Genomic DNA, 57671 nt, shown 5'->3' with positions numbered 1-57671 from the left:
ATGATGTTCGCCCAGCCGTCGCCGCGTTGACCCAGGCTGCTCGACGAGAAGAAGACCGACGTGATTCCGGGAACGAAGGGAATCGTGACCAGGACTGCCAGCGCCGCCAGCGCGAGCGGCGCGGCGAGGTAGCGGAAACGCACAGCGATCAAGTAGATGGCCCCGACGGCGAGCCCGAGAATCGCTCCTCGCACGATCGAGCTGGACATGGCGACCACCATCATCGGACTTGCCCACAGAAACAACATGTTTCGTCGACGGCGCGGATCGGCCAACGCAACCGCACCACCGACCAGCAACGCCAACATCACGTACAGACCGAAGGGGAACGGCAGGTTGAACGTGCTGAACGTGCGCAGCAGTCCCCCCGATGTTCGGACCTGCGTGCCGTATTCGTAACCCAGCGACACCAGCGCCGCGGGTCCGGCCAGAAGCTGCGCAATGCCGACCGCCGACGTGAACACGCCCATTCCCATGAGAACCGACACGAGATGGTCCCGGTCCGCGGCGTCGAACGGCGCGAGCCACATGACGACCACCAGCAGGATGTAGAAGAAGGTGACCTTGATGCCGAACACGCCGACGATTCCGAAGGTGGTGAGCGCAGAGACGCTGCCGAACACGACGAAGACGGCAGCGGCCGGCCACCACGGCATGAACACTCGAGGCGTCGAGCCGCGGACGTGCCGTGGTCGGCGTAGCCACGCACACAGGACCGTGAAGACGACGAGCCCTTCCTTCCAGCCCGATACGATCCCGGGGAGGGGAACGAGAACCAGAAGTCCGTGCAGTGGAACAAGTCCGGCCAGCAGAAGAACCCCGCGCTGTGGCCGACGGTAGATCGCCGAGGCCACCGCGCAGCCCAGCGCGAACACCAGCGCTGCGCCGACACCGAGCGCAACGTACGTGATCACGCGGTGCCCCGAACGCGGTCGTGTTCGGCGTAGACCACGATCAGTCCTCGGCGCGCTTCAGAACGGCGAGAACCGTGAGAAACAGGATCTTGACATCGAGCCACACCGACCAGTTCTCGATGTAGTAGTTGTCCCACTCGGCGCGGTCGGCGATGGACGTCTGACCGCGAAGGCCGTGCACCTGAGCCCATCCCGTGACACCTGCCTTCACTCGATGCCGCTCCCCGTACCGACGGATCTGCATCTCGAACAGGTCGACGTACTCGGGGCGCTCCGGCCGCGGACCGACCAAACTCATGTCGCCGCGAAGGACGTTGAGCAGCTGCGGAAGTTCGTCCATCGAGGTCTGTCGCATGATCTTTCCCACGCGCGTTCGTCGATCGACACCTTCGACACCGCCGGGCGCGTCACCGGCCTTCCGCTCGAACTCGGCGTCGGAGGCACGGGGAGGCCGCATGGAACGGAACTTCAGGCAATCGAACGGCAATCCGTCGCGACCGATTCGCTCCTGCTTGAAGAAGATCGGTCCAGGGGAACTCAGGCGCACGAGCAGCATCAGCGTCAGGAAGACGGGGGAGAGCAGCAGTAGGCCGAAGGCGGTCAGAACCCGATCGAGAACTCCTTTGAGCGCGAACTGCCACCCCTTGGGGTTCACGTGCGGTAGCACCATCAACGGCAGACCGCCGATGTGCTCGACGCGGGCGTTGACACCTACTGCGTCGTACAGTCTCGGCACCACCCACACTCGCATGCCGAGTCGATGCGCTGTCCTTATGGCACCGAGGAGCTCCCGGTCCTCCGTCGGTGCGAACGCGACGATCAGTTCTTCTGCTGCCGTTCTGCGAGCGATCGTCTCGAAGTTGCTCGGGACTCCGAGGTGAGGCAGATCGGCCGGTTCGCCTGCCGAGGACAGGTCGGCGACCGGTGCCTCGCCCACGTAACCGACCGGAAGCAGACCGTACTCGGGAAACTGACGTGTCCGTGAAACGAGTTGGTGGGCAATCGGATCGTTGCCCAACACGATGGTCGGTGCGGCGGAGCCGTACTTGGTTCGAATCAACCGTTGAACGACGACACGGATCAAGCGAGCAACGGCGATTGTCGCGGCACTCGCCACCCAGATGCGCAATACGACGGCACTCGGCCGATAGTCGGTGTCGGCCACGAACATCGAGACCATCAACGCCAGAGATGCGAACGCGACGGCCGTTTCGGCCGGCCCGATCTCGTCGAGGAAGTTGCGCCGCAGTCCGCGGCGATACATCGACTTGGCGGCGAGGATGCCCACGAGGAGCGGCAGGAAAAGCCATGGCAGCCAGCCGGTCTCGGTGAGACTCCCCGAATACCACAGCAGTGCTGCAACCACGGCCACGACAGCAGCAAGTACGTCGACGGCCACGGTGATCGCCGAGTGCCATGGATCGACTCGGAGTCGATCCACGAGTGTGCGAGTGTCGACGACTGTGTCCGCCTCGGCAGCCCGAGAGATGGTGCGCATTGAATCCAGGGTTTTGGGCACATCTACTTCCGGTGGCTAGTTCGGATCGGTGGTCCCGAATATCCCTTTAAATGTATACCGGGACGAAAGAGGCAACCCGGGCGACTTGTCAAAAAAACTCCAAGTCGGTTGTGGGCCGAAAAATGCTAATACCCGATGGGTATTTCGCCGATTATTCGAAAATTCGCTCGCGAATGATCCACGCCAAATCCTGCAGTATCTGAACGTGGCCGGTAGTCCATTGACGGGGCTGCTGATCCCATACGCAGAGGGTTCCGACGGAATGGCCCTCGTCGTCGGTGAGCGGGACTCCGAGGTAGGACACGAGCATGTTGCCCTGCACCGACGGGTGATCCTTGAGCATGTCGTTGAGCCGTGCGTCCTCGACGACGAGTGGTTGCCCGAGGTCGATCGCGTAGCGGCAGATCGATCCGTCGAGAGGAACCTCCTGCGCGCCACCGAGTTCCGCAGGCAGCCCGAGGGCGCTCTTGAAGTACTGACGTTTGTCGTCGAGCAGCGAGAACGCAGCCGACGGAACGCTGAGGGCATCGGCCACCATGGCGACGACCCGGTCGTACCCGACGTCGGAGTTGGTGTCCATCAAGCCCGTTCGGGTGACTGCGGCAAGCCTGTCCGGGTCGTCGATCGGGGTGCCGAACACCCGGGTGGCCTCGATCGGGTCGACACCGTTGTCCACGCCCTCCTGTAGTACTCGAAGCAGCGCACCGACCTCGGAATCGGGATCCTCGGACAGCTCCCGCACGATTTGATCGACCACAGCGCGTCGAATGTATGCCTCGGGGGACTGACCCGACTTCTCCGCTTGTGTGGCCAGCAACTCGTTCAGGCGGTCGTCGAAGCCGGGAAATCCTGTCGTCATTGTCCAGATGGTAGTACAGGCCGTGTCGTCTCACCGACGCCCGAGTCACTGCATTCCATAATTCGGTTTTCGGCGTGGTTCTGCGGCCCAGGACCGAGACAAACCCAGCTACGAAGGAATATCGCCGGTATTCGATTTCGCATTCACGGAAGTTGCTAACATCTGCCGATGAAACCGAGTTCACCGCGACGAGCGGCAACGGCACTTGTGGTCGTGTTGTTGTCCCTGGCTGCCGGGTCGATGCCTGCGGCCGCATCCGTACTGCGGGAGCAACAGGTACCGGGGGACAATCCGCCGTGTGCGCGGCAGTCGGATGCCGTTCGGATCGGAGTCTCACCGGGCGCTTCCATAGGCGCGGTGTCTCCGACGGATCTGGATCGAGAACTGACGCTTGCCCGCGACGCGGGGTCCTTCGCGGTTCGTCTCGACATCGATTGGTCTGCCATCGAGTCGACGCGGGGCAGGTTCGACTGGAGCCGAACGGATCGGGTGATCGATGCCGTTGTCGCCCACGGGATGTGCGTGCACGGCATCGTCGCGTACACGCCGAGATGGGCACGGGTAGCCGGTGCCGTCAACGATTCGCACTCCCGTCCTGCGAATCCTGCGACCTTCGCTGCGTTCGCCAAGACCGTGGTTCAGCGGTACCAGAGCCGAATCAAGATTTGGGAAGTGTGGAACGAGCCGAACATCGTGACGTTCTTCAAGCCCGTTCCCGATGTGGCGGCCTATTCGGCACTGCTTCGGGCGACCTACACGGCCATCAAGCAAGTGCAACCCGATTCCACCGTGCTCGCTGGCGGGATGGCACCCGCCGAGGACAAGGACGGCAACATCGCGGGTACGACGTTCCTGTCGAAGATGTACGCGCAAGGATCCAACAAGTACTTCGACGCCTTCAATGTTCACCCGTACACGTGGCCGTATCTACCCAACGACCCGGACACGGCATCGTGGAACACCGCCATGAAGATGTGGACCATGCGAGACACCATGATCGCAGGCGGCGACAGCGGCAAACAGATCTGGATCACCGAGTTCGGAGCGCCCACCGGGACCGCACCCAACAGTGTCAGCGAGCAGGTGCAATCGGACAGCATCGGGGTCGTCCTCGATGCCGTACTCGGCAACGACTGGCTCGGACCGGCCTACGTGTACAGCCTGCGCGACGCCGGTACCGACACCGCAGACACCGAGCAGAACTTCGGCTTGGTGCAGCGCGACTGGACGCCCAAGATCGCGTACGGACGCGTCGACGCCTACGCCGCCGAGCACTCCGGACGCTGATCGACCGACTCTCGACCATCGCTTCGACCCGGTGAGCTATTGTCTGCGCATGAATTCGCAGCCGGGGGGCTCGATCCCAGATCGCATCGATGTCACGTTCGATTCTCACGGTGACGCCTGCGCGGCGTGGCTCTATCTTCCGAGGGGTACCGGCCCGGCTCCGGTGATCGTCATGGGGCACGGCCTCGGCGGAACTCGGGAGATGCGGCTCGACGCCTATGCGGAGCGCTTCCGCGCCGCGGGATACGCCTGCCTGGTGTTCGACTATCGCTACTTCGGGGCCAGCGGCGGCGAGCCACGACAGCTGCTCGACATCGACGCGCAATTGCAGGACTGGGCCTCGGCGATCGCTCATGCCCGCTCACGTGCAGATGTGGACAACTCCCGAATCGTGTTGTGGGGCTCGTCGTTCGGTGGTGGTCACGTCATCGTCGCCGCCGCCCGAGACCAGCAGGTCGCGGCAGTGATCTCGCAGTGCCCGTTCACCGACGGAATTGCCTCGGGACTCGCGTCGAACACCTGGACGTCGATGAAGCTGTCCGGCCGGGCACTGGGTGATCTGGCAGGTTCGGTGATCGGTCGACCGCCGCTGATGGTGAACACGGCCGGACGACCCGGGACGACCGCGCTGATGACCTCACCCGACAGCTACGACGGTTACCTGGCACTCGCGCCGGACGCCGACGAGACCTTTCACAACCGAGTCGCAGCGAGAGTTGCGCTGCGTATCGTGCGGCACCGGCCCGGGCGTCGGGCAAAGGACGTTCGGTGCCCCATCCTCTTCGTCGTCTGCGAGACGGACTCGGTTGCGCCGGCGAAGGCCACTCTGCGTTACGCACGGACGGCACCGCACGGTGAGATCAGGACCTACGACGCAGGCCATTTCGAGATCTACCTGGGTGAGGCGTTCGAGAGGGTGGTGACTGATCAGATCGAGTTCCTCACCCGCACGGTTCCACCGACTCAGTAGACGTCGCGTACGTATCGCTTCTCTGCGGCAAGGGCTTTGACGTAGGCCTCGGCACTGCTGGGAGCGAGTTTGCCGTGTTGCGCCACCACGCCCTTCAGTGCGGCGTCGACGTCCTTGGCCATTCTGGACGCATCGCCGCACACGTAGAAGTGGGCACCGCGGTGAATCCAGTTCCACAGCTCGGCCCCGTGCTCGCGCATCCGATCCTGGACGTAGACCTTGTCCTTCTGATCGCGCGAGAAAGCGACGTCCAGGCGGTTCAGCGAACCGTCGCTCAGCATCGCCGTCAGTTCGTCGCGATAGTAGAAGTCCGTGTCGGCGTGCTGTTCACCGAAGAACAGCCAGTTGTGGCCCGTGTGCCCGAGTGCGCGACGCTCGTGCAGGAAGGCGCGGAACGGTGCCACTCCGGTACCCGGACCCACCATGATCATCGGGGTGGTGGGATCGTCCGGCGGCTTGAAGTGCGAGGTCTTCTGCACGAAGATCCCCACATCGTGGTTCGAAGCATGGTCGGCCAGGTAGGTCGAGCACACACCACGCCGCGGAACTCCGTGCACGTTGTACCGCACCGCCGAGACGGTCACCTGTACCTCGTTGGGGTTCTCCTTCGGACTCGACGAGATCGAGTACAGCCGTGGTTGCAACGGTTTCAGAACTCCCAGCCAGTCGTCCACCGAGGCGCGAACGGGGTGTGCAGCAAGCACGTCGATCGACTGACGACCCCACATCCAGTCGGACAGTGCGTGCTTGTTGTCGGGATGCAGCATCGCCTCCAGATCGTCGTCCGCAGTCCGTCGATGGACGAACTTCAGCAGATCCGGTGTCGCACGTGCGATTTCGAGGTGGCGGCTCAGTGCCGTGCGCAGCGACATCGAGCCGTATCCAGCGAGGTCGACGGCTGCATCGCTGTCCAGTCCGGTGGCCGTGAGCCATTCGTCGACGTAGGCATCGCTGTTGCGCGGCCACACTCCGAGCGCATCGCCTACCTCGTACTCGAGGGTGCCGTCGGGCAGATGGAATCCGAACTGGCGGACATCCTTGACCGATCCGCGTGCGGTCAGTACCCGATTGCGTACGAGAGTCGTCACCAGCGGTGACTTCTTGCTGTACCGCTCCGGCTCCGCGCCGGTCTGCGGAACGGTACGCGCAGACTCCACCCGTGCACCCTCGGTGGTGGTGGTGTCGTCATCGCGCCGAAGCAGATCGACCACCGCATCGAGCCACGCCGCCGCCTCGCTCTCGTAGTCGGGCTCGCAGTCGACGCGCTCGAGCAGTCGCCGGCCACCCAACTCGGAGAGACGCTCGTCGATCCTGCGTCCGTGGCCGCAGAAGTCCGCGTAGCTCGAGTCTCCGAAAGCGAGTACGGCATAACGAATTCCCGGAAGCTTCGCCGCGGACTCGGCGACGAGGCTGTCCCAGAACGTCGCGCCGTTGTCGGGTGCCTCGCCGTCACCGGTGGTACTGCTGACGATGAGCACATCGGCCTCGGCGGGCAGACGATCGACGGTGAACGTATCCATCGAGTGCTCGGCGATCGTCAGACCGGCTCCTCGCAGGTGGGCCAGGCAGGACTGGGCGTACTCCTCGGCGGTGCCGGTCTGGGAGGCCCAGAGCAGCAGCACCGAGCGACCGCCCGGATCAGCGGTATCGGCCGATACGCCGGAGATGGCACCGTCGGTGTCGGGTCCACGCGAGAACAGTCCTGCGAGAACGCCGTCGAGCCATGCGTGGGTCTCGGGGGACAGGGGAGTCTGCGACGGCAGGGTGGGCGTTCCGGCGGCGCTGCGGCCCGCCTCACTGCCCAGACCTTCGAGAAGTCCTGCAATGTAACGCTGCTCGATTGTGGTCAGTGGTTCCGAAGGGCGCGCAGGGCGGCCGACGATCGTGGCGAGTGCATCGACCGGATCGAGGGAATGCTCGTCGTCCACGGGTGAGGGTGATCGGTCTGCAGCAACTCTGGTGAGCGTGACAGCGCACGCCTTGAACTCGGGTTGTTGAGAATACGGATCGATGGCGTCGTTGGTGACGGCATTGATGGCGAGATACTCACCGAACTCGTCGTTCCAATGGAAGGGTGCGAAGCAGCTGCCCGGGAGCACTCGATCGGTGACGACGGCAGGGAGGACGGCTCGGCCTCGGCGGGACGCGACCTCGACGCTGTCGCCGTCGATCACACCGAGCCGATCGGCGTCGAGTGGATGCACCTCGACGAACGGGCCGGAATCGAGTTTGTTCAGTTTGGCGACCTTGCCGGTCTTGGTCATGGTGTGCCACTGGTGTGGCAGGCGTCCGGTGTTGAGCAGAAACGGGAAGTCGTCGTCGGGCATCTCCGCGGGCGCCATGCTGGGCCGGGCGAAGAACTGAGCCCGACCGCTCGGGGTGGGGAAGGACAATGCGGGGATCGCACCGTCCTCGGACACCCGTTGTCGTTGACTGACCCCGTCGTTGAGGTAGCGGATCGGGTGCCGGGTGGTCGACGCGTCGGGCGGACACGGCCACTGGATGGGACTCTCGCGCAGGCGTTCGTAGGTGACTCCGCGAATGTCGTAGCCGGTGTTCGGATTCCAGAACTGCTTGATCTCCTCGAACACCTCCTCGGCGCTCGCATAGGTGAAGGCATCGGCGAACCCCAGCGCGCACGCCATGTCGGCGATGATCTTCCAGTCCGGCAGCGCACCGCCAGGTGCTTCGAGCGCCGGTTGGAACAGCGTGAGGTTGCGTTCGGAATTGACCATCACTCCGTGTGCTTCCGTCCACAACGCGGCGGGCAGCATCACATCGGCGTACTCGTTGGTTTCGGTATCGGCGAACGCATCCTGAGTGATGACCAACTCGGCGCGCTCGAGACCGTCGATCACCGTCGTTCTGTTGGCCACCGAGGCAACCGGATTGGTGCAGATGATCCAGCAGGCCTTGATCTCACCGGCAGCGAGCTTGGAGAACATCTCGATGGTTCCGCCGCCGACGTCGGTGCGCAGCGTTCCACGCGGAACGCCCCATCGATCCTCGACGAATTCGCGGTCGGCGTCGTTGACCACCGCTCGCTGTCCCGGCAGCCCTGGGCCCATGTATCCCATTTCTCGTCCGCCCATGGCGTTCGGTTGACCGGTCAGTGAGAACGGGCCGCTGCCGGTCCTGCAGATGGCACCGGTCGCCAGATGGAGGTTGCACAGCGCATTGGTGTTCCAGGTTCCGTGCGTCGACTGGTTCAGCCCCATCGTCCAGCAGCTCATCCAGTTCTCTGCGCCGCCGATCATCGCGGCGGCGGCCCGCAGGTCTTGCTCGTCGAGACCGGTTGCGGTGCAGACCTTCTCCGGGGTGTAGTCACCGAGGAACTCCGGCATCGCGTCCCACCCGTCGGTGAACTCTGCGATGAACTCGGGGTCGATGTCGCCGTTCTCCACGATGAGCGCGAGCAGACCGTTGAGCAGCGCCAGGTCCGAACCCGGCTCGAGTTGCAGATGCAAGTGGGCCTTGTCCGCGGTGGCGGTGCGACGGGGGTCGACGACGATCAGCTTCGCGCCTGCCTTGACGCGGTCCATCATCCGCAGGAAGAGAATGGGGTGACAGTCGGCCATGTTGGAGCCGATCACGAAGAACACGTCGGCGTGGTCGAAGTCCTCGTACGATCCAGGCGGGCCGTCGGCACCGAGCGATTGTTTGTATCCGGTTCCCGCACTCGCCATGCACAGTCGAGAATTGGATTCGATCTGGTTGGTGCCGATGAACCCCTTGGCCAATTTGTTCGACAGGTACTGGGCCTCGATCGACATCTGTCCCGACACGTACAGCGCGAGCGCATCGGGGCCGTGTTCGTCGATGATCGCTCGCAGCCGTCGGGCGGTGTCGTTGATCGCCGCCGCGGTGTCCATACTCTCCGGGCGCTCGCCGCGGCGGTGCCGAATCCGGGCCTTCTCGAGCCGTCCGGGACCGGCGAGCATGTCCGCGGTGGTGGTCCCCTTGGTGCACAGCCGGCCGAAGTTGGCCGGGTGAGACTTGTCGCCGACCGATTTGGTGACGACGGGCCTGGTCGGAGCGGCATCGGAGGACGTGGACGGGCCGCCGATCTCGAGCACCATGCCGCATCCCACGCCGCAGTACGCGCAGAGTGTCTTCACCGTGGTGACCATGTATTCCACAGTGCCCGGCCCAGGGTGCGCCGTCATTACACGTCAGTTAGCCGGATATGACGTTGTCCTCACCGTGTCCGGCCCGGGGCGGTGATGCGCGGGCACAGGAGCTCGCAGGAACCGTGACGGGAGGTAACACGAACTTCCTGGTATGCGATTGGTACTCGAACGTTACTCATCGAACGGGCTGTCGAGTGGAGTGTCCGATTTTCCGCTGGCACAATCGTCCGGGTCGGGCTCGAAGTGGGAAGTGGTGTGGTTCATGAGGGTGTATCGCGGATTCGTACTCGCCGCGGTGGGAGTGGTTGCTTCGGTGGCAGTCCTGTCGGGATGTAGTTCTGCATCGGACATCTCCGAACCGTCGGTGCCGATCGATTCCAATCCGATGACCGAGCTGATGAAGCCGAAGCTGACCTCGAGCGTCCTCGACGGTGCCGTCGGCTTCTCGCCTGCGGACCCGGTGACCGTCTCGGTCGCCGACGGCAAATTGTCCTCGGTGACGATGCTCAACCCGGAGGGCGAGCCGGTCTCGGGTGCGATTTCGCCCGACGGATTGTCGTGGACCAACACCGAACCGCTCGGCTACGACCGTCAGTACCGCATCCAGGCCGACGCGTACGGACTCGGGGGAGCGTCGAGTACCGTATCGAGCTTCACCACCAGCCAACCCGGCAACTTCACCAAGCCCTACGTTCTGCCGAACCCGGGCGCAGTCGTCGGAATCGGTCAGCCGGTCGCGGTTCAGTTCGACGAACCGATCACCGACAAGGTTGCCGCGCAGAACGCCATCACCGTCACCACGACGCCCGCCGTCGAGGGCGCGTTCTACTGGGTCAACAACTCCGAGGTTCGCTGGCGTCCGCAGAACTACTGGGCACCGGGTACGAAGGTGGACGTGGCGGTGAACGTGTACGGGCGCGATCTCGGTGACGACATCTTCGGCCAGGAGAACGCCACGACGTCGTTCACGATCGGTGACGCCGTCATCGCCACCGCCGACGACAACACCAAGCAGGTGACGTTCAACGTCAACGGCCAGGATGTGATCACCATGCCGACGTCGATGGGCAAGGACAGCACCCCCACCGACAACGGCGTCTACATCATCGGCGACCGCTTCGAGCATCTCGTGATGGATTCCTCGACCTACGGTGTGCCGGTGAATTCGTCGAGCGGATACCGCACTCCGGTCGACTGGGCGACGCGAATGTCCTACAGCGGCATCTTCTTCCACTCCGCACCGTGGTCGGTGGGACAGCAGGGTTATTCCAATGCCTCGCACGGGTGCCTGAACCTGAGTCCCACCAACGCGAAATGGGTCTACGACAACACCAAGCGCGGCGACATCGTCGTCGTGAAGAACACCGTCGGTGGAACGCTGTCGGGTACCGACGGCCTCGGTGACTGGAACGTCCCCTGGGACGAGTGGAAAGCCGGGAACGCCACCACGGTCTGACCTGACGCGGTCCGGCCGATCAGCTTCGGTCGCGAGTCTGGTACAGCGAGGGGTCGATGCCCAGGGTCTTCAGGTATGCCACCGGTTCGATACTCGAACCGTTGTTGCGTACCTCGAAGTGCAGGTGCGGTCCGGTCGAATTTCCGGTGTTGCCGACTGCGCCCAGTACGTCGCCCGGCGCCACCTCGTCGCCGACCGCGACGTCGATGCTGGACTGATGGCCGTAATAGGTTTCGGTGTTGCCACTCTTGACCCGGACGAGCTTGCCGTAGCCGTCGCCTGCGTCTCCGGCCTGAACGACGGTTCCGCCGGTCACCGCGTAGATGGGGGTTCCGCTGTCCGCAGCGAAGTCGACGCCCTGGTGGTACTGCGATCCGTTGCCGGTGGGGTTGTTGCGTCCGCCGTAGCCCGAACTGATGCGGTACTTGCCTGCCTCGATGGGGAGCACCGCCCCGCCGAGTCCCACGGTCGGGGGCGCGATCGGTAGTTCGATCTCGGGCAGGTCCGCGGTGGACGGTGCATCGGCTACGTCGGGTGCCGTGAGCACGTCGCTGTCGAGGACGATTGCGGCGACCTGGTTGATGAGTACGCCGGTGGCGTCCAGAACGGCAGCGAGAATGGCGGCCCGTTGCTGCGCATCGGGCTGCGGTATCGGGATCTGGGGGAGGTCGATCGTGGGTTGAGCGGTGGCCACCGCCGGGCTGAGCACGCCGGTTGTGCCGATGCACAGTGCTGCCGACAAGATCGAACCCGCTATGACTCTGTGCATTCTGCGACCCACGAAAAGCCTCCTCGTCTGCGTCCTCCGCGCACCGTCGGATGGGTGCGCGCAGGACGTAAGAACATGTTCGGTGACGCTTCGGGGCACGCTGAACTCACGTAGCAAAAAACACATGAATCACATTGGTACTTTTCTTCCCCAAAAGTGCCATTGGTAACCGTACGTCACATTAACCCCACAGGAAACCTGAAAGTTGAATTACAACAACGTAATTCGAGGTCAGGGTGGGTGCTGGGGTGACGAGGTGGCCCTCAGGGGCGGCGAATGAGCGCACGAAAAAGGCCGGTCTCACGAGGAGACCGGCCTTGTTCGTATGGGGTGAGTGACGGGACTCGAACCCGCGACACCCAGGATCACAACCTGGTGCTCTACCAGCTGAACTACACCCACCATGTCCACATCAGCAGAACCCTTTCGGGCTCTCCATCAGCAGCGTCGACAATACTAGCGGGTTGAATCCCGGGTTGCTAATCCGCCCCTGCTTGCGTGTCGAGATCCTGAACGACTGCCGCGATATCGCTGGTCGAGGGCCCAGGCTGCGCTACGAATGCCGTACGGCGGTAGTACTGCAGCTCCTTGATCGACTCCTTGATGTCCGCAAGGGCCCGGTGGGCAAGGCCCTTGGCAGGCTGTCCGTAGTAGATCCGTGGGTACCACCGGCGGGAGAGTTCCTTGATCGAGCTCACGTCGATCATGCGGTAGTGGAGGTAAGTATCGAGCGCGGTCATGTCGCGGGAGATGAATCCGCGATCGGTCGCGATCGAGTTTCCCGCGAGCGGAACGGTCCCGGCCACCGGGACGTGCTCCTTTATGTACGCCAGTACACGCTGCTCGGCTTCCTCCAGTGTCACCGTCGACGCGCGCACCTCGTCGGTCAGGCCCGATTTGGCGTGCATGTCGGTGACGACGGCAGGCATGTTCGCCAACGCGTCGTCGTCGGCGTGGATGACGATGTCGACACCCTCCCCGAGGATGTTGAGCTCACTGTCGGTCACGAGCGCCGCAATTTCGATCAGCTTGTCCTTGCTCAGGTCCAAGCCGGTCATTTCACAATCGATCCACACGAGTTTGTCCTGCACTCGCACCACACTAGTGCGAGCTGCGATGCCACTAGGGTTTGCGGTGGCGATCGAGCCAGATCAGCATCAGCACACGTTCATGGAGGACGCGGACATGACAGTCGACCCGACGCAGCCGGAACCCACGCTCAGCCCGGCAGAGAAGGCGAAGGCTGCCAAAGCCGCCGCCGTCGAAGCGGCACGGGTGGCGGCCGAAGCTCTGGCTGCAGCGGACGCCGCCGAGGCCGAGGCGCTCGCAGCGGAAGCAGGTACTGCTTCGGGCTCGACCGGTAAGGCTGCCGAGATCGCCGCCGGATACGCGTCGGAGGGTGCCGCATTGGAATTGGGAACCGTGGTGCTGGACGGCGTCACCGATCCGTCTGCGCGCATCCGAATTCCGTTGGCCACGTTGAACAGACACGGTCTCGTGGCCGGGGCCACCGGAACCGGAAAGACGAAGACCCTGCAGGGCATCGCCGAACAGCTTTGCGCCGCAGGCGTTCCCGTGGTCATGGCCGACGTCAAAGGCGACCTGTCGGGCCTGTCGAGGCCCGGTGAGGACAACGAGAAGATTCGCAGCCGCGCCGCCGATACCGGGATCCCGGACTGGGCCCCGGCCGGCCATCCGGTGGAGTTTCTCTCCCTCGGCACCGAAGGAATCGGAGTGCCGGTCCGCGCCACCATCACTGCGTTCGGGCCGATTCTGCTGAGCAAAGTGTTGGGGCTGAACAACACTCAGGAATCCACCCTCGGCTTGATCTTCCACTGGGCCGACTCCCAGGGTCTCGCGCTGCTCGACCTCAAGGACCTGCGATCGGTGATCATGCACCTGACCAGTGACGAGGGCAAGGCCGACCTCAAAGGCATCGGCGGAGTCTCCTCGGCGACCGCAGGCGTCATTCTGCGCGCACTGGTCAATCTCGAAGCAGACGGCGGCGACACCTTCTTCGGCGAGCCCGAGCTCGAGACCGAGGACCTCCTTCGCGTCGGGCCGGACGGCCGAGGCGTCATCACGCTGTTCGAGCTCGGAGCGCAGGCATCACGGCCGGTGATGTTCTCCACCTTTCTGATGTGGGTGCTGGCGGACCTGTTTCAGACGCTGCCCGAGGTGGGCGATGTCGACAAACCCAAGCTGGTCTTCATCTTCGACGAGGCGCACCTGCTGTTCGCCGATGCGTCCAAGGCATTTCTGCAGCAGGTGGAGCAGACCGTCAAGCTCATTCGCTCGAAGGGCGTCGGCGTCTTCTTCTGCACGCAGTTGCCCACCGACGTCCCCAACGATGTTCTCTCTCAGTTGGGCGCGAGAATTCAGCATGCCCTTCGCGCGTTCACGCCCGATGACCAGAAGGCGTTGAACAAGACGGTGCGCACGTATCCCAAGACCGACGCGTACGACCTCGAGAAGGCACTGACGTCGTTGGGTACCGGCGAGGCCATCGTGACGGTGCTCTCGGAGAAGGGTGCCCCGACGCCCGTGGCCTGGACCAAGATTCGCCCGCCGCGCTCGTTGATGGACACCATCGGCAACGACGCCATCGCGGCGGCCGCGTCGTCGAGCACACTGTCCGCGAAGTACCGCGAGACGATCGATCGCGAATCGGCTTACGAGCGGATGAACGCGCGTGTGGCGAACGTGCCCGCTCCCGCCGAGAAGTTCGACATCCCGCCGCTGCCTGCCGATCTGCCCGACCTACCTCCGAGCGAGCCGGAGGGCCCGTCGGCTGCGGAGCGCATCATGGGCAACCCGGCGGTCAAGAGCTTCCTGCGATCGGCCGCCTCGGCTGCCGGGCGGGAAATATCGCGCAGTATCTTCGGAACCGGACGACGACGCCGGCGCTAGCCGCCGAGCTTCTTGTAGAAGCTGCCGATGATCGGTGCGGAGATGCTGCGCGGGCTGTACTGCCCGGCGACCGACATACCTTTGCTCAGCAGGCCCGGTACGACGCGCATCTTGTTCTTCTCCAGGCCGTCGAGGGACAGCTTCGCGGTGTAGGCGCTGTCGATCCACAGAAAGTCGGGAACCATCTTGTCGACGATCGAGGCCTCGGCGGGATCGGGTGTCTCGGTGCGGACCGGGCCGGGAGCGAGCAGGGTGACGTTGACACCGGTGCCCGCGAGCTCACCGCGAAGCGATTCGGAGAACGTGTTGACGAAGGCCTTGGTCGCGGCGTACGTCGCGTTGTTGGGGATGGCCATGTTGCCTGCCGCCGAACCGGTGATGAGAATGCCGCCTGATCCTCGGCCGATCATGCCTGGCATGACCGCCAGTGTGAGGTCGTGTACCGCAACGGCATTGAGCTCGACCTGGTCTCGCTCGTACGCCGGATCGAGACCGGCCACCGGCCCGAACGTCGCAATACCTGCGTTGTTGCACAGGATGGAGATCTCGCGCTCGGAGAGCTCGGTGACCAGCTCCTGTCGCTGCTCACGATTCGACAGATCCGACTGACGAACCTCGACGGCAACGCCGTGCTCGGCCGTCAGCTTCGCAGCCAACGCCTCGAGCAGTTCGCCGCGTCGGGCCACCACGATCAGCGAATATCCGCGGGCGGCGAGTTCGGTGGCCAGGGCTTCACCGATTCCGGAGGAGGCTCCGGTGACGACGGCGCGGGCATCTGGGCTGGGCTTGGGCAGGCTCACGGTGAGACAGGCTAGCGGACAGATCAGATCGTGGCCGCGAGCCGGGTGCCCTGCTCGATGGCCCTCTTGGCGTCGAGCTCCGCTGCGACGTCTGCACCGCCGATGACGTGCGTGGTGGTGCCCGCGGCCTTCAGTTCGTCGACCAGGTCGCGTACCGACTCCTGGCCCGCGCAGATCACGATGGTGTCGACCTCGAGGACGCGCGCACGTTCGTGCTTGTCACCGAACGAGATGTGCAGCCCCATGTCGTCGATCTTCTCGTAGTTGACGCCCGAAAGCTGATGCACACCTTTGGCTTTCAGTGCAGCGCGATGGACCCAGCCGGTCGTCTTCGCCAGTCCTGCACCGATGCGTCCGGCCTTGCGCTGGAGCAGATACACCTCCCGCGGAGACGGTGCGGGCACCGGAGTCGTCAACGCCCCCGGTGCGGCCTCGGGCTCGGTGACGCCCCACTCCTGCTTCCATTCCTTCAGATCCAACGTGGGCGAGGCGTCGGTGGTGAGAAACTCGGAGATGTCGATACCGATACCGCCGGCCCCGATGACCGCGACCCGATCGCCGACGGGCCTGCCGTCGCGCACCAGTTCTGCGTACGACAGCACCGACGGATGCTCGATGCCAGGGATACTCGGAATCCGGGGAGTGACGCCGGTGGCGAGCACCACCTCGTCGAACTCGCCCGCAATCAGCTCTGCGGCGGTGGCCCTGGTGTCGAGGTGCACCGCGACGTCGGCGGAGCGCAGGGCGCTGGAGAAGTACCGGATCGTTTCGGCGAACTCCTCCTTGCCGGGAATGAGCCGAGCGATTCCGAACTGCCCGCCGATCTCGCCCCTGGCCTCGAACAGGCTGACGGCGTGTCCGCGCTGCGCGAGATTGAGTGCGGCGGCCAGTCCTGCGGGTCCGGCTCCGACGACGGCGACCTTCTTGGTCTTCTTCGTCGGCAGCAGCTGCAGGTCGATCTCACGGCCGGCTCGCGGGTTGACCAGGCAGGAGACCTTCTTGTGCACGAAGGCGTGGTCCAGGCAGGCCTGATTGCAGGCGATGCAGGTGTTGATCCGGTCCGCGGAGTCGGTAGCGGCTTTCTCGACCCAGAACGGATCGGCCAGCATCGGCCTGGCCATCGCAATCAATTGGGCGTCGCCGCGCGCCAGGATGTTCTCGGCGATCTCGGGCATGTTGATGCGATTGGACGCGGCGACGGGGATGGCCACGTGCTTCTCGAGCTTGCCGGTGATGTCCGCGAATGCAGCTCGTGGAACCGAGGTGACGATGGTCGGCACTCGCGACTCGTGCCAGCCGATGTCGGTGTTGATGATGTTCGCACCCGCAGCCTCGACGTCCTGCGCCAGCGCGACGATGTCGTTCCAGCTCTGGCCCTGCTCCACCAGATCGGCCATCGACAGCCGGAAGACGATGAGGAAGTCGGGGCCGACGGCTGCCCTCGTCTGCCGGACGATCTCCACGGCCATTCGCCGACGGTTCTCCGCCGAACCGCCCCACTCGTCACGCCGCTTGTTGGTGCGCTCGGAGAGGAACTGGTTGATGAAGTAGCCTTCACCGCCCATGATCTCGACTCCGTCGTATCCCGCACTCCGGGCCAGCCGGGCGCAGCGTACGAAGTTGCGGATCTGCCAGCGGACGCCCCTCGAGGTGAGTCGCCTGGGCCGAAAAGGATTGATGGGGGCCTTGATCGAGGACGCCGACACGCTGAACGGCTGGTACGAGTAGCGCCCGGCATGCAGGATCTGCAGTGCGATCTTGCCACCCTCGGAATGGACGGCAGCAGTGATTCGGCGATGCCGGCGGGCTTCGATGCGATTGGTCAGCTTGGCTCCGAACGGCAACAGCCAGCCGGTGCGATTGGGGGCATAGCCCCCGGTGATGATGAGTGCGACTCCGCCGCGGGCGCGCTCGGCGAAATAGGCCGCCAGGCGGCCGGTGTCGCGGGCGCGATCTTCGAGGCCGGTGTGAATCGATCCCATGATCACGCGGTTCTTCAGCGTGGTCGCGCCGACGTTCAACGGCGACAACAGAATCGGATACGGGCCAGTGGTCTGCTCGGTCTTCACAGCTTCTCCAATACCTCGGTGCACCACTCGGTGAATCCTTCTTCGACGCGAATTCCGCCGCGCAGCACCAGGTATTGATGCAACGCGGTGCCGGTGAGGGCAGCGGGGGCCGGAAAATCCTGCTTCTCGATCAGTCGATAGACGTCGAGGCGGGTGGCATGTACATCGCGATGGCGGGCGACTTCGACCTTGAGAGCATCGATGTCACCGTTGGCCGCACCGCGGATCTTGACGGCGAGCTCCTCGCGTAGTTGCGAGGGGTCGGTCGGCGCGGCGATCCAGCGATCGAGCTCCGCTCGGCCCGCAGCGCTGACGGAGTAGACCTTCTTGTCCGGCCGGCCGTCCTGCGCTACTGCCTCACCGGTGATCCACCCGGCCCCGTCCATCCGCGTGAGTGTGCGGTAGATCTGCTGGTGCGTTGCGCTCCAGAAGAATCCGATGGACTTGTCGAAGCGGCGGGCAAGCTCGTATCCCGAACCACTGAGCTCGGTGAGGGAAACCAGAATCGCGTGTTCCAAAGCCACACCCGAGAGTATGTATGCAACGCGGTGCCTATGCAACTAGGTGCACCTCGATCGGAGTCCGTCGCGGACTAGTGTTGGCAACCATGGGAACCCAGCCGGAGGCCGCTGTCGTCGGAGTCGCCACTACGCGCAAGCAGGTCATGGCCTGGGGGTTCTGGGACTGGGGCTCGGCCGCGTTCAACGCCGTTGTTCTCACGTTCGTGTTCTCGGTGTATCTCACCGATGCCGTCGGTGACGACCTGCCCGGTTCGATCTCGGCCACCACCTGGTTCAGCTGGACGATTGCCGTGTCCAGCGTTGTCATCGCACTCCTCGCGCCGGTCTGCGGGCAGTATTTCGACGCGCGTGGCAAACGCAGGTGGCTGCTCGGGGTGTTGACCACGCTGACGGTCGTCGCCATGGCCGGGTTGTTCTTCGTCCGAGACGACTACCACTATCTGTGGCTGGGCCTGCTGCTGCTCGGTCTGGGTTCCATCATGTTCGAGCTGGCCAGCATTCCGTACAACTCGATGCTGCGGCAGGTCTCCACTCCGGCGAACATCGGCCGAGTATCCGGGTTCGGTTGGTCCATGGGCTATTTCGGCGGAATCGTACTGTTGCTGCTGTGCTACGTCGGCTTCATCGTCGGCGATGGCGACACCCGCGGGGTCCTCGGTCTGAGCACCGACGGCGGACTGAACATCCGGCTCGTCGCTCTGCTCGCTGCCGTGTGGTTCGCCGTCTCGGCCCTCCCGGTGATGTTCGCCGTTCCCGAAGTGCCGCGAGCCGTCGCCGATCCGAAGGCCGCCGAAGCCGGCTTCGCAGCCTCGTACCGAGTTCTGTTCCGCGATGTTCGTGAGCTGTGGAGCGCAGACCGCCGCGCCGTCCACTACTTGATCGCCAGTGCATTGTTCCGTGACGGACTGGCGGGCGTCTTCACCTTCGGAGCCGTACTCGCCGTGAGCGTCTACGGCATCGGTGCGGGCGACGTTCTGCTGTTCGGCGTCGCTGCCAATGTCATCGCCGGTCTCGGAGCCATCGTCGCCGGACGGTTCGACGACCGAATCGGTCCGAAGAAGGTCATCGTCTTCTCCCTCACCTGCATGATCGCCGCCGGGACCATTCTGTTGTTCGTCTCGGGGCCGACGATGTTCTGGATTTTCGGGCTGATCCTGTGCCTGTTCGTCGGACCGGCGCAGTCGTCCGCGCGCACGTTCCTGGCACGGCTGGCTCCGCCGGGACGAGAAGGTCAGTTCTTCGGACTGTTCGCAACGACGGGACGCGCCGCGTCGTTCCTCGCGCCATCGCTGTTCGGTCTGTTCGTGTGGATGTTCGACGCCGACCGCGCGGGTATCGCCGGGCTGATACTCGTCCTCGCTGCCGGGCTGCTCGCCCTGCTGAAGGTGCGGGCTCCCGAGCGGGTCTAGACCGATTCGATACGGGCCAAGATCTCGGCCGTCAGTTTTCCGGGCGCTTCCTCCGGGATCCAGTGCGAGATGCCGTCCAGTTCGACGAATCGGTAAGGTGCATCGACGAATTCGCCGCAGCGCTCCGCTCCCGCTCGACCGATGGCGGTGTCGCCGTTGCTCCAGAGGTAGGTGGTGGGCACTGTCACCGGAGGGAGGTTCGCGAATTCCCTGGTCATCGCGGCGTACCAGCTCGATGCGGCCGTCAGCGCACCGGGGACGGTGAGATGGCGGACGTATTCGTCGTCGAGGCTGTCCGCGCCGAACATCGCTCTGAGCCGTTGTGCGCCGTTCTCGACCAGAACTCGCTCGGCCTTCTCCGGTTCTCGGAGCAGGCCGAAGTACTTCGATCGCTCCTGCTGATCCGGATCCTCACGGATGGCCCAGTTGAACGCCGCCGAATGCGGGACCGACGCCGCCGTGAGCGTGCGCACGCGGTCCGGATGCTCGGCCGCCACGTGCCAGGCGACCACCGCACCCCAGTCGTGTCCGACCAGATGCGCCGATGGCAACTCGAGTGCGTCGAGCAGGCCGAGTATGTCACCGGTGAGACGTTCGATGCGGTAGTGCTCGACGCCGATCGGGCGGGCACCGGGGGAGTAGCCGCGCTGGTTCGGGGCGATCACGCGACAACCCGCGTCGACGAGTCCAGGTGTCACGGCGGTCCACGACGCGTTGGTCTGCGGAAAGCCGTGCAGCGCAACCACCGGCACACCGTCCGACGGGCCCGCCATCGCAACGTCGAACACGTACTCGCCGACACTTATCTCGGTCATGAACATCCCTTCGCGGCCGTCTCGTTCTCGAACGGTCAGGCCCGTCGTGGTTCCCATCGGCTCATCCCGAGCATGATCATGCGAATCTGCTTCTCGGTCCGCTGGATCAGATCCTTCTCGTTCGCACTACCCGGTCTGTCGATTTCCAACAGACCGACCACCGCAGTGAGCATCGTCGAGACGAGCAGATCGGCGGTCATCTCCAGATCGGCGACGTCCCACTGTTCCAGGCCCGGCATACGGGAGAGGTCGATGGTCAACTCGCTGACGAACAGTCGCAGCTCGGTGGCGAAGGCGCGGCGCACTTCGGTGACGCCGCCGTACCGCTCGCGACTGAGAAATCGGAACTGATCCTCGTGGGTGCGGACCTGGCGAACCAGGATACCGAAGGACTCGGTGGCCGTTTTGGCGCTCGGGTTGCGCCGGGCGTCGCGCAGCATCTGTCGCAGCATGCGCATGCTGTCCTCGACGAGAGCGACGCCGAGGTCCTCCATGGACGCGAAATGTCGGTAGAACGCGGTGGGGACGATGCCGGCGGATCGGGCGACCTCACGCAGGCTGACGCTGGCGAAAGAACGCTCGCGCAGCAGGTCGAGGGTGCCCTCGATCAATGCCTGACGCGTGCGCTCCTTGCGCTCGGCACGGGTCCCCGGTTCTGTCACGACGTCCAGTTTATGGGCGCGCATTCTGTGATCTCCCTTCCGGTTCCTCCCCGGCACCCGCGGAAGTGCCGATTCGCTCTGTAACGGCCGTCACATAAACGTTGACAGGTACCGGTGTCGCTCTGCCACACTCATGTTAGTGCACAATCGTTCACTGAATGGGTCGTAGGTTTCGATCCGGTTAGGGAGGATGGAATGACGCTTCAAGAACGTTCGTCGCGGACCTCGGGTTCGCGCAAGTTCTCGCTTCTTTCCCTGTTCGAGGCCATGGCCACACCTCACGCGCTCGACCGGTACCTCGAACTGGTCGATCCCATGACGACCGTTCGAGACCTGCGCGGTGAGGTAACCGAGATACATCGGTCCACCGAAGAGTCGTTGACTCTCACCATCCGTCCCACGCGTCAGTGGAAGGGATTCAAGGCCGGTCAATTCGTTCAGGTCGGCGTCGTGATCGACGGGGTTCGCCACACCCGCTGCTACTCGCCTGCCTGCTCCCAGTACCGCGCGGACGGCCGGATCGAACTGACGATCAAGGCGCATCCCGAGGGCCTGGTCTCGCAATACCTGCACAAGAACGCGTACGTCGGCCTGGTGGTCAGCCTGTCGCAGGCAGACGGCACGTTCGAGCTTCCCGAACCACGCCCGGCAAAGACGTTGCTGATCAGCGGTGGCAGCGGCATCACGCCGGTGCTGTCGATGCTCAGGTCGCTGCTGGACGAGGGGTATAGCAGCGACCTGACCTTCCTGCACTACGCGTTCACCGAGAACGACGTCGCGTACAAGAAGGATCTGGAGAAGATCGCTGCAGAGCACGAGAACGTGAACATCGTCTTCGCGTACACCGAGCAGAAGACGGGCGGCGACCTGTACGGGTTCTTCGGGCAGGAACATCTCGACGCAGTGGCCCCGTGGTTCGCCGAGGCCGACACCTTCCTCTGCGGACCTCCCGGACTGATGAAGGGCGTGACCTCGTTCTTCGACGACGCAGGTCTGGGCGAGCGGTTGCATCTCGAGGAGTTCACGCCCTCGTTCGCCACCGTCAGCGACGACGTCACCGGAACCACGACGTTCTCCGCCAGCGATGTGTCCTCGGAGAACGACGGCGAGACGCTGCTCGACCAGGCCGAGGCGGCGGGCCTCTCACCGGCCAACGGCTGCCGAATGGGAATCTGCTTCACCTGCACCTCGGTGAAGAAGTCCGGCTGCACGAAGAACATCAAGACCGGTGAGACCGACACCGAATCGGACAAGAAGATCCAGCTGTGCGTGTCCGTTGCCGTCGGCGACGTCGACATCGACATCTAGATCCACCTCGAACACAGACGACCCAAGACCCATCTCGACCCGATCGAATTGGAGATCATCAGATGCTCGGAACGATTCTCTCGATCCTGCCCACCACCGTCCTGCCTTTTCGCCGCAACGAGACGTTGCTGGACGAGCCGACCGTGCTGACCTACGAACAGGTCCAGGAACTCGGCCGCGAGCTCGACGACCTGCGCGCCCGCACCGTCGCCAAGCTCGGCGACGAGGACCGCGAGTACATCTACAAGATCATCAAGGCCCAGCGCGGCCTCGAGATCACCGGACGCGCGTTGATGTACCTGCCCTTCCTGCCGCCTGCATGGCTGGCCGGAGTCGGTGCCCTCGGCGTGGCGAAGATTCTGGACAACATGGAGATCGGCCACAACGTCATGCACGGCCAGTACGACTGGATGCGTGAGCCCGGCCTGAACTCCGAGGTGTTCGAGTGGGACACCGTCTGCCCGGCGGATCAGTGGAAGCATTCGCACAACTACATGCACCACACCTTCACCAACATCGTCGGCATGGACCGCGACATCGGTTACGGCGTGCTGCGCATGGACCAGGAGCAGAAGTGGAACCCGTACTACCTCGGTAACCCGGTCTACGCGTTCCTGCTGATGACGTTCTTCGAGTGGGGCGTGATGCTGCACGACCTCGAAACCGAGAACATCGTCGCGGGCAAGCGCAAGTGGCACGACGTGAAGCCGCTGCTGCAGGGCATGTGGCGCAAGGCGGGCAAGCAGGCGCTCAAGGACTACGTGATCTTCCCAGCGCTGACCGGGCCGTTCTTCGTCTCGACCGTGGTCGGGAACGTGGCCGCGAACCTCATCCGCAACGTGTGGACCTACTCGATCATCTTCTGTGGACACTTCCCGACCGGTGTCCAGACGTTCAGCCAGGAAGAGACTGCAGAGGAGACCCGCGGCGAGTGGTACGTGCGGCAGATGCTGGGATCGGCCAACATCGAGGGCACCCCGCTGTTCCACATCATGTCGGGCAACCTCTCGCACCAGATCGAGCACCACCTGTTCCCCGATCTGCCTGCACATCGTTACCCGCAGATCGCGCCAGAGGTCAAGGCCCTGTGCGAAAAGTACGACCTGCCGTACAACACCGGCGGCTTCTTCCACCAGATCGGCACCGTGTGGGGCAAGATCTTCAAGCTCGCGCTGCCCAACTCGCTCACGGGATCGGCGGCTCCGGCCGGTGTTATCGTCGAGCGTAAGAAGACCAGCGCAGCGTGACGACTTCGAAGGGGGCGGTCCTGTTGGTAGGAAAGTTCGAGCGCAACAAGGACACCGTGCAGGAATTCACCGAATCGGCCGCGGAACACGTCGGCCGGATCGTGGTGATCATCGCCGGAGCCGTCCGCGACGTCACTCGCGAGATCGGTGACCTGATCACCGACGGAATCGAAATGCGTGAGGCGGCGAAGAAGGCGGAGCGTGACGCACCGCTGGGCACCGTGATCAACGGCGAGTTCGAGACCCGCGAACGGTAGAGCAGTACGCGACAGAGGAAAGCGCCGCCCGAGCATTGCTCGGGCGGCGCTTTCGTGTACCCAGGGTCAGCGTGCGCGCAGCCGCCACAACGACGTGGTTTCGCGCGAGCGGGCCTCGTGCAGCACGTCGGAGCTGTCGGTGACGCGTGAATGCGTCGGGGTGGTGTCGGTGCGGCCGACGACGATCAGGCCCGCAGCGTCGATGGCGGTGAGAAGGTCTGCACGAGTGACCAATTCGAGCAGTTCGGCGAGGTCGGAAACCACCAGCCACGCCTCACCGTGAGGTGTCAGATGCCCGCGGAGTCTGCTGAGGAAGGATTTGAGCATCCGGGAGCCGGGGTCGTACACCGCATGTTCGATGCCCGATGTCGGCTTCGTAGGAATCCAGGGCGGATTGCACACGATCAGTCCCGCGCGCCCGGACGGGAAGATATCGGCCTGCACCACCTCGACCCGATCGGTGTACCCGAGAGCATCGATGTTGGCTCGTGCGCACGCGACCGACCGCGGATCCTTGTCGGTCGCGACCACCGAGGTCACCCCGCGCCGGGCGAGTACCGCAGCCAGCACGCCCGAGCCGGTACCGATGTCGAACGCTCGGTCCGTGTCCGGCAGCGGGGCGTCGGCGACGAGCTGAACGTACTCACCGCGGACGGGAGAGAAGACTCCGTAGTGCGGGTGGATCGAGGCGTCGAGCGCCGGAACGAAGACGCCCTTGCGGCGCCACTCGTGTGCGCCGACCATGCCGAGGAGTTCGCGCAACGAGAGCACGCACGGCGCAGCGTCAGGGCCGAGAGCCTCCGTCACGGCCGCCCGCACGTCCGGTGCCCGGCCGAGATCGAGACGGACATCCGAATCGAGTTCCACCAGAAGCATTCCCAGCACTCGCGCGCGTCGCGCTTGGTACTGGCGGTGCAGATGGAACCGCTCCGCCCCCGACGCGTCCGGCAGGTGTTTGGCGGCCGGTATCCGTCGGGTCATCGCCGACAACAGCTGTCGAGCGTTGTTGTAATCGCCGCGCCACAGCAAGGCCTCACCGATCGTGGCCATCTTGTACGCCACGTCCGCGGTGGTCGAATCGTTCACGATCCGCACCACTCGGGGTGGGGGAGCGCCGTTCTCGGACTGCCAGCGAGACGTCCGCTCGCTGCCGTCCTCGGTCCAGCCGATGCTCGATGCGGCGTCCTCGTTCATGCTGCGGTGTGCGGGTACTCCGCACTGCGGTGTTGGAACGCAAGGATATTGGGGTTCACGATGACGCCGTTCCTTATCTCGATCGATCGCTCGATCGTGGCATCACTGCTCCAGGCAGAGGGGCCGTCGAGGACGGTTCGCAGATACGGCAGCAGTGATTCGCTGATCTCCCAGGTGGCCGAGTTCCACAGATAGGACGGGCTGTGGTCGACGGCGTAGTACTTGACGTTGTCGCCGACGGTGAACATGGGATCGGTGAACGAGGTGGGCCTGGCCCACTCGAAGCCCATTCCCTCGTCGCAGGAGACGTCGACCACGAGTGTGCCGGGCGCGAGAGTGGGCAGATCGTCGTTGGTCAGGAACGTCAACGGTGCATTGGTGTCCTGCAGAACACAATTGACGATCACGTCGTGGTCGGCGAGGAACTGGGAGAGCGGCACCCGACCCTCGGGCGTGAGAGCTCGACTCCGTCTGGGATCGGCGTCGTCGAGATCGAAATTCACGATGTTGGCCGAATGAATGGGCGAACCGACGGCCGTGACACCGCGTTGTGTCAGGACGTCGACGTCGTGGATGCCGTGCGCGTTCAGAGCGGTGACCGCACCGCGGGCCGTGGCCCCGAAACCGATGACCGCGGCACGCAACCGTCGGCCGTAATCGCCCGTGGAACCGATCAGTTGCAGTGCGTGCAGCACCGAGCAGTAGCCGGCCAGTTCGTTGTTCTTGTGGAACACATGGAGATTGAACCAGCCGTCCTGCGTCCAGTGGTTCATGGCCTCGAACGCGATCAGTGTCAGCTTGCGTTCGACGGCGATCTGGGTAAGGGCTCGATCCTGGACGCAGTGCGGCCACCCCCACAGGGTCTGCCCGGGTCGCAGCGCGGCGAGATCCTCGGCCTGCGGCTTCGGCAGCAGGATCACATCGCATCGAGCGATGAGTTCGGCACGGGTGCCGATGCCCGCCACCTGGGCGGCCAAGTGCTCGTCGGACATTCCGAACGGTTCGCCGTAACCGGATTCGATGAACATTCGGGCTCGGATGTCGGCATCGATGCGATCGAGATGAAGTGGATGAATCGGAAGTCGCCGCTCATTCGGCTTGCGTGAACGTGAGAGGACTCCGAGAGTGAGCTGATGCACGTGTGACCCTTCGTTACCTCGAAGTCAACCACAGCGGGCTGAGGCGTCACGCGTTCGTGCTGGTCAGAGGGTGCCCCCGGCAGGATTCGAACCTGCGACCAAGGGATTAGAAGGCCCTTGCTCTATCCCCTGAGCTACGGAGGCTGGCGCGTGCGGGGTGGACCCGCTCGAGCACGGTTGACGAGTGTACCTTTCCGCCCGTGCCGTCGAAGCAGGCACGGGTTGAGCTGGCATCCTGAGGGGAGCCGGTGTTCTCGGAATCCTTCCGACCTGTGCCGAAGGAGGTTCGATGCACGACATCTTGGACGACGTACTGCACATCTGGCAGTCCGGCGACGTGGCAGCGGTCGCGACGGTGGTTCGCACCTTCGATTCGGCACCGCGTCCGGTCGGGGCGTCGATGGTTGTCGGTCCGGACGGTGCCGTTGCCGGCTCGGTCTCGGGCGGCTGTGTCGAGGGTGCGGTCTACGACCTCGCACAGGACGTGATGGATTCCGGCGCGCCGGTTCTCGAGCGATACGGGATATCCGACGACGATGCCTTTGCCGTCGGGCTCACCTGCGGCGGAACGCTCGACGTGTTCGTGCAGCAGATCTCTCGACACACGTTTCCCGAATTCGAGGCTCTCGTCGCGGACGTGCGTGGCAACGTGCCCGTGGCGATGGCGACCGTCGTCGCCCACACCGATCCGGAACGGCTCGGCCGCAGGATCGTCGTCGGAGAATCGGGTACCCGTGGCTCGCTCGGCAGCGCTCGCGCCGACGCGGCCGTGACCGACGATGCGAAAGGGCTTCTCGCGGCCGGTCGTTCGGCCGTCCTGACCTACGGGCCGGACGGCCAGCGACGGGGGGAGGGGATGGAGGTGTTCGTCTCGAGCCACGCTCCGCCGCCTCGGATGCTGGTGTTCGGGGCCATCGATTTCGCCGCCGCGGTCGCGCAGCAGGGTGCATTTCTCGGTTACCGCGTCACCGTCTGTGATGCGCGTGCCGTCTTCGCGACACCGCAGCGGTTCCCCGCCGCCGAGCAGGTCGTGGTCGCGTGGCCGCATGACTATCTGGCCGAGCAGTTCGCGGCGGGAGAGGTGGATGAACGCACCGTCGTCTGTGTGCTGACCCACGACCCCAAATTCGACGTGCCGCTGCTCGAGGTGGCGTTGCGCATTCCCTCCCTGGCGTTCGTCGGTGCGATGGGATCGCGCCGTACCCACGACGACCGCACGGCTCGGTTGCGTGCGGCGGGTCTGACGGAGACCGAACTCACTCGTCTGGCGAGTCCGATCGGGCTCGACCTCGGGGCGCGGACGCCTCAGGAGACCGCGGTATCGATCGCAGCGGAGATCATCGCCCACCGTTGGGGCGGTACCGGTGAACCGCTGCGCGCCCGACACGGTCGCATCCATCACGACGAGACCGAAGCTGTGAGTACGGGTAAGTACGACGCTGTGTAGGACTCGCGTTTCGACTACCGCCGATCAACTCTTACTCTGGTGGTATGGCAACACCGGATCTCGAGAAGACCGAACCCTCGACCGCTGAACTGCAGGCGGACGATGTCCGGGCGGATGTGGATCCGCGTTCGGCCACGACGACGGTGTTCGTCACCGCGGGCGTCATCGCCGGTGTGGTTGCCGCGCTCATCGTGATGCTCTCCGCGTCCGACGCCTTGGTGTTGCTCGGAATCCCGGACCCGGGCCCGGCCACCACCTATGGTCTGCCTGCCCTGCGGGCGATCGGCGAGATCGCTGCCGTCATCGCCATCGGATCGTTCCTGCTGGCCGCGTTCCTCGTGCCGCCGCAGAAGAACGGCGTGCTCGACGTCGACGGGTACCGCGCCGTGCGCACCGGTTCGGTCGCCTCGATCGTCTGGGCCGTCTGCGCGCTGCTCCTGGTGCCGCTGACACTCTCCGACACGTCCGGGCAGCCGTTCACCGAAGCCATCAAGCCGGCGAACCTCTGGATCGCGCTCGACCAGGTGGAGATCGCCAGCGCCTGGCGTTGGACGGCCATCATGGCCGTTGTGCTCGCTATCGCGTCGCGCACGGTGTTGCGGTGGGCCTGGACGCCCGCGCTGCTCGGGTTCTCCCTGGCCACGCTGCTGCCCATCGCATTGAGCGGCCATTCCTCGGCTGGTGGATCGCACGACATCGCCACCAACAGCTTGATCCTGCACCTCGGGGCCGCGTCGCTCTGGGCGGGCGGACTGTTCGCCCTGCTGGCCCACGTCCGCAGGCGTGGCGCGCACTCGGACGTCGCGGCTCGCCGCTTCTCGACCATCGCCGGCATCTGCTTCGTCGTCATGGGTATCAGCGGAATCATCAACGCTCTGGTCCGAGTCTCGATCGCAGACCTGTTCACCACCACCTACGGCTTGTTGATCGTGGGCAAGATCCTCGCGCTGATGGTGCTGGGCGGCTTCGGCTGGATGCAGCGGCGCCGCGCACTGCCTGCACTGATCGACGACCCCACCGCCCGCGGGCCGCTGCTCCGATTCGCCGGGGCCGAGGTGCTCGTCCTTGCGGCGACCATCGGCCTGGCCGTCGGGCTCGGACGAACCCCGCCTCCCGCCGAGATCGACCCCAACCTCACGCCCACCGAGGCGGCCCTCGGGTACAACCTGAGCGGCCCGCCGACGTTCGCGCGAATGGCTCTGGACTGGCGCTTCGATCTGATCTTCGGAACCGCTGCGATCGTCATGGCCGTGGTGTATCTGATCGGCGTTCGCCGTCTGCGGCTGCGCGGCGACGCGTGGCCGGTGGGCCGCACCGTCGCTTGGGTCCTGGGCTGCCTGACGCTGCTGATCAGCACGTCCTCGGGAATCGGTCGCTACTCCACGGCCGTGTTCAGCGTGCACATGACCGGGCACATGATGCTCTCGATGCTGGCACCCGTCCTCCTCGCGCTCGGTGGTGCGCTGACGCTGGCATTGCGGGTGCTGCCCGCGGCAGGCAAGGACGGCGTCCCCGGAATGCGCGAATGGCTGTTGCTCGGACTGCACAGCCGGATCTCGCAGTTTCTGACCCATCCGCTCGTCGCCTCACTGATCTTCGTCGGCGGCTTCTACGTGCTGTATCTCGGCGGAATCTTCGGAGCGGTCCTGGACAGTCACGGCGCACACCTGCTGATGAACCTGCACTTCGTGCTCAGCGGCTACCTGTTCTACTGGACGGTCATCGGCGTCGATCCGTCTCCGCGCAAGATCGCTCCGGTCACCAAACTCGCCGTCGTCTTCGGTTCGCTGCCCTTCCACGCTTTCTTCGGGGTGGCACTGATGAGCATGAACACCGTGATGGGTGCCTGGTTCTACCGGACGCTGGGGCTGGACTGGAACTCCGACCTGCTCGGGGATCAGAAGCTCGGCGGCGGTATCGCCTGGGCCACCGGCGAGGTTCCGCTGGTGCTCGTCATGCTGGCGCTGCTGATCCAGTGGTCCCGCAGCGACGATCGGGACGCCAGGCGTGGTGACCGGGCCGCCGAGCGCGATCACGATGCCGATCTGGCTGCGCACAATGCGATGTTCGCCGAGCTCGCTCGACGCGATCGGACCGGCGAGCAGTAGTCGGCCTCCGGGTCAGTCGGTCTCGGCGATCTTGCTCAACAGTCGATTCAGCTCGACGCGTTCCGCCGGCTCGAGGCCGTCGAACATTTCCGAGGACACCTGACGGCGCGCGTCGTCGATTCTGTCCAGCAGTGCACGGCCCGTATCGGTCAGCTCCACCAGGACCGCTCGCCGATCGCTCGGATCCTGTTGCCGCGTCACCAGGTGCGCCGCCTCGAGAGAGTCGACGATGTCGGTGGCCGATCGTGCCACGATTCGCAGGTGCTCGGCGAGATCGCGTAGTCGTACGGACTCGGGCTCGCGGGCCAACACGTGCAGGGCTCGGCTCTGCGAAGGATTGAGGCCGAACGGTTCCAATGCAGTCATGTGGCTGCGCCGGATCTGCCGCGCGACGGCCATGAACTGCTCGCTCAGGTTGGGCGAGTGTCCGGTTTCCATGCAAGGGATCATAGCGACGGTTGCTCGTTACCTCATAGTGAGGTAGCCTCTGCATATTGCTTCAGCTACCCCGCGCTTCTACTTCTCCGGAGGTCTACTTGGAAAGCCGACCCGAACGTTCTCTCCTCGCGTCCGACCCAGCACCCGTGCGCCGAGTCCTGGCTCTGTTCACGCCCTACCGACGCAAGATCGCAGTCGTCAGCGCGATCATCGTCGTCAGCGCGATCATCGCGCTCGCGTCCCCCTTACTCCTTCGCGAACTCCTCGATCACGCGATACCCGACCGCGACGTCACACTCGTCAGCCTCATCGCACTCGGCATGATCGCAGTTGCAGTCGCCACCAACACTCTCGGCGTCGTACAGACCTGGATGTCCAACGGCGTCGGTCAACGACTCATGCACGATCTACGCGTCCAGGTCTATTCGCACCTGCAACGCCAGTCTCTCGGATTCTTCGCGCGCACCCGCACCGGCGAGGTCCAATCACGCATCGCCAACGACATCGGCGGCATGCAATCGGTGGTCACCAACACCGCAACGTCCATCGCGCAGAACGCGACGACCGTTGCCGCGACGGTGGTTGCACTCTTCCTGCTCGACTGGAAGCTCGCCACGTTCTCGTTGATCATCCTGCCGGTCTTCGTCCGCGTCGCTCGCCGCATCGGCGACGAACGGCGCAAGATCTCCACGAAACGACAGAAGTTGCTCAGCGACCTGTCGGTGCAGATCGAGGAATCACTCTCGGTCAGCGGCATTCTGCTGGGCAAGACCACCGGTTCCGCCCAGGCACTGACCGACAAGTTCGCCGACCGATCCCACGAGGTCGCGGGCGTCGAACTCGCGGCCATGATGGCAGGCAAATGGCGCATGGCCACGATCCAGATCAGCTTCGCCGTCATGCCGGCCCTGGTGTACTGGTTCGCCGGCATCACCATCGGGCAGGGGAGCGCACTGACGATCGGAACCCTCGTCGCGTTCACCGCTCTGCAGACCCAATTGTTCCGGCCGACCATGCAATTGCTCAACACCGGCGTCGAGGTGCAGGCCTCGCTCGCCCTGTTCGGTCGGGTATTCGAGTACCTCGATCTGCCGATCGACGTGGCCGAGCCCACCCATCCAGTGAAGCTGCCCCGGGAGACCGTCCGCGGAGACGTCGCGTTCCGCGCCGTCGACTTCACCTATACCGCAGCAACGGTCCCGACGCTGTGCGGCATCGACCTCGAGGTCCCGGCCGGCAGCACTCTCGCTCTCGTCGGCGCCACCGGCTCCGGAAAGACGACTCTGGGCTATCTCGTTGCGCGGCTGCACGATCCGACGGCCGGATCGGTGACCATCGACGGCATCGACCTGCGAGAGCTTGCGTCGGAGACCATCGCCGACCTGGTCGGCGTCGTCTCCCAGGAGACGTACCTGTTCCACGCCACCATTCGAGAGAACCTGCGATTCGCCAAACCCGACGCCACCGACGAGGAGATTGTCGCGGCCGCCCGAACGGCGCAGATCCACGACTTCATCGACGGTCTCGACGACGGCTACGACACCATGGTCGGCGAACGCGGGTACCGCTTCTCGGGCGGTGAGAAGCAGCGCATCGCCATTGCCCGAACGGTGCTGCGCAACCCGCCGATCCTGGTGCTCGACGAAGCGACCAGCGCCCTCGACAATCGCACCGAACGAGCAGTGCAAACCGCGCTCGACGGCCTGATGGAAGGGCGAACGACCATCCTCATCGCGCATCGACTTTCCACGGTGCGCTCCGCGGACCGCATCGCGGTACTCGACCACGGCGTCGTTCGCGAGGTCGGAACCCACGAGTCCCTGCTGGAGAACGACGGCATGTACGCCCAATTGGTCCGTGCCGCAGACGATGTGGTGGACAGTGTGGCTGCATGAGAGTGACCGGATGACCCCACTGCGCACCATCGCCGGCCGCGTCGCGTGCGAGACCGACGTCAAGAAGTCCAGGTTCGTCGCCGTCGTCGATCGCGCCGCCACCGAAGCGGAGGCGCGGGTCGTGATCGCCGCAGCTCGCAAGGCCGATCCTGCTGCCGGACATCACTGTTCGGCGTTCATTGTCGATTCCTCGGCCGGTGACACACTGGCCGACCCCGATCAGCGCATCGAGCGGTCCAACGACGACGGCGAACCGAGTGGGACGGCAGGCACACCGATGCTCGACGTGCTGCGCGGCCATCACCTGACCAACGTCGTCGCGGTCGTCAGCAGATACTTCGGTGGAACCAAGCTGGGCACCGGCGGACTGGCCCGTGCCTACGGCGGCGCGGTGACCGAAGCGCTCTCCGGAGCGACGTTCCTGACCCGGGAGCGACGCGAGATCATGACGCTCGAACTCGATCACGCCGAGGTCGGTCGCGTGGAATCGGAATTGCGCGGGCACGGAGTTCTGGTGGTCGGCACCTCCTACGGCGCGTCCGCGGTACTGACCGTCGCAGTGCCGGACGCCGATTCGACTGCGGCGCTTGTCGCTTCGCTCACCGCGGGACGCGTGATCCCTGTCCTCGACGGCCACATGTACGCCGAAATTCCCGACTAGCACACCTCCCCGACATCCTCGGGTCGCACGGGCCTCGATTCGCGCCGTTCATCCACAGGCCGGGCGGTTGTCCACATTTCGCGAACTCGTTCACCACAGGCGTTCTCCGCGTAGCAGTGTCGATCTCGATCGCAATCACGCGACATCGATCGAGGGGAAGACATCATGTACGAAGCACAGTGCGCAGTTCTCGGAACGGTCATCACCAATCCCGTCAAGCGCTCCACACCCACCGGCGACGAGGTCCTCAGCTTCCGGATGGCCAGCAACGCCCGACGTCAGGACCGCAACACCGGCGAATGGACCGACGGCGGAACCCTCTACCTGACGGTCACGTGCTGGCGCCGCCTGGTGCGCGGTGTCGGCGCATCGCTGATGAAGGGCGACCCGATCATCGCCTACGGACAGCTACGCACCAACGAGTACACCAACCGTGACGGAGTCGAACGCGCCGATCTCGAGATGCGGGCCAGCGCCGTCGGACCGGATCTCGCGCGCTGCAACGTCTCGATCCATCGGACGAAAGCGGTGGCCACCGATGCTGCGACGGACAGCGATCCAGGAGCGTCCGAACCTGTGGACGGCGATCAGGATCGCGATCACGACCGTATCGACGACGACGTGCGCGAGTCCGTTCCGGCCTGACGGGTACCCGGCATCCGCCGTCCGCGCTGCATCGGAACCTGCGATCGAGTGTGGACGGCGGCTGTGCGCTCGGGCGGTGGTGCCGGAGACCCGCTCGCACCGATAAGCTGGGCATCATGGCTGAATTCATTTACACCATGAAGAAGGTGCGCAAGGCGCACGGCGACAAAGTCATCCTCGACGACGTGACGATGAGCTTCTATCCGGGAGCGAAGATCGGCGTCGTCGGCCCCAACGGCGCCGGTAAGTCCAGCATCCTCAAGATCATGGCGGGAATCGATCAGCCCGGAAACGGTGAGGCGTTCCTCGCTCCCGGTGCCTCGGTCGGCATCCTCATGCAGGAACCGGTCCTCGACGACACCAAGACCGTTCGCGAGAACGTCGAGGACGGTCTCGGCGAGACGATGGTCCAGCTCAAGCGTTACAACGAGATCGCCGAGCTGATGGCCACCGACTACTCCGACGAGCTGATGGAAGAGATGGGCGAGCTGCAGGAAAAGCTCGACCACGCCGATGCCTGGGAGATCGACTCCCAGCTCGAACAGGCCATGGACGCGCTGCGCTGCCCGCCGCCCGAGTCGCCCGTCACCAATCTCTCCGGTGGTGAGAAGCGCCGCGTGGCGCTGTGCAAGCTGCTGCTGAGCAAGCCGGACCTGCTGCTGCTCGACGAACCGACCAACCACCTCGACGCCGAGAGTGTGCTGTGGCTCGAGCAGCACCTGGCCGCATACGCAGGCGCTATTCTCGCCGTCACTCACGACCGGTACTTCCTCGACCACGTCGCGCAGTGGATCGCCGAGGTCGACCGCGGACACCTGTACCCGTACGAGGGCAACTACTCCACCTACCTGGAGAAGAAGGCCGAGCGCCTCGAGGTCTCGGGCAAGAAGGACCAGAAGCTGCAGAAGCGCCTCAAGGACGAACTCGCTTGGGTTCGTTCCGGTGCCAAGGCTCGTCAGGCGAAGAGCAAGTCTCGTCTGGCTCGCTACGACGAGATGGTGGCCGAGGCCGAGAAGACCAGGAAGCTCGACTTCGACGAGATCCAGATCCCCAACCCGCCGCGCCTCGGCGACGTCGTGGTGGAGGTCAAGAGCCTCGACAAGGGCTTCGACGGCCGCGTGCTCATCAAGGATCTCTCGTTCACGTTGCCCCGCAACGGAATCGTCGGCGTCATCGGCCCCAACGGCGTCGGTAAGACGACACTGTTCAAGACCATCGTCGGCCTCGAGGAGCCGGACGGCGGCGAGGTCAAGATCGGTCAGACCGTCAAGCTCAGCTATGTCGACCAGAACCGTTCGGGCATCGACTCGAAGAAGACGGTGTGGGAGACGGTGTCCGACGGGCTCGACTTCATCACCGTCGGCAGCTCCGAGTTCCCGTCCCGCGCGTACATCAGCTCGTTCGGGTTCAAGGGCCACGATCAGCAGAAGCCTGCCGGAGTTCTGTCCGGCGGTGAGCGCAACCGTCTGAACCTGGCGATGACCCTCAAGCAGGGCGGCAACCTGATCCTGCTCGACGAACCGACCAACGACCTCGACGTCGAAACACTCGGATCGCTCGAGAACGCGCTGGAGGAATTCCCCGGTTGCGCGGTGGTCATCTCGCACGACCGGTGGTTCCTGGACCGCACCTGCACGCACATCCTGGCGTGGGAAGGTGGCTTCGGCGACAACGAGGCTGCCTGGTACTGGTACGAGGGCAACTTCGAGGGCTACGAGGCCAACAAGGTCGAACGCCTCGGACCCGACGCGGCTCGTCCGCATCGCGTCACGCACCGGAAGCTGACCAGAGACTGACATGGCAGGAAAGACCTTCACCTGCACGCTCCAGGTGCGGTGGGGAGATTCCGACCGTCTCGGTCACGTCAACAACACCCGCTTCGTCGAATACCTCCAGGAAGGCCGCGTTCAGTTTCTGAACGCGGTCTTGGGAGGCTCGAAGCAACGGGGTGCGGCCGTGGTGCGCAAGCTGACCACCGATTTTCTGCATCCGATTCTCGACGACTCGGGTCCCCTGACGATCGAACTGTGGATCACCCGTATCGGGACCACCTCGTACGGCGTCCGGCACGTGGTTACCGACCGCGACGGAAAAGTCTGCGCGGACGCCGAGGCGGCGATGGTCGCATTCGATCTCGCTACCTCGTCGTCGCGTCCGTTGGACGAGCACGAGCGGGGTCTGCTCACCGAGTACCTTCACGTCGACCAGAGCGTCGAGTAGATCGCCACGCGCTGGGTCCGCGAGGTCACTGCGGTAACGGGGTGTTCGACACTAAGGTCGAGTAGTCATCGACGGCCGGCGATCGGCGGGCGTCGGGAAAATCCTCACGAGGGAGTACTCGAACACCATGCCACGCTCGCTGGACCTGCCCGACAACGATTGGGCCGACGGGCTCGACGACCGACTCCTGGCCGAGCTGGCGACCCTGCGTGCCGAGTACTTCGAGCATGTGGACACGACGGCTGTCGGAGCGTCCGCGCACACTCCCGACACCACGTCCTTTCATCGGCACGTCCGGTTGGCCGCGCAGCGGCGTCCCGAGACCGCGAATGTCGCGGTACATCGACCCAGCGAGTCGAGTTCTGCCGCCCACCAGGCCGCGGGCAGCTACCTGCAGATCGTCACCGACGACATGCCGCTTCTCGTCGAGTCGGTCATCTCTCTGCTCTCCCGACTCGGCATCGAATACACCGACGTGGTTCATCCCATCCTCTCGGTGGCCCGCGACGCCGACGGCGAGCTGACGGGTCTGACCGCCGACGGTCGACGCGAATCCTGGATTCACGTTCAGCTGCATCCCGCCACGTCCGAGGATGCGCTCGCCCGTGTCGAGTCGGAGGCGAGCCGGGTGTTGGCCGACGTGCGTCAGGTGGTCGGCGACACCGATCGAATGCGTCGGGTGCAGGCCGAGGTCGCCGATCTCCTCGACGGTGCCGCCCAGCGGGCCGGTGACGCGGAATCCGACATCGCCGTCGAACATCGTGACGCAGCCGCGTTGCTGCGCTGGCTCGGCGACGGCCACTACACGCTCCTCGGCTACCGCCGGTACCGGATCGACGGCGTCGACGGCGCACGCACGGCCACCGGCGACGACACGAGCAGCCTCGGTGTCCTGCGCGACGCGGCGCACGACGTGGACGGCTCGGAACCGCTCGGTCAGCGCGATCTGGTCGCCCTGACGCAGGGAGCGAGTCCGGCCACGGTGCACCGCGCGGTCTACCCCTACTTCGTGAGTGTGCTCGACGCCGAGAACTCGGCCGAGCACCGCTTCGTCGGCGTCTTCACCGTGACGGCGCTGCACGAGAACGTGCTCGACATTCCGGTGATCGAGCGTCGCGTGCGATCGGTGATCGCCCGAGCCGGCCATGATCTCGGGTCGTTCTCGGGTCAGGCGATGCTCGAAGTGCTGCAGTCGATGCCGCGCTCGGAACTCTTCGCCACCTCGGCAGCGTGGCTGTTCGAAACGGCGAGTGCTGTTCTGGCACTGGGCCGTCGGCGCAAGGTCAAGCTGTTCGTCCGGCCCGACGCCAGCGGCTCCTTCGTCTCCGCCCTGGTGTATTTGCCGCGAGATCGCTACACCACCCGTGTGCGCCTCGCCATCCAGGATCGGCTGCTCCGCGAACTCGGCGGAACCTCTCTCGACTACACCGCGCGCGTGACGGAATCGGACCTGGCGCTGTTGCACGTGACCGTCCGTCGCGCACCGGGAACGGCGTCGACGGAGCTCGCTGCCGAGGACATCGCCCGAATCGAGGCGGCACTGACCGAGACCACCAGAACCTGGGAGGACTCGCTCGGCGACGCCGTCTCGCTCGACCGTACCGTCGACCCGCTGCGGATTCAGCGGTACACCGAGGCGTTCCCCGAGGCCTACAAGCAGGATTTCAGTCCGGCTCGGGCCGTCACCGACATCGCTCGCCTCGAAGGGCTCGGTGACGAGTCGATCGACATGCAGCTCTACCGCAACGAGCAGTCCGCCGTGGGCAGTTGGCGGTTCTCGTTGTACATCGGCGGCGCGGGCGTCTCACTGTCGCAGGTGCTGCCCATTCTGCAGAGCCTCGGCGTGGAGGTCGACGACGAACGACCGTATCCCGTGGTTCGTCCAGATGGAATGTCTTGCTGGATATACGATTTCGGTCTCTCTGCCTCACGCGAGATGCTGCGCTCGGCGATCGACGGTGACATCGATGCGGAATTGTCCGAGGCAGGCACCGCCGATCGCGAGAGCCGAGTGCAACACCGGTTCACCGACGCGTTCGCGGCGGTGTGGAGCGGCGCTGCCGAGGCAGACCGGTTCAACGAGCTGGTCATGCGCGCAGGCCTGCACTGGCGGCAGGCCGTGGTGTTGCGGGCCTACGCGAAGTACTTGCGCCAGGCCGGTTTTCCCTACAGCCAGTTCAATATCGAAGGCGTGTTGCTGACGCATCCGCGCACAGCGCGGCTGTTGGTCGGGTTGTTCGAGGCGCAGTTCGATCCCCAGGCGAGCTCGGAGGAGAACGCGCAGTCCATCGGCACCCAGCTGGGAGAGCTGATCGACGAGGTCGTCAGTCTCGACGCCGACCGAATCCTGCGCAGCATGTTCGAGCTGATCCGCGCGACCCTGCGAACCAACTACTTCGTGGTGGGAGCCGACGGCGAACATCGCGAGTACCTCTCGCTCAAGTTCGATCCGCAGTCGATCGCCGAATTGCCCAAGCCGAAGCCGAAATTCGAGATCTTCGTGTACTCGCCCCGCGTCGAGGGTGTGCACCTGCGGTTCGGGGCCGTGGCCCGCGGCGGACTGCGCTGGTCGGATCGTCGTGAGGACTTCCGGACAGAAATCCTCGGACTCGCCAAAGCTCAGATGGTCAAGAACGCCGTCATCGTGCCGGTCGGAGCCAAGGGCGGATTCGTCGTCAAGCGGCCGCCCGTCGTGACCGGTGACGCCGATCGAGATCGTCAGGCCCACGCAGAGGAGGGCAAGGCCTGCTACCGGCTGTTCATCGCCGGGTTGCTCGACATCACCGACAATCTCGACCGCGCTACCGGAACGGTGACGGTTCCCACCGGCGTCGTTCGCCGCGACGGAGACGACACCTATCTCGTGGTTGCCGCGGACAAGGGCACCGCGACATTCTCCGACATGGCCAACGACGTGGCTGCGAAGTACGGCTTCTGGCTCGGCGACGCCTTCGCCTCCGGTGGTTCGGCCGGCTACGACCACAAAGCCATGGGCATCACTGCCAAGGGTGCGTGGGAGAGCGTCAAACGCCACTTCCGCGAGCTCGGAATCGACACGCAGAGCCAGGATTTCACCGTCGTCGGTGTCGGCGACATGAGCGGGGACGTGTTCGGCAACGGCATGTTGCTCAGCCGGCACATTCGCCTGCTCGCTGCGTTCGATCACCGGCACATCTTTCTCGATCCCGACCCCGAGCGGGAGTCCGCGTTCGCCGAGCGGGAGCGGTTGTTCGCACTGCCGCGGTCGTCCTGGGCGGACTACGACACCTCGCTCATCAGCGCGGGCGGTGGCGTGTGGGAGCGGACCCGCAAGTCCGTCCCGATCAGTGCGGCCGCGCGCGCCGCACTCGGGCTGGGGGATTCCGTGGACGCGCTGTCTCCGCCGGAGCTGGTGAACGCAATCCTTCGGGCTCCGGCCGATCTGCTGTGGAACGGCGGAATCGGGACGTACATCAAGGCATCCACCGAGACCAATGCCGAGGTCGGCGACAAGGCCAACGACATGGTGCGAGTCGACGGAATCGACGTCCGTGCCGCAGTGGTGGGGGAGGGCGGCAACCTCGGTGCCACCGCACTCGGCCGCATCGAATACGCCGCTGCCGGAGGCAAGATCAACACCGATGCCGTGGACAACTCCGCGGGTGTCGACTGCTCCGATCACGAGGTCAACATCAAGATCCTGTTGGAAACGGCCATCACCAACGGCAACCTCGCGCGCGAGGATCGAGACGAGCTGCTCGCGTCCATGACCGACGAGGTGGGCAGGTTGGTGTTGTGGGACAACATCATGCAGAACGAGCTGCTCGGCACCTCGAGGTTCGACGCACCGAGCCTGGTCACCGTGCACAGTCGGGTGATCGAGGATCTGGAAGTGCGGCGAGGGCTCGACCGTGAGCTCGAGGCGCTACCGACCGAGGCGGACCTACGGCGACGCAAGCAGGACGGCCGAGGATTGACCTCGCCGGAACTCGCGACGCTGATGGCTCACGTGAAGTTGGCGTTGGAAGCGGAGTTGCTCGACAGCGAGCTGCCCGACAGCGACGTCTTCGCCCCACGGTTGCCCAAGTACTTCCCCGAGCCGTTGCGGGAGCCCTACGCCGATGCGATCAAGGCGCATCCGCTCCGGCGGCAACTGGTGGCCACGACGCTGGCCAACGAGGCCATCGACTGCGGCGGAATCACGTTCCCCTACAGATTGACCGAGGATTCGGGTGCGGCAGGCACCGATGCCATTCGCGCATTCGCTGCCGCCACCGAGATCTTCGGACTCGACGAGGTGTGGAACTCGATCAGGGCCGCGGACGTGCCGACTGCGGTCTCGGCCGAACTGTTGCTCGAGTCGCGCCGCATGCTCGACCGCGTCTCGCGCTGGCTGCTCGCCAACCGTCCGCAGCCGCTGGCCGTCGGAGCCGAGATCAGCCGGTACGCCGGTCAGGTGCGGGCACTGCAGCCGTCGGTGTCGACGTGGATCTCCGGGCATCAGGCCAGCGACCTCGATTCGCGATCGGCGGCGGCGATCGAACGCGGCGCGCCGGCCGAGCTGGCTCGTCGGATCTACGGATTGCTCGATGTGTACTGCCTGCTCGACATCATCGACATCGCCGATATCGTCGACCGGGACGGAGCCGAGGTCGCCGAGCTCTACTTCGCTCTGGACGCGCACATCGGCATCGACTGGTTGCTCACCGCGGTGTCCAAGCTGGCCCGCGGAGACCGCTGGCATTCGTTGGCGCGCTTGGCTCTTCGCGACGATCTGTATTCCTCGTTGCGCGGAATCACTCAGGCCGTACTGGCGGGCGGTGAGCCGGAGGAGTCGGTTGCGGAGAAGATCGCGGAATGGGAGTCGACCAACTCGTCCCGGCTCGCGAGGTCTCGCGCGGCGTTGACCGAGATCGCCGAGTCGGGAACCCTCGACCTGGCCACCCTGTCGGTCGCCGCCCGACAGGTGCGCAACATGGTCCCGTGACCACCCGCACCACATCGCAACCGACTACACCGCCGACACTCGACCGAGAAGAGGGAACGACCACGTGAGTGTGCCCGACGCCCATCTGTCCGACAAACGACCTGCCACCCAACGAGTGGGCTTTCATGCCACCGTCGATGTCCGGTGGTCGGATATGGACGTGTACCAACACATCAACCATGCCCGGATGGTCACTCTCCTCGAAGAGGCACGCATTCCCTGGCTGTTGGTGGACGGGAGGCCGACGGCGAACCTGCGCCACGGAGCAGTGATCGCGGATCTGCACGTGAAGTATCGGGGCCAGCTCCGGCACGAGGACGGCCCCCTCGATGTCTTCATGTGGATCGATGCGGTGCGGGCGGTGGACTTCGTCGTCGGATACGAGGTGCGGGCCAGGGGTGCCTCTCTGGACACCCCTGCCGCCGTAGTGGCTTCGACGCAGATCGCGGCGTTCGATATCGACGCGCAGCGGTTGCGTCGGCTCACCCCGACCGAGCGTGAGTTTCTCGTGAGCTGGCAGCGTGTATGAGCGCGTACTGACCGTGCCCGATGCGGTCGAGCGGGAGAACCTCGCGACGTTCTGCACCAGGGCGCTGCGTCTGGACGAAGCTGCGGTGATCCGTATGCGGACCCGAGCGGGCGGCGGTGTGTCGTGCTGGGCGGCAACGGGTTTCGATGCACTGGCGGCGCGGGTGATCACCGGAACCGTGGTGCCCGACGATACCAGTGCCGGTGCCGACGTGTTGGTCGCGGCGACGGCGCAGGCGGCCGACGGTGTGATCGACCCGGGGTTCTCGATGGATTCCGCGTGGCGTGGTGCCCTGCCTCCGGACGGCGGATTCGCCCACCTCGACGATGTGCCCGCCAGGGTGCTCGTGGGGCTCGCGCAACGCGGAGTCGCACTGGCCAAGGAGCACGGCAGCAGCCACGGCCCGCCGAGTTCGCTGCTCGAACAGGAAGTTCTGCACGTCGCCGGTGCCGCCGACGACGTCTCGATCTCCATGCGGACGGTATTCGCGCTCACCGCAATGGGTTTCGTTCCGCACAGCGGCAGTGATCCGTTGACCGTCGACATCGATCCGGATCGGATCGCACCCGACGAGGTCGTTCGTGTTCGGGTTTCGAAGGTGTGGCTACGCCTCGACGCCCGCTACGGATCGGTCTTCGCTCGTCGCGCGGGACAGCAGTTGTCGCTCACCGTCGAGCGTTAGACGAGCCACGCAGCAGCGTTCGCCGGCAGTCTTCCGTCCACCAGCGGAGCACTGGCCAGCAGCAACTCTCCGGGAGGCAGCGGGATCGACTCCTCCGACGCGTTCAAGGCACAGATCAGACCGCCGCTTCGACGGAACGCCAGGCAGCCGGGAGGCGATCCGTACCAATCGATTCCGCTGCCGGTGAATTCAGGACGCAGCGCCCTCAACTCGAAGGCGGTCCGGTAGAGGCTCAGCATCGAATCGACGTCTTCGAGTTGTGCCTCTGCGGTGTACCCGTCCCACTCCGGCGGCATCGGCAACCAGGTTCGATCGGTGGACGAGAACCCGAACGGCGGTGTGTGCCCCTCCCACGGCATCGGCACCCGGCAGCCGTCGCGGCCGCGCTCGGCGTGCCCGGATCGCTCCCACACCGGATCCTGCAACGCACTGTCGGGCAGTTGCACGTTGGGTAGCCCGAGTTCAGCACCGTTGTACACGAAAATCGTTCCGGGAAGCGCCAATTCGACGAGGATCATGGCGCGGGAGCGAGCCCGACCCAGGTCGCCACCGCCGTACCGGGTGACCTCGCGCTCGACGTCGTGGTTCGACAGCGTCCACGTCGGAGTTCCGTCGACCAGTTCGACGGCGGCGAGAGAATTGGAGATGGCATCGCGGATGGTCGAAGCATCGAAATCGACACTGGCCAGCCGGAAGTTGAAGCCCAGGTGCAACTCGTCGGGCCTGATGTACTCGGAGAAGCGCACGTTGTCCTGCACCCAGATCTCGCCCACGGTCACCGCGTCGGGGAACTCGTTCATGACGGCTCTGATGCGTCGATGCAGCTCGTGGACCCGAGGATTGTTGAACCGAGGATCGTCGTCGTCGTTCTTCATCAACGCGTTCAGTTCGAGACTCATGTCGGCCAGGTCGACCGGCTTGGCCATACCGTGCGCCACGTCGAGTCGGAAGCCGTCGACTCCGCGGGAGAGCCAGAATCTCAGTGTGCGCGCGAAGTCGTCGAACACCTCGGGATTGTCCCAGTTCAGATCCGGCTGCTCGGGCGCGAAGATGTGCAGGTACCACTGGCCGGGGGAACCGTCGGGCTCGGTGATGCGTGTCCAGGCCGGGCCACCGAAGATGCTCGGCCAATTGTTCGGTGGCTGCGAACCGTCGTCACCACGTCCGTCTCGAAAGATGTAGCGGGCTCGCTCGGCGCTGCCACGCGCAGCCGTCAGGGCCGATCTGAACCACGGGTGCTCGTTGCTGGTGTGATTGGGCACCAGATCCATCGTGACCTTGATGTCGCGCGCATGAGCTTCGTCGACCAACGCGTCGAAGATCTCCAGGTTGCCGAACAACGGGTCGATGTCGCGGGGATCGGACACGTCGTACCCGTGATCGGCCATGGGCGACCGCGTGATGGGTCCGATCCAGACGGCGTCGATACCCAGCAATTCGAGGTAGCCGAGCTTGTCCCGAATTCCGTCGAGGTCGCCGATGCCGTCACCGTTGGAGTCCGCGAACGACCGGGGATAGATCTGGTAGAAGACGGCGTCCTGCCACCACAGCAGCTCGGAGCTTTCGATCGGATCGGTCACAAGGGGCAATAGTGCCAAACGATCGGCCGCGGAACGATTCAGGGGCGTTGGGGCACGACCGGAGGCGGAATTTCGAGTCAACGAACAGTAAAGCTTTGTGCTCATTCACATGACCGACTCCTGCCGGTTCGTTGGGAAAGTGTTGTATGTTTCTGCTCTGGAAACCAGTAGCGGCGGAAGCCGCGCCCGACTGTGAGGACGCGACGGAAACCATGATCACTTCGACCATCGAAGCCGTACGACTCGGCGACATCGCGCTCGACGACAGCCCCATCGAGCCCACCTGGATCATCGAAGGAAACCCTCAGGCGCGCCTCGCCGAGTGGTCGAAGAGCATCGACGGCACGACCACCACCAACGTGTGGGATTGCACGGCGGGACGTTTCCGCTGGTACTTCGCCGTCGACGAGATCGTGCACATCATGGACGGTTCGGTGACCGTGTCGAGTGACGACCACGCACCGCGCACCTTGCTCCCCGGTGATGCTGCATTGTTCCGTGCGGGCACCTGGTCGGAGTGGCACGTGGAGAACTACGTACGCAAGCACGCCATCCTGCGCCAGCACCTGCCGGCACCCGTGAGCTTCGCCCTCAAGGTGGCCGGCTCCGTTCGCGCCCGCGTGGGCAAGCTCAAGGCCGCCGCCGGTAGCAAGAGCCCGCAGCACGTCGGATCGCTGTAGCCCGCTGCGCTCGCGGCCGTCAGATCGCGGAGTTCATCATCGAATTGGCGGCCATCTCCATGTAGTCGATCAACTGGGCTCGATGCGCGGAGTCCATGACCTTCGGGTCGATCGACGCGATCGCGATGTGCATGCAGCGAAGCCACGCGTCCCGCTCCATCGGTCCGATCCGAAACGGGTTGTGGCGCATCCGCAATCGAGGATGACCGCGCTCGTCGGAGTACGTCCGCGGACCGCCCCAGTACTGCTCGAGAAACATCCGCATCCGCCGTTCGGCCGGTGCCAGATCCTCCTCCGGGTACAACGGTCGCACTATCTCGTCCTTGGCGACTTCCTCGTAGAACTTCGCCGTGAGTGACCGGAACGTCTCGGCACCGCCTACCGCGTCGTAGAACGTCTGCTGCGGTTCGGTCATCACACTCTCTCTGTTCGTTCCTGGTCGGCGTCGGTCACCACCATCATGGTCTGTTCAGTTGCCGCGCTCGGCCACGACCCCACCCGGGCGACCCAGTGCGTACGGTGCCTTGATGTCGGCATCGTCGAATGCCTGGAGAATCTCCTGGTGGAGTCGGCGCTGCACGGCCCACTGGCGTCCGGGGCGGGTCTTGATCGTGATGCGGATGGTGACCGTGTCGGCGCTGACCGCATTGACCCCGAGCATCTCGGGCGGCTCGAGGATGTCGTCGGCGAAGTCTTTCGACTCCACCACTTTCAGTGTGGTGCGTTCGGCGACCGCGCGGGCCTCGTCGATGTTGGCCGTGTGGGACACGGGCAGATCGAGAACGGCGACCGCGAAGCCCTGACTCATGTTGCCCACGCGCAGCACCTCGCCGTTGCGGCAGTACCACACCGTGCCGTTGACATCCCTGATCGTCGTGACGCGTAGCCCAACGCTCTCGACCGTGCCGGTCGCTTCACCGAGGTCGACGACGTCGCCCACGCCGTACTGATCCTCGAGGAGCATGAAGATGCCCGACAGAAAGTCGCGAACCAGGTTCTGGGCACCGAAGCCTAGGGCCACACCGACGATCCCGGCCGAGGCGATGAACGGAGCGACATTGACCCCCACGACATCGAGCACCGAGAGCACGAACCAGGTGAGAATCATGACCGAGACCGCCGACTTGAGCACCGAGCCGATCGTGTTGGCCCGTTGTTTGCGCCGCTCGTTGAGAATCGCGCCCTTGACCGTGCTCGACGACCGGTCGCGGAGCGGACGCAACAGCATCGGAGACTTCCCGACGTTGTTGCGGGTGAATCGATCGATCAGTTTGTGCAGGACGAGGCGCAGCACGATGGCGAGGACCAGATAGCCCAGAGCCTGCAGCGGACGATCGACCAACCAGTCGCGTCCGGTCTCCGTCAGCTCGAAAGCTCGGGTGTCGAGATCTCGCAACAGCGACGGTTCGGGAAGTGGCGATGCGGACAGAAAGGTTGATACGGACACCCGAAAAGTCTACGGAGACGCAGAAATCTTGCCAGTCACGCAGCGCATGGAGCCGTCGACCGTCGATCGTGAACGCGAGGACGCGAAATGTTCACCGATCGGCAACAGAAAATGCCGAGAAAAAGGCTGTGCGTGGACGGTGCATTCGTGTTCCACTGTGACACGTGTTCCACGCAAGCCATGCGCGGGCGCCGACTGTTTCTGGAGCAACGCATGAAGAACTCGCAACACCGCCATCGACAACTCCCGCCCACTGAGGGCCGCACCACGCACGACCAGCGTGAGACGGCCTCGGGGGCTTCTCCGCTGCGTGTGGTGCCGACGGCCCACAATGCCACGGGCGACGACGCCGTACCGGCGTGGGTCAAGCGCCGTGTGCTGCTCCTCAATGCCACATTCGAACCACTGACCGCGCTTCCGATGCGCCGGGCGGTGGTTCTTCTCGTTTGTGGGAAGGCCGACGTGGTGCACGACGATCCGGAGGGCCCGTTCATCCGGTCTGCGGACTTCTCGGTCCAGGTGCCGTCGGTGATCAGATTGCGGACGTTCGTCCGTGTTCCGTACCGAGCGCGGGTGCCGATGACGCGCGCCGCACTGATGCACCGCGATCGGTTCCGGTGCGCGTACTGCGGAAGCAAGGCCGAAACCGTCGACCACGTGGTCCCGCGTAGCCGTGGAGGTGGCCACTCGTGGGAGAACTGTGTCGCCTGCTGCGCCTCGTGCAACCATCGCAAGGCGGACAAACTGCTCAGTGAGATCGGCTGGACGTTGCGCGCCCAGTTGGTGCCGCCGAAGGGTCCGCACTGGCGACTGTTGGCGACGACGAAGGAGCTGGACCCGAGTTGGCTCGCGTATCTCGGTGAGGGTGCTGCCTGACGCGGTCGCGTCTGCACATTTCGGTCACAACACCGGCCCCGACGTGGTCCGACGCGCAATTGTCGACTAACGTCACACCCTGTGAGCATTTTTGAGACCACGCTGATATTCGGGGTGATTCCGGTTGCGGTGATCGGACTCCTCGGCGCGTTGTCCTACTTGACCGACAAGCAGCCCGGTATGGACGTTCCGCCCTACCGACTGACGGACGAGTGGACGCGCGAGCCATTGCTGTGGAGTGCTACGGACGAGGTGACTCCCTTCGGAGGCCACGGTTCGCACGACGCCGACACAGCCGACTCGATCGGAGGTTCTGCAAGTGGCAAGTGGTGAACTCGTCCGCAGTGACATCAGAGAAGAAGACCTGCCCTTCGGTGCAGCACTCACCTCGAGCGGCCGCGTCTCGGCGGCCCACGAGTTCGGGACGACCAACCCCGAGCACCTGCCGTTCGCCACGCAGGACCTGGTTGCCCTCGACGATGCACTCACCCAGGCGATTCGGCAGACCAAGATCCGGTTCAACGTCTACATCGGTGATCTCGGCGTCGATCCGGCCGCGGGTGCGGATTCGGTGTTCCCCGGCACACCCGATGCCGTCCGCTCGGTGCTGATCGCCGTCGACCCCAATCGGCATGCTCTCGAGATCCGCACCGGCAAGCGAGTGTCCAACCGAGCGACCGACCGGGTTGCGCAGTTGGGTGTCACCGCCGCGCTCGGCCCGTTCCGCGACGGCAACCTCATCGACGGTCTGGTCACGTCCGTCCGGGTGATGGCCGCGTCCATCCTGAGCCCCTAGCTCACCACCTCCGACCGCGCTCCGACGACGAGATCAGCTCGCGTCGAACTCCCGCGCAGCAAGAGCCCGAACGATGCCGGCCCGGCCCTCGATCACCAGGCGTCGGAGTGCAGGTGGCAGATCGCCGTCGAGGAACTCGTCCGCCGCAGCGAGGGACTCCTCGGAGATCGACCAGGACGGGTACAGCCCCACCACGACGGTCTGCGCGACCTCGCTCGAACGACGCGCCCAGACACCCTCGATGGCGTCGAAATAGCGGGCGACGTACGGCTCGAGCAGCTCACCCTGACCTGGGCCTGCGAAGCCGCCGATGATCGAGCGTGCCGTGATGTTGGGAACTGCGTCGTCGTCGACCACCGTCGTCCAGGCCTGCTCCTTGACCTCCGCGCTGGGCCGAGCGGCTCGTGCAGCCGCTGCCGACCGGGCTCCAGCGGCGGTGTTGTCCCTGGCCGCCTCGGCGTCGATCACCGGTGAGTCCAGGCCGTCGGCGTCGATCGCACCGGCACCGGCCAGCGCCGTGACGATGCGCCAGCGCAGATCGGTATCCACGCCGAGACCGGCCAGAGACTGCCCCTCGACATCACCGTCGAGCAAAGCCCTGAGCACGTCGATGTGACGGTCGCCGAGTTCGGTGCCGGTGAGAGCGTTGACGAAGGCCAGCTGGTGATCCGAGCCCGCTTCGGCGCTGCGCGCCAGCTCGAGCAGTGCATCGGCGAACTCCGGGGTACCGTGCTCGGCCGCCCACGCCGGATCGGCGTAGCTGGAGATGGCGGTCTGGGCCTGCAACAGAAGACGTTGCACCACACCCACTTCCGTCTCGCCGCCGATTCCGCGCTGGACGAGGGCCACGAAGTCTCGCGCCTTCATCTCGGCGGATCGGGTCATCTCCCAGGCCGCCGACCACGCGAGGGTGCGGGGGAGCGGCTCGGCGATGTCACCGATTCGAGAGAGAAGGACATCGAGCGAATCCGGGTCGAGTCGCACCGCGCAGTACGTCAGGTCGTCGTCGTTGACCAGGACGAGCTTGCCGCGCGAGACGCCCACCAGCGCATCGACATTCGTCGACTCGGCAGCGTCGAGGTCGAGTTCGACGCGGTCGGTGCGCACCAGCTTGCCGTCGACGTCGTCGTAGATGCCGACCGCGATGCGGTGCACGCGATGCTCGCCTGCACCCGGGGCAGCACCGGTCTGCAGCACCGAGAAGCGGGTGAACTTGCAGTCGGCGTCGACGTCGAAATCCGGGCTCAACGTGTTCAGGCCGGTGGTGCGCAGCCACTGAGCGCCCCAATCGGAAAGATCGCGTCCCGACGACTTCTCCAGCGCGGCAAGCAGATCCGAGAACGTGGCGTTGGCGAAAGCATGATCGACGAAGTACGCCCGCAACCCGGCAAGGAAGTCCTCCTTACCGACGTACGCCACCAACTGCTTGAGCACACTCGCGCCCTTGGCGTAGGTGATGCCGTCGAAGTTGACCTCCACGGCCGCGAGATCGGGAATGTCGGCGGCGATGGGGTGCGTCGACGGCAACTGGTCCTGTCGGTACGCCCAGGCCTTCTCGACGTTGGCGAACGTGGTCCACGCGTTGGTGTACTCGGTTGCCTCGGACTGGCACAGCACCGAGGCGAACGTCGCGAACGACTCGTTGAGCCACAGGTCGTCCCACCACGTCATGGTCACCAGATCGCCGAACCACATGTGTGCCATCTCGTGCAGCACGGTCTCGGCGCGACGCTCGTAGGAGTATCGCGTCACCTTGGACCGGAAGACGTAGTCCTCCAGGAACGTGACGGCACCCGCGTTCTCCATGGCACCGGCATTGAACTCGGGAACGAAGAGCTGGTCGTACTTGCCGAAGGCGTAGGGAGTGCCGAAGTTCTCGTGGTAGAAACCGAAGCCCTGCTTGGTCTCGGTGAACAGGCGCTCCGCGTCCATGTGCTCGGCAAGTGATGCGCGGCAATAGATTCCGAGGGGAATGGTGCCGTGATCGTCGGTGTACGAGTCGGTCCACTCCGCGTACGGTCCGGCGATCAGCGCGACGAGGTAGGTGCTCATCAACGGTGTCGTGTCGAATACGTGCTCGCCCGCTGCAGGCTCGGCGGCGTGCGCGGCATTGGAGATGATCGTCCAGCTCTCCGGCGCGGTGACCTTCAGATCGAAGGTGGCCTTGAGATCGGGCTGATCGAAGCAGGCGAACATGCGCTTGGCATCGGCGGTCTCGAACTGCGAGTACAGGTAGACCGTGCCGTCCGACGGGTCGACGAAACGGTGCAGTCCCTCTCCGGTGTGCGAGTAGACGCAGTCCGCATCGATGACGAGTTCGTTGTGCTCGGCCAGATTCTCGAGCGCGAGGCCCGTCGATTCGTCGTAGTTCGCGGTATCGAGATCGGTGCCGTTGAGCGTCGCGGAGCGGATCGTGCTCGCGATGACGTCCACGAAAGTCGACGCCCCGGCGGTGGCCGCGAACGTGATGGTGGTGAGCGAGCGGAACGTCTTCTCGCCCGGGTTGCCCTCGCCGTCGGTGAGATCGAGAACGATCGCGTACTTCGTTTCCCCGATGATCGCCGAACGCTCGGAGGCTTGGTCACGCGTCAGGTTGGGAGCAACCACTTCAGTCGACACCTCTTCGTGTAGTTATGGATGGTGCCTTCCATCCCATCACGTCACGCGTATCCCGCGCTGGCCGACGGGCAGTGCGGAATGTCTGCGCGGTGGGCGGTTGTTACGCAATGAAGAGACGTTGACCTCGACTTCCAAGGAGTAGGACAGTGGCCGGTTCAGGACAGAAAGACACTGCGGATTTTTGGTTCGACCCACTGTGCCCGTGGTGTTGGATCACCTCGCGGTGGATTCTCGAGGTGCAGCAGGTGCGAGACATCGACGTGAACTTCCACGTCATGAGCCTGGCCGTGCTCAACGAGGGCCGCGATCTGCCCGAGGAGTACGCCGCGATGATGAAGAAGGCCTGGGGGCCGGTCCGCGTGGCGATCGCCGCAGCCAAGCTGAAGGGCGACGAGATTCTCGACCCGCTGTACGCGGCCATGGGAACGCGAATTCACAACGAGGGCAACAAGGATTTCGACGTCGTGATCGCGGAGTCGTTGGCAGAACTCGACCTGCCCGGCGATCTTGCGAAGGCCGCCGAGAGCACCGACTACGACGAGGACCTGCGGACCAGTCATCACGCAGGCATGGACAAGGTCGGACCCGACGTCGGCACCCCCACCATCCACGTCAACGGCGTTGCCTTCTTCGGTCCTGTGCTCTCCCGGATCCCGCGCGGCGAAGAGGCAGGCAAACTCTGGGACGCATCGGTGATCTTCGCGTCGTACCCGCACTTCTTCGAGCTCAAGCGCAGTCGCAACGAGGACCCGCAGTTCGACTGATCGCGCTGCCCCTCGTGCGCGGAAATTCGTAGCAGGGTACGAGTTTCCGCGCACGAGGAGCGCTAGGCGACGATCCGATCCGAGCCGTCCTCGGTACCGAACGTCAGATGCTCGCCGACGTGGAATCGCCTCGCCGACCACGCCGCTGCAGCCGCGTCGAGAAAATCGTCGACGGCGGGTCCCGGCGGCAGATCCGCGAGATCGAGGTGTCCTTTCCAGCGCATCAGGGTGGCCAACCGCTGCCCGACGCCTCGGCCGGTCTTCTTCGACGCGAACGTCGTCGTCGGTGACATGGCCCGGAACGAGCACTCGGGATGTACCTCGACGTACCTGTCCGGGTCGAAGTCCGCAGCCTGCCATGCCTTCACCGACGGCAGGATGTGCCACGTCTGCTTGCTGATCGCCTTGCCGGTGATTTGCCGAGAAACGGCACACGCTTCGGGATACGACTCGGCGGCGAGCACGTCGACGACCGGCGTGTGAAAGATCGAACTCCTCGCCGTACCGAGAAACGTCTTCGCCTCCAGTTCGCTGACGCGATAGCCGCGTCTGGGCAACGACAGCGGCATGTCGACGCCTACCCGGGCGCAGTCCCGTGTCACCTCGAGCACGTCGGCCACCGACGCGCACTCGGTCCACGTCACCGTGGTCCCGGCGACGATCGCGACCACCCACGCGCCTTTCGCGCCGTCCACACCGGCGAATTTCTCGGCTTCGGAGTTCACCTGTCAGACTCTAGGCATGCGCGTATACCTGGGTGCCGACCACGCCGGCCTCGAGTTCAAGAATCAGATCATCGAACACCTGACGGCAACCGGGCACGAGCCCGTCGACTGCGGTGCGTTCGACTACGACCCCGTCGACGACTACCCGGCATTCTGCATCGACGCAGCACGCCGCGTCGTCGCCGACCCGGGTAGCCGCGGCCTGGTGCTCGGCGGTTCCGGAAACGGCGAGCAGATCGCAGCCAACAAGGTGCCGGGCGCTCGCTGCGCGCTGGCGTGGAGCGTCGAGACCGCGAAGCTGGCCCGCGAGCACAACGACGCCCAGCTCATCGGCATCGGTGGCCGCATGCACACCCTCCCCGAGGCCCTCGCCATCGTCGACGCCTTCCTCGGTACTCCGTTCTCGGGCGAGGAGCGCCACCAGCGCCGCATCGACATCCTGTCCGAGTACGAGCGCAGCGGCGAGGCACCCGTCGTGCCGGGAAAGCCCGAGTAGGTGCCCGAGGGGCACACCCTGCACCGACTCGCTCGGTTGCATCAACGTCGGTTCGGCGGGGCACCGGTCGAGGCGAGCAGCCCGCAGGGGCGCTTCACCTCCGGTGCCGCGCTGATCGACGGTCTCGTACTCGAGAAGGCCGAGGCCTGGGGCAAGCATTTGCTGCACCGGTACGAGTCCGATCTGATCGTGCACATCCACCTCGGCCTGTACGGGAAGTTCACCGAACAGGCTGTGCCGCTGGATGATCCGGTGGGCGCCGTGCGGCTGCGCATGGTGGGGGAGAAGTACGGAACCGACCTGCGCGGCCCCACGGCCTGCGAGATCTACACCGAGGAGCAGGTCGACGCCCTGGTGGCGCGTCTGGGACCGGATCCGCTGCGTAAGGACGCCGATCCGGACGGGGCTTGGGCACGAATCTCCAAGTCGCGCACGGCAATCGGTACGTTGCTGATGGATCAGAAGGTGCTCGCGGGCGTCGGAAACGTCTACCGCGCCGAGATCCTGTTCCGGCACGAGATCAACCCCATGCGACCGGGCAAGGACCTCGACCGGTCCGAGTGGGACGCGATCTGGTTCGACCTCGTCGAACTGATGAAGATCGGTGTCCGACGCGGTCGCATCATCACCATCCGACCCGAGGACGACCACGGCGACACCTACGGTGCCCGCCGACCACGCTCGTACGTCTACCGCAGACAGGGATATCCCTGCCGGGTGTGCGGAGCCGAGGTCCTGCACTCGGTGATGCAGGCTCGAAACCTGTTCTGGTGCCCGGTCTGTCAGGCGACCTAGAACCCGCCGAAGTCGCCTCCACCACCGAAGTCGCCTCCGCCGTCGAACATCCCCCCGCCGCCGTCGTCCATGGCACCGTATTCCGTGTCGCCGCCGGAGTCCCCGCCGTTGTAGTCGTCACCGCTGCCCCCGTCGGAACCGTCGGCCCCCATGTCTTCGCCTGCCGCAGTCTCTTCCGGAACCCCGGCCATGCCGGAGAACATGGCGGAGAACAGGAACATCGAACCCATTCCCCATGCACCTGCCACCAGGGCCGGCCGCCACCACGGCTCGGAGTACCAGCCCGCGGGTACCGGACGACCCGCGACTCGGCCACCGGGGTAGTAGTTCGGGGTGCGATCGGACGGATCCGGTGATGCCGCGATCTCACGGCCCTCGAAATCGACCTTGCGATCCTCGGTGACTCGACCCGCCTGCTGCTGGCCGTCGATGCCCTGGACCTCCGGGCCCGGGTCCATGCCCATCGCCAGGCGCGCGGCACGGATGTAGTAGAGCCCCTCGAGCGCTGTCTGCTTGGCCAGTCGGGCCTGTTCGGGGGTAGTGGCCTGGTCGATCTGCGACCCGGCGGCGATGTTGCGTTCGGATGCGTCGGCCAGGGCCTGCTTGGACGGTGTGTCGGTGCCGATCAGGTTGTAGACCTGACCGCCGAGGCGTTCGATCGACTGCCGGGCATCGGCCTTGGCGTCGGCCAGCGCGGTTTCGGCCGCCGCGGCAGAGTTCTTCTTGCTGCGCAGCACCAACAGGGCCACTGCGGCGATGACGAGGATGATCAGGACGATTTCCACTGCGGACCTTCCGCCGACGGTGCATGCCCGGTTCGTACGGACAATTCGGACACCGTCCAGGGTACGCGGACACGAAAAAGCCCCGCACCGAGAGTGCGGGGCTTTTCGATGGAGCCGATGACGAGAATCGAACTCGCGTAGCCTGTTTGGAAGACAGGGGCTCTACCATTGAGCTACATCGGCGTGCAAACAACAGTCGTGGGATCGCCAGTTCCGTCGCCTGCGTTTCAAGACTGTACCCAAAGCCGCTGCCGGATTCCAAACCGGCATGCCGCGCCGGGTTCGTCCGAACGACATCGGTGGGGCGCCGATGAGGGGCTACTATCGGTTGCTGTTCAATGGTGTGGGTACGACGGGGTGTGGCGCAGCTTGGTAGCGCATCCGCTTTGGGAGCGGAGGGTCGCAGGTTCAATTCCTGTCACCCCGACAAATGAGGGCCGCAGGCACGGTTCGCCGTGTTTCGCGGCGAGCGAGGTAAGACCGCAAGCCAGCACCGTAAGCGCCACCAGCAAGCAAGAATTACCAGAAGGAGCATGTCCCGTGAAGAGCACCGTCGAGCAGCTGAGCCCGACGCGAGTCCGTATCAACGTTGAGGTGCCCTTCGAGGAGCTCAAGCCTGATTTCGACCGCGCGTACAAGGCTTTGGCTCAGCAGATCCGCCTCCCCGGCTTCCGTCCCGGCAAGGCTCCGGCCAAGTTGCTCGAGGCTCGCGTCGGCCGTGGTGCGGTTCTCGAGCAGGTCGTCAACGACGCTCTTCCCGCTCGCTACTCCGAGGCCGTGACCAACGAGAAGGTCAAGGTCATCGGCCAGCCCGAGATCGAGATCACCAAGATCGAGGACGGCACCGAGCTCACGTTCACCGCCGAGGTCGACGTCCGCCCCGAGATCGACCTGCCCGACTACTCGACCATCAGCGTCGTCGTCGATCCGCTCGAGATCAAGGACGAGGCCGTCGACGAGCAGCTGCAGTCGCTGCGCCAGCGTTTCGGCACCCTGACCGGTGTCGATCGTCCCGTTCAGTCGGGCGACTTCGTCTCGATCGACCTCTCGGCCACCGTCGACGGCGAGAACGTCGAAGAGGCAACCGCGAGCGGACTGTCCCACGAGGTCGGCTCCGGCCAGCTCATCGAGGGACTCGACGACGCGATCATCGGCGTCTCCGCGGACGAGTCGAAGGAGTTCACCTCCACGCTCGTCGCCGGTGAGTACGCAGGCAAGGAAGCCGTCGTCACGGTCAAGGTCGTCTCCGTCAAGGAGCGCGAGCTGCCCGAGGCCGACGACGAGTTCGCGCAGCTGGCCAGCGAGTTCGACACGTTCGACGAGTTGCTCGCCGACCTGAAGACCCGCGTCGAGCGCGTCGCGAAGGTCGAGCAGGCCGGTCAGATTCGCGACAAGGTGCTCGAGACGCTGCTCGAGACCCTCGAGATTCCGGCTCCCGAGGCCGTCGTCAAGGCCGAGGTCGACTCCCAGGTGCACGAGGCCATCCACGGCCTCGACCACAACGAGGAAGCACTCGCCGAGCTGCTCGAGTCGCAGGGTTCGAGCCGCGAGGAATTCGACAAGGACGTCAAGGAAGGTGCCGAGAAGTCGGTGCGTACCCAGCTCCTTCTCGATGCGATCGCCGAAGCAGAGAACACTCAGGTCGGGCAGGAAGAGCTCACCGAACGGATCATCTTCCAGGCGCAGCGCTACGGCATGCCGCCCGAGCAGTTCATTCAGCAGGTGCAGCAGGCCAACCAGCTCGGTGCCGTGTTCGCCGATGTCAAGCGCGGTAAGGCGCTGGCTTCGGTCGTCGAGCGCGTCACCGTGACCGACACCACCGGCGCGAGCGTCGACACCGCAGAGCTGTTCGGCAGCCCCGCCGATGCTCCCGACGAGGTCGAAGCAGCAGATTCTTCCGAGGGCGAACAAGAGAAGTAACGCTCACAGCGAACGACGGCGGTTCCGGGACTCCGGAGCCGCCGTCTTTCGTTAGTGTCTGTGTCAGGAACCAACGATTTGTTATGGAAAAGGCAGGTACCGTGACTGTTCAGAATCCGGCGGCTTCGCACCAGCAGAGTCCCGTCATGACTTCGGCTGCAGCAGGGCTGAATCTCAGCGACTCCGTGTACGAGCGTCTGCTTCAAAACCGCATCATTTTCCTCGGTACCCAGGTCGACGACGACATCGCCAACAAGTTGTGCGCTCAGATCCTGCTGCTCTCGGCCGAGGACCCCACTCGCGACATCGCGCTGTACATCAACTCGCCCGGTGGCTCGGTCACCGCGGGTATGGCCATTTTCGACACGATGGAATTCGCCGAGTGCGACATCGCAACCTACGGAATGGGTCTGGCTGCCTCGATGGGTCAGTTCCTGCTCTCGGCCGGTGCCAAGGGCAAGCGCTACGCCCTGCCGCACGCGCGCATCATGATGCATCAGCCCTCGGCCGGCATCGGCGGCAGTGCCTCCGACATCGCCATCATGGCCGAGCAGTTCGCGCACACCAAGCGTGAGATGGCGGAGCTCATCGCCCAGCACACCGGGCAGACCGTCGAGCAGATCACCGAAGACTCCGATCGCGACCGCTGGTTCACGGCGCAGGCGGCCAAGGAATACGGGTTCGTGGACCACGTCGTCAGCCGTGCGCGGCAGGCCGGCGGAATCGGCGAGTAATTCGGCCGCTCCCGGCGACCCTCGATCACTTACATCTTGGAGAAACGATGACAAACCTGTTCGACCCCAATCAGCTGCCGTCCTCCCGATACATCCTGCCCTCCTTCGTCGAGCACTCCAGCTACGGCGTGAAGGAATCGAACCCGTACAACAAGCTGTTCGAGGAGCGCATCATCTTCCTCGGCGTCCAGGTCGACGACGCGTCCGCCAACGACGTCATGGCGCAGCTGCTGGTGCTCGAGGGCCTCGACCCCGATCGAGACATCACGATGTACATCAACTCGCCCGGTGGCTCGTTCACCTCGCTGATGGCGATCTACGACACGATGCAGTACGTCCGCGCCGATGTTGCGACCGTCTGCCTCGGCCAGGCCGCGTCGGCCGCGGCCGTCCTGCTCGCCGCCGGTACTCCCGGTAAGCGTGCGGCGCTGCCCAACGCGCGCGTGCTGATTCATCAGCCCTCGAGCGGTGGCATCCAGGGCCAGGTGTCCGACCTGGAGATCCAGGCCGCCGAGATCGAGCGCATGCGTCGACTCATGGAGACCACCCTCGGCCGCCACACCGGTAAGGATCCCGACGTCATCCGTAAGGACACCGATCGCGACAAGATCCTCACCGCGGAACAGGCCAAGGACTACGGGATCATCGACACCGTGTTCGAGTACCGCAAGCTCTCTGCTCAGAAGTAGGAGAGCGAGTACCACCGGTCGGACCGAAAGGTCCGGCAGAAGATTCCGACGCCGGGCGTGAGTGTGAAACTCCGCCCGGCGGTCGCGATCGACGACCCGAATGCTCCATTCGGTGAAATCGGGTGGCGAATCACCGGAAACAACCCGCCCATGTTCGGCGAACACGGGTACCGTCGCATCCAAGAACTCGGTCGACCGAAGTCGGCATGACGACAGACCGAGAAGTAGCCCACGAAGGTTTCGGCCACACCCGGTCGGCGTGGGTCGTACGCGGACAAGGAAGTAGGAACCTCCGAATGGCACGCATCGGTGACGGTGGCGATCTGCTGAAGTGCTCCTTCTGCGGCAAGAGCCAGAAGCAGGTCAAGAAGCTCATCGCTGGACCAGGGGTGTACATCTGCGACGAGTGCATCGACCTGTGCAACGAGATCATCGAAGAGGAATTGGCCGAATCGAGCGAAGTCAAGCTCGACGACCTGCCCAAGCCCTCCGAGATCAAGGACTTTCTCGAGAACTACGTGATCGGCCAGGACGCTGCCAAGCGCACGTTGGCCGTTGCGGTCTACAACCACTACAAGCGCATCCAGGCCGGTGACAAGGCGCGCGACGTGCGAGGCGAATCCGTCGAACTGGCGAAGTCGAACATCCTGATGCTCGGACCGACGGGGTGCGGAAAGACGTATCTCGCGCAGACGCTGGCCAAGATGCTCAACGTGCCCTTCGCCATCGCCGACGCCACCGCCCTCACCGAGGCCGGCTACGTGGGCGAGGATGTCGAGAACATCCTGCTCAAACTGATCCAGGCAGCGGACTACGACGTCAAGCGCGCCGAGACCGGCATCATCTACATCGACGAGGTCGACAAGATCGCTCGCAAGAGCGAGAACCCGTCGATCACGCGTGATGTGTCCGGTGAAGGCGTGCAGCAGGCGCTGCTCA

At 64.7% G+C, this 57671-nt stretch carries 49 protein-coding genes and 4 tRNA genes (2 of these 53 cut by a window edge); 30 read left to right on the top strand and 23 right to left on the bottom strand.

Translation table 11 applies throughout. The features are described 5' to 3' along the window. The 3 genes from CH251_RS09470 to CH251_RS09460 all read right to left on the bottom strand — a co-directional run. Positions 1-914, bottom strand: partial view of an O-antigen ligase gene (locus CH251_RS09470; protein WP_094612862.1) — the 5' portion only. 460 nt of this gene lie to the left of the window's left edge; only the first 914 of its 1374 coding nucleotides appear in the window; its start codon is at positions 912-914; its stop codon lies beyond the left edge, outside the window. A 40-nt stretch (positions 915-954) separates the two neighbouring features. Next, positions 955-2412 carry a sugar transferase gene (locus CH251_RS09465; protein WP_094612975.1) on the bottom strand — a complete coding sequence of 486 codons (1458 nt, stop codon included), beginning with the start codon at positions 2410-2412 and terminating at the stop codon, positions 955-957. A 172-nt stretch (positions 2413-2584) separates the two neighbouring features. Beyond that, complete coding sequence (locus CH251_RS09460) at positions 2585-3292, bottom strand: GAF domain-containing protein (protein WP_094612861.1); 708 nt, start codon at positions 3290-3292, stop codon at positions 2585-2587. A 168-nt stretch (positions 3293-3460) separates the two neighbouring features. Between CH251_RS09460 and CH251_RS09455 the strand changes: the two genes are divergently transcribed. Both CH251_RS09455 and CH251_RS09450 read left to right on the top strand, forming a co-directional pair. After that, complete coding sequence (locus tag CH251_RS09455) at positions 3461-4579, top strand: endo-1,4-beta-xylanase (protein WP_094612860.1); 1119 nt, start codon at positions 3461-3463, stop codon at positions 4577-4579. A 49-nt stretch (positions 4580-4628) separates the two neighbouring features. Continuing rightward, entirely contained in the window at positions 4629-5549 is a 921-nt protein-coding gene (locus CH251_RS09450; RefSeq protein ID WP_094612859.1) for an alpha/beta hydrolase, read from the top strand. Here the strand turns inward: CH251_RS09450 and CH251_RS09445 are convergent. Continuing rightward, on the bottom strand, positions 5543-9679 hold the full coding sequence (locus CH251_RS09445) for a bifunctional nitrate reductase/sulfite reductase flavoprotein subunit alpha (protein WP_094612974.1): 4137 nt from the start codon (positions 9677-9679) through the stop codon (positions 5543-5545). The genes CH251_RS09450 and CH251_RS09445 overlap by 7 nt on opposite strands. A gap of 262 nt (positions 9680-9941) precedes the next feature. Here CH251_RS09445 and CH251_RS09440 point away from each other — a divergent pair, with 262 nt between their 5' ends. Next, on the top strand, positions 9942-11135 hold the full coding sequence (locus tag CH251_RS09440) for an Ig-like domain-containing protein (protein WP_094612973.1): 1194 nt from the start codon (positions 9942-9944) through the stop codon (positions 11133-11135). Positions 11136-11154: 19 nt separating this feature from the next. Here the strand turns inward: CH251_RS09440 and CH251_RS09435 are convergent, their stop codons facing one another. From CH251_RS09435 to orn, 3 genes are all read right to left on the bottom strand, one after another. Further along, positions 11155-11916, bottom strand: a complete 762-nt coding sequence (locus CH251_RS09435) for a M23 family metallopeptidase (RefSeq protein ID WP_094612858.1) — start codon at positions 11914-11916, stop codon at positions 11155-11157. A 314-nt stretch (positions 11917-12230) separates the two neighbouring features. Continuing rightward, positions 12231-12306 (bottom strand) — tRNA-His (locus tag CH251_RS09430). Positions 12307-12383: 77 nt separating this feature from the next. Next, entirely contained in the window at positions 12384-12995 is a 612-nt protein-coding gene (gene orn, locus CH251_RS09425) for an oligoribonuclease (RefSeq protein ID WP_094612972.1), read from the bottom strand. Between the two features lie 94 nt (positions 12996-13089). Between orn and CH251_RS09420 the strand changes: the two genes are divergently transcribed. Beyond that, on the top strand, positions 13090-14814 hold the full coding sequence (locus CH251_RS09420; RefSeq protein WP_094612971.1) for a helicase HerA-like domain-containing protein: 1725 nt from the start codon (positions 13090-13092) through the stop codon (positions 14812-14814). Here the strand turns inward: CH251_RS09420 and cmrA are convergent. Genes cmrA through CH251_RS09405 form a run of 3 tightly spaced genes read right to left on the bottom strand, consistent with a single transcriptional unit; the run spans position 14811 to position 18207 of the window. Next, positions 14811-15614 carry a mycolate reductase gene (gene cmrA / locus CH251_RS09415; RefSeq protein ID WP_094612857.1) on the bottom strand — a complete coding sequence of 268 codons (804 nt, stop codon included), beginning with the start codon at positions 15612-15614 and terminating at the stop codon, positions 14811-14813. The two genes, CH251_RS09420 and cmrA, sit on opposite strands and share 4 nt — an antisense overlap. A 23-nt stretch (positions 15615-15637) precedes the next feature. Beyond that, positions 15638-17683: an NADPH-dependent 2,4-dienoyl-CoA reductase gene (locus tag CH251_RS09410; RefSeq protein WP_094612856.1), complete on the bottom strand. Its 2046-nt coding sequence runs from the start codon at positions 17681-17683 to the stop codon at positions 15638-15640. Then, positions 17680-18207: a PadR family transcriptional regulator gene (locus tag CH251_RS09405; RefSeq protein WP_037193201.1), complete on the bottom strand. Its 528-nt coding sequence runs from the start codon at positions 18205-18207 to the stop codon at positions 17680-17682. Before CH251_RS09405 ends, CH251_RS09410 begins: the two co-directional genes overlap by 4 nt. Positions 18208-18290: 83 nt before the next feature. On the opposite strand from CH251_RS09405, the gene CH251_RS09400 reads away from it, so the two are divergent. Then, a complete protein-coding gene (locus CH251_RS09400) occupies positions 18291-19613 on the top strand; it encodes an MFS transporter (RefSeq protein WP_094612855.1) in 1323 nt (440 codons plus the stop codon). Here CH251_RS09400 and CH251_RS09395 read toward each other — a convergent pair. Together CH251_RS09395 and CH251_RS09390 are read right to left on the bottom strand one after the other, a co-directional pair. Further along, positions 19610-20434, bottom strand: a complete 825-nt coding sequence (locus CH251_RS09395; RefSeq protein ID WP_094612970.1) for an alpha/beta fold hydrolase — start codon at positions 20432-20434, stop codon at positions 19610-19612. The genes CH251_RS09400 and CH251_RS09395 overlap by 4 nt on opposite strands. A 29-nt stretch (positions 20435-20463) precedes the next feature. Beyond that, positions 20464-21114, bottom strand: coding sequence for a TetR family transcriptional regulator (locus tag CH251_RS09390; RefSeq protein ID WP_179273731.1), 651 nt, complete (start codon positions 21112-21114; stop codon positions 20464-20466). 171 nt (positions 21115-21285) lie between these two features. Between CH251_RS09390 and CH251_RS09385 the strand changes: the two genes are divergently transcribed. From CH251_RS09385 to CH251_RS09375, 3 genes are all read left to right on the top strand, one after another. After that, on the top strand, positions 21286-22398 hold the full coding sequence (locus CH251_RS09385; RefSeq protein ID WP_094612854.1) for a ferredoxin reductase: 1113 nt from the start codon (positions 21286-21288) through the stop codon (positions 22396-22398). A 62-nt stretch (positions 22399-22460) separates the two neighbouring features. Next, positions 22461-23645: an acyl-CoA desaturase gene (locus CH251_RS09380; protein WP_179273730.1), complete on the top strand. Its 1185-nt coding sequence runs from the start codon at positions 22461-22463 to the stop codon at positions 23643-23645. 23 nt (positions 23646-23668) lie between these two features. Continuing rightward, a complete protein-coding gene (locus CH251_RS09375) occupies positions 23669-23902 on the top strand; it encodes a hypothetical protein (RefSeq protein WP_094612967.1) in 234 nt (77 codons plus the stop codon). A 66-nt stretch (positions 23903-23968) separates the two neighbouring features. Here the strand turns inward: CH251_RS09375 and CH251_RS09370 are convergent, their stop codons facing one another. The 3 genes from CH251_RS09370 to CH251_RS09360 form a co-directional block, all read right to left on the bottom strand. Beyond that, the gene (locus tag CH251_RS09370) at positions 23969-25096 is read right to left on the bottom strand and encodes a class I SAM-dependent methyltransferase (RefSeq protein ID WP_094612853.1); all 1128 of its coding nucleotides are present in this window, start codon (positions 25094-25096) and stop codon (positions 23969-23971) included. Beyond that, positions 25093-26235: a N(5)-(carboxyethyl)ornithine synthase gene (locus CH251_RS09365; RefSeq protein WP_094612852.1), complete on the bottom strand. Its 1143-nt coding sequence runs from the start codon at positions 26233-26235 to the stop codon at positions 25093-25095. The genes CH251_RS09370 and CH251_RS09365 overlap by 4 nt, the downstream gene beginning before the upstream one ends. A 71-nt stretch (positions 26236-26306) precedes the next feature. After that, positions 26307-26379 (bottom strand) — tRNA-Arg (locus CH251_RS09360). Positions 26380-26524: 145 nt separating this feature from the next. Here CH251_RS09360 and CH251_RS09355 point away from each other — a divergent pair. Continuing rightward, on the top strand, positions 26525-27682 hold the full coding sequence (locus CH251_RS09355; protein ID WP_094612851.1) for an XdhC family protein: 1158 nt from the start codon (positions 26525-26527) through the stop codon (positions 27680-27682). A 44-nt stretch (positions 27683-27726) separates the two neighbouring features. Beyond that, positions 27727-29790: a cytochrome c oxidase assembly protein gene (locus tag CH251_RS09350; RefSeq protein ID WP_094612850.1), complete on the top strand. Its 2064-nt coding sequence runs from the start codon at positions 27727-27729 to the stop codon at positions 29788-29790. Between the two features lie 12 nt (positions 29791-29802). Here CH251_RS09350 and CH251_RS09345 read toward each other — a convergent pair whose 3' ends face one another. Continuing rightward, positions 29803-30228, bottom strand: coding sequence for a MarR family winged helix-turn-helix transcriptional regulator (locus CH251_RS09345; protein ID WP_256978921.1), 426 nt, complete (start codon positions 30226-30228; stop codon positions 29803-29805). Between the two features lie 146 nt (positions 30229-30374). Here CH251_RS09345 and CH251_RS09340 point away from each other — a divergent pair, with 146 nt between their 5' ends. The 8 genes from CH251_RS09340 to CH251_RS09305 all read left to right on the top strand — a co-directional run bounded on the left by CH251_RS09340 (position 30375) and on the right by CH251_RS09305 (position 41826). Continuing rightward, positions 30375-32123: an ABC transporter ATP-binding protein gene (locus tag CH251_RS09340; RefSeq protein ID WP_094612848.1), complete on the top strand. Its 1749-nt coding sequence runs from the start codon at positions 30375-30377 to the stop codon at positions 32121-32123. 10 nt (positions 32124-32133) lie between these two features. Further along, on the top strand, positions 32134-32784 hold the full coding sequence (locus CH251_RS09335) for a YigZ family protein (RefSeq protein ID WP_094612847.1): 651 nt from the start codon (positions 32134-32136) through the stop codon (positions 32782-32784). A gap of 165 nt (positions 32785-32949) precedes the next feature. Next, on the top strand, positions 32950-33429 hold the full coding sequence (locus CH251_RS09330) for a single-stranded DNA-binding protein (RefSeq protein WP_094612846.1): 480 nt from the start codon (positions 32950-32952) through the stop codon (positions 33427-33429). A 116-nt stretch (positions 33430-33545) separates the two neighbouring features. Then, positions 33546-35225 (top strand): energy-dependent translational throttle protein EttA, encoded by a 1680-nt coding sequence (gene ettA / locus CH251_RS09325; RefSeq protein ID WP_032402531.1) that lies wholly within the window; start codon positions 33546-33548, stop codon positions 35223-35225. A 1-nt stretch (position 35226) separates the two neighbouring features. After that, on the top strand, positions 35227-35649 hold the full coding sequence (locus tag CH251_RS09320; RefSeq protein WP_094612845.1) for a thioesterase family protein: 423 nt from the start codon (positions 35227-35229) through the stop codon (positions 35647-35649). A gap of 127 nt (positions 35650-35776) precedes the next feature. Further along, a complete protein-coding gene (locus CH251_RS09315; RefSeq protein ID WP_094612844.1) occupies positions 35777-40615 on the top strand; it encodes an NAD-glutamate dehydrogenase in 4839 nt (1612 codons plus the stop codon). A 64-nt stretch (positions 40616-40679) separates the two neighbouring features. Next, the gene (locus CH251_RS09310; protein WP_094612843.1) at positions 40680-41144 is read left to right on the top strand and encodes a thioesterase family protein; all 465 of its coding nucleotides are present in this window, start codon (positions 40680-40682) and stop codon (positions 41142-41144) included. Next, positions 41137-41826, top strand: a complete 690-nt coding sequence (locus CH251_RS09305) for a hypothetical protein (RefSeq protein ID WP_094612842.1) — start codon at positions 41137-41139, stop codon at positions 41824-41826. The genes CH251_RS09310 and CH251_RS09305 overlap by 8 nt, the downstream gene beginning before the upstream one ends. On the opposite strand, the gene CH251_RS09300 is transcribed toward CH251_RS09305, so the two are convergent. Beyond that, a complete protein-coding gene (locus CH251_RS09300) occupies positions 41823-43406 on the bottom strand; it encodes a glycoside hydrolase family 13 protein (protein ID WP_094612841.1) in 1584 nt (527 codons plus the stop codon). The two genes, CH251_RS09305 and CH251_RS09300, sit on opposite strands and share 4 nt — an antisense overlap. A gap of 212 nt (positions 43407-43618) precedes the next feature. On the opposite strand from CH251_RS09300, the gene CH251_RS09295 reads away from it, so the two are divergent. Further along, a complete protein-coding gene (locus CH251_RS09295; protein WP_094612966.1) occupies positions 43619-44086 on the top strand; it encodes a cupin domain-containing protein in 468 nt (155 codons plus the stop codon). A 19-nt stretch (positions 44087-44105) separates the two neighbouring features. Here the strand turns inward: CH251_RS09295 and CH251_RS09290 are convergent, their stop codons facing one another. Then, positions 44106-44501: a globin gene (locus CH251_RS09290; RefSeq protein ID WP_032394607.1), complete on the bottom strand. Its 396-nt coding sequence runs from the start codon at positions 44499-44501 to the stop codon at positions 44106-44108. A 54-nt stretch (positions 44502-44555) separates the two neighbouring features. Next, entirely contained in the window at positions 44556-45515 is a 960-nt protein-coding gene (locus CH251_RS09285) for a mechanosensitive ion channel family protein (RefSeq protein WP_094612965.1), read from the bottom strand. Between the two features lie 231 nt (positions 45516-45746). Here CH251_RS09285 and CH251_RS09280 point away from each other — a divergent pair, with 231 nt between their 5' ends. The 3 genes from CH251_RS09280 (at position 45747) to CH251_RS09270 (ending at position 47205) form a co-directional block, all read left to right on the top strand. Then, on the top strand, positions 45747-46409 hold the full coding sequence (locus CH251_RS09280) for an HNH endonuclease (RefSeq protein ID WP_179273727.1): 663 nt from the start codon (positions 45747-45749) through the stop codon (positions 46407-46409). An 81-nt stretch (positions 46410-46490) separates the two neighbouring features. After that, positions 46491-46742 (top strand): membrane protein, encoded by a 252-nt coding sequence (locus CH251_RS09275; protein WP_032394605.1) that lies wholly within the window; start codon positions 46491-46493, stop codon positions 46740-46742. After that, complete coding sequence (locus CH251_RS09270; protein WP_094612840.1) at positions 46729-47205, top strand: DUF5130 family protein; 477 nt, start codon at positions 46729-46731, stop codon at positions 47203-47205. The genes CH251_RS09275 and CH251_RS09270 overlap by 14 nt, the downstream gene beginning before the upstream one ends. 33 nt (positions 47206-47238) lie before the next feature. Here CH251_RS09270 and pepN read toward each other — a convergent pair whose 3' ends face one another. Further along, complete coding sequence (gene pepN, locus CH251_RS09265; RefSeq protein ID WP_094612839.1) at positions 47239-49812, bottom strand: aminopeptidase N; 2574 nt, start codon at positions 49810-49812, stop codon at positions 47239-47241. A 158-nt stretch (positions 49813-49970) separates the two neighbouring features. Between pepN and CH251_RS09260 the strand changes: the two genes are divergently transcribed. Next, positions 49971-50588, top strand: a complete 618-nt coding sequence (locus CH251_RS09260; protein WP_037193170.1) for a DsbA family protein — start codon at positions 49971-49973, stop codon at positions 50586-50588. Between the two features lie 62 nt (positions 50589-50650). Here CH251_RS09260 and CH251_RS09255 read toward each other — a convergent pair whose 3' ends face one another. Further along, positions 50651-51313 carry a DUF429 domain-containing protein gene (locus CH251_RS09255; protein ID WP_094612838.1) on the bottom strand — a complete coding sequence of 221 codons (663 nt, stop codon included), beginning with the start codon at positions 51311-51313 and terminating at the stop codon, positions 50651-50653. Positions 51314-51329: 16 nt separating this feature from the next. Here CH251_RS09255 and CH251_RS09250 point away from each other — a divergent pair, with 16 nt between their 5' ends. Then, positions 51330-51809 (top strand): ribose-5-phosphate isomerase, encoded by a 480-nt coding sequence (locus CH251_RS09250; protein WP_037193169.1) that lies wholly within the window; start codon positions 51330-51332, stop codon positions 51807-51809. Then, positions 51810-52604, top strand: a complete 795-nt coding sequence (locus CH251_RS09245; RefSeq protein ID WP_094612837.1) for an Fpg/Nei family DNA glycosylase — start codon at positions 51810-51812, stop codon at positions 52602-52604. It begins immediately after the preceding gene. On the opposite strand, the gene CH251_RS09240 is transcribed toward CH251_RS09245, so the two are convergent. Next, positions 52601-53389, bottom strand: coding sequence for a hypothetical protein (locus CH251_RS09240; protein ID WP_094612836.1), 789 nt, complete (start codon positions 53387-53389; stop codon positions 52601-52603). The genes CH251_RS09245 and CH251_RS09240 overlap by 4 nt on opposite strands. 109 nt (positions 53390-53498) lie before the next feature. Next, a tRNA-Gly gene (locus CH251_RS09235) sits at positions 53499-53572 on the bottom strand. A 170-nt stretch (positions 53573-53742) separates the two neighbouring features. On the opposite strand from CH251_RS09235, the gene CH251_RS09230 reads away from it, so the two are divergent. The 5 genes from CH251_RS09230 to clpX form a co-directional block, all read left to right on the top strand. Then, a tRNA-Pro gene (locus CH251_RS09230) sits at positions 53743-53816 on the top strand. 113 nt (positions 53817-53929) lie between these two features. After that, a complete protein-coding gene (gene tig / locus CH251_RS09225) occupies positions 53930-55309 on the top strand; it encodes a trigger factor (RefSeq protein ID WP_179273726.1) in 1380 nt (459 codons plus the stop codon). An 83-nt stretch (positions 55310-55392) separates the two neighbouring features. Further along, a complete protein-coding gene (locus CH251_RS09220; RefSeq protein WP_082073666.1) occupies positions 55393-56043 on the top strand; it encodes an ATP-dependent Clp protease proteolytic subunit in 651 nt (216 codons plus the stop codon). Between the two features lie 47 nt (positions 56044-56090). Beyond that, positions 56091-56732 (top strand): ATP-dependent Clp protease proteolytic subunit, encoded by a 642-nt coding sequence (locus CH251_RS09215; protein WP_008715342.1) that lies wholly within the window; start codon positions 56091-56093, stop codon positions 56730-56732. Positions 56733-57028: 296 nt separating this feature from the next. Continuing rightward, positions 57029-57671, top strand: partial view of an ATP-dependent Clp protease ATP-binding subunit ClpX gene (clpX, locus tag CH251_RS09210; RefSeq protein WP_032394600.1) — the 5' portion only. Its footprint extends 638 nt past the window's final position; 643 of the gene's 1281 nt are visible here — the first part of the coding sequence; it begins with the start codon at positions 57029-57031; its stop codon lies off the right edge, out of view.

This window comes from Rhodococcus sp. 06-462-5 (assembly GCF_002258315.1).
GTDB lineage: Bacteria > Actinomycetota > Actinomycetes > Mycobacteriales > Mycobacteriaceae > Rhodococcoides.
The sequence above is the reverse complement of the archived record's forward strand: the minus strand, read 5'-3'. Positions and strand labels throughout refer to the sequence as shown.

Bases quoted from the DNA above. Each gene is read 5' to 3' on its own strand.
- CH251_RS09465 (WP_094612975.1), bottom strand. From the start codon at position 2,412: ATGCGCACCATCTCTCGGGCTGCCGAGGCGGACACAGTCGTCGACACT.
- CH251_RS09460 (WP_094612861.1), bottom strand. From the start codon at position 3,292: ATGACGACAGGATTTCCCGGCTTCGACGACCGCCTGAACGAGTTGCTG.
- CH251_RS09455 (WP_094612860.1), top strand. From the start codon at position 3,461: ATGAAACCGAGTTCACCGCGACGAGCGGCAACGGCACTTGTGGTCGTG.
- CH251_RS09450 (WP_094612859.1), top strand. From the start codon at position 4,629: ATGAATTCGCAGCCGGGGGGCTCGATCCCAGATCGCATCGATGTCACG.
- CH251_RS09445 (WP_094612974.1), bottom strand. From the start codon at position 9,679: ATGGTCACCACGGTGAAGACACTCTGCGCGTACTGCGGCGTGGGATGC.
- CH251_RS09440 (WP_094612973.1), top strand. From the start codon at position 9,942: ATGAGGGTGTATCGCGGATTCGTACTCGCCGCGGTGGGAGTGGTTGCT.
- CH251_RS09420 (WP_094612971.1), top strand. From the start codon at position 13,090: ATGACAGTCGACCCGACGCAGCCGGAACCCACGCTCAGCCCGGCAGAG.
- CH251_RS09400 (WP_094612855.1), top strand. From the start codon at position 18,291: ATGGGAACCCAGCCGGAGGCCGCTGTCGTCGGAGTCGCCACTACGCGC.
- CH251_RS09395 (WP_094612970.1), bottom strand. From the start codon at position 20,434: ATGTTCATGACCGAGATAAGTGTCGGCGAGTACGTGTTCGACGTTGCG.
- CH251_RS09390 (WP_179273731.1), bottom strand. From the start codon at position 21,114: ATGCGCGCCCATAAACTGGACGTCGTGACAGAACCGGGGACCCGTGCC.
- CH251_RS09385 (WP_094612854.1), top strand. From the start codon at position 21,286: ATGACGCTTCAAGAACGTTCGTCGCGGACCTCGGGTTCGCGCAAGTTC.
- CH251_RS09380 (WP_179273730.1), top strand. From the start codon at position 22,461: ATGCTCGGAACGATTCTCTCGATCCTGCCCACCACCGTCCTGCCTTTT.
- CH251_RS09370 (WP_094612853.1), bottom strand. From the start codon at position 25,096: ATGAACGAGGACGCCGCATCGAGCATCGGCTGGACCGAGGACGGCAGC.
- CH251_RS09355 (WP_094612851.1), top strand. From the start codon at position 26,525: ATGCACGACATCTTGGACGACGTACTGCACATCTGGCAGTCCGGCGAC.
- CH251_RS09350 (WP_094612850.1), top strand. From the start codon at position 27,727: ATGGCAACACCGGATCTCGAGAAGACCGAACCCTCGACCGCTGAACTG.
- CH251_RS09345 (WP_256978921.1), bottom strand. From the start codon at position 30,228: ATGGAAACCGGACACTCGCCCAACCTGAGCGAGCAGTTCATGGCCGTC.
- CH251_RS09335 (WP_094612847.1), top strand. From the start codon at position 32,134: ATGACCCCACTGCGCACCATCGCCGGCCGCGTCGCGTGCGAGACCGAC.
- CH251_RS09330 (WP_094612846.1), top strand. From the start codon at position 32,950: ATGTACGAAGCACAGTGCGCAGTTCTCGGAACGGTCATCACCAATCCC.
- ettA (WP_032402531.1), top strand. From the start codon at position 33,546: ATGGCTGAATTCATTTACACCATGAAGAAGGTGCGCAAGGCGCACGGC.
- CH251_RS09320 (WP_094612845.1), top strand. From the start codon at position 35,227: ATGGCAGGAAAGACCTTCACCTGCACGCTCCAGGTGCGGTGGGGAGAT.
- CH251_RS09315 (WP_094612844.1), top strand. From the start codon at position 35,777: ATGCCACGCTCGCTGGACCTGCCCGACAACGATTGGGCCGACGGGCTC.
- CH251_RS09295 (WP_094612966.1), top strand. From the start codon at position 43,619: ATGATCACTTCGACCATCGAAGCCGTACGACTCGGCGACATCGCGCTC.
- CH251_RS09290 (WP_032394607.1), bottom strand. From the start codon at position 44,501: ATGACCGAACCGCAGCAGACGTTCTACGACGCGGTAGGCGGTGCCGAG.
- CH251_RS09280 (WP_179273727.1), top strand. From the start codon at position 45,747: ATGAAGAACTCGCAACACCGCCATCGACAACTCCCGCCCACTGAGGGC.
- CH251_RS09250 (WP_037193169.1), top strand. From the start codon at position 51,330: ATGCGCGTATACCTGGGTGCCGACCACGCCGGCCTCGAGTTCAAGAAT.
- CH251_RS09220 (WP_082073666.1), top strand. From the start codon at position 55,393: ATGGAAAAGGCAGGTACCGTGACTGTTCAGAATCCGGCGGCTTCGCAC.
- CH251_RS09215 (WP_008715342.1), top strand. From the start codon at position 56,091: ATGACAAACCTGTTCGACCCCAATCAGCTGCCGTCCTCCCGATACATC.